The sequence below is a fragment of the Lactovum odontotermitis genome (assembly GCF_054658595.1).
Window position 1 is genome coordinate 1 of sequence record NZ_BAAGGQ010000013.1, and the last position, 57671, is coordinate 57671.

Consider the following 57671-nt stretch of genomic DNA (forward strand, 5'->3'; position numbering starts at 1 on the left):
CTGAAACACTATCACTCAGACTATCCGAAACAGAATCACTCAAATTATCCGAAACACTATCACTCAAACTATCAGAATCTGAGTCGCTCAGATTATCTGAAACACTATCACTCAAGTCATCCGAAACGGAGTCACTCAGATTATCTGAAACACTATCACTCAGACTATCAGAAGCACTATCACTCAAACTATCAGAATCTGAATCACTCAAACTATCTGAAGCACTATCACTCAAGTCATCCGAAACACTATCACTCAGATTATCTGAAACACTATCACTCAGACTATCCGAAACAGAATCACTCAAATTATCCGAAACACTATCACTCAAACTATCAGAATCTGAGTCGCTCAGATTATCTGAAACACTATCACTCAAGTCATCCGAAACAGAATCGCTCAGACTATCTGAATCCGAGTCACTCAAGCTGTCGGAATCTGAATCACTTAAACTATCCGAATTTGAATCACTCTGACTATCCGAAGCACTATCACTCAAGTCATCCGAAACAGAATCACTCAGATTATCTGAAACACTATCACTCGAGTCATCCGAAACAGAATCACTATCTGAAACCTGATTAGACACAACATCAGAGGCACTCTCACTCTCCGAATCAAAAACACTCTCCGAATCAAAATTACTCTCAGAGTCAAATACCAACTCAGAGTTCGAATCAAAATTAGAATCCGAGTCAAACACCGACTCAGAATCGAAATCAGAGCTCGAGTCAAAATTAGAATCCGAGTCAAAAACCGACTCAGAATCGAAATCAGAGTTCGAGTCAAAATCAGAATCCGAATCCGACTCCCCCTCCTCCGTCAACACATAATGAACATCATATACCGAAGTACCATCAGGATTTTTCTTTGTAGTCAACTTTCCGGCAAAGAAATCAGCCGTCACATCCGTCCCGTCCTGAGTTGTGACAGTCGCTGTAACCTCATAACCATTCGCATCCACTGTTGTCTGAGGAACATTAGGAGTAATCACAGCCCCCGTCTGGGTCGTCGCCGTTCCCCCTTGATTCCCTGAAGACTGCCTGGAAAGAATTGTACTATCATTACTATCTTGTCCAGAAACCGTCACACTAAACTCATCAGCTTCCAAAATAACTTGGAAATTGTTGATATTACCGCCAGTCGTATAGTCATTTGTCCCTTGCTGCGACAAAATTTGATAATGAGAAACCGCCTGAGTGACTGCATCTTCACCAGTAAAAGTCGTCCCGTCAGGTCCTATCACCTCACTGATATGATAACCGTCCGGAATGCTGAAAGCAGGTGTTTCCAGCGCATCATTGACACTTGCGCTGCTTTGAGTATAAGAACCTGGAAGAGCCGCTGCACTTCCGGCATTTCCGTTCGTCCCTGGAACATCAGCTGCATATGAGGGTGTCCAAATCGCAGCCGCTTGATTTACAGGGTCCGCATCATCAAGTGTCACATAAAAAGTAACAAGCTCAGAGGTCGTTGTATCAGTAACATCAGTTGACGTCGGCTGCGCGTGACTAGAATCAAGCTTATAGCCCGTTGGAACAGTCGTCGTGACGCTTGAGCCATAAGGAGCCGTCGTATAATAAACCCCAGTCCAGTCAATCGTATTTCCAGCATTGGCAGTATAGCCGTTTGACGTGTTTAAAGGAGTTTCCTGACCAGACGGAACCTCTGAAACATCAATGACTTTTCCTGTCTTGCTGTCAACATATTGATATTTTACATTGGGATTAGCTTGTCCATATACATAGATGGTGTAAGTATTAGTCCCATCTGTAACAGGAAGAATTGCATAATTTGCCTGCCCGTAAGAATCACCATCATCGCTGCTATTGTTTGAATCACCGCCAGGCTGACCCTTAGGAACGTTTGAAGCTATCTGCCCCTCATTTCCCAAAGCCCACATATAATCCGGCGGCATATTATCGGTTACAAAATAAGACTGAGTTAAATCAACACTTTCACCGACATAAGTATCAGAAGTTGGCGCACTAACAAGAGAATTTGTAGTATCATCCCAGTAACCTGTAACACTTCCCACAGTATTACCATTCTGGTCCACATAATTAACCGTAATCTGACCAGGAATAATTGCCTCAGTTGTAATTGCCTGGGTAGATATATTTGAGGCATCAAAAGTAATTGTGTTCCCATCAGGGCTGACAGCTGAAACTGGATTGCCCATCGTATTACTCATCGTCAAAGAGCCGACAGTATTCACATTTGTAGAAGTTGGCGTACCACTCTGAGTCGTCTGCCCAGGATTACTAAGCTGCCCGGCAGTCCATAGCACAACATTGGAATTATTCAGTGATACCGTGTTTCCGGCACTCACGATATACACCGCTTGACCCGCTGTACTTTTACCGTCAGCAGAAATAAAAGCCAGCGTAATTGACTTAGGAGAAACAAAAGTAACAGATGAAGTATAATTATTCGTCCCATCCGATGTGCTTCCGCCAGTTAAGTAAATCGAATGAGTACCTTGTGTCATTCCAACGATTCTAGAATTCGACTCGAAAGTCGCTTTCATATTCCCGTCTGAAGTGATAAAATTACTGCTTGTATTTGAATAAATATCACAGCCGGAACCGCTGTAATAATAACGCGTACCGCCAGTTCCTGTACCGTTTTGCGCAACAGTGCTGGTGTTTGAGGTATCTCCAGCGCCAGTGTTATCATCAATATAGCGCTGAAGCCCAAAGCCGCGATAAGTGATATCATCCCCCAGGATAATACCGTTCCAGTTACTATACCAGGCAGAATATCCAGGAGTCATCGTTAAAACTGCCAGGTTAAGTTCAGAATCATCTCCAGCTATAAAGATGTGTCCCTGCGGATTGTCGCCAAGCGGAGTTGTAATGCCGGTAAGATTACCAGTATCAGTTGCCTGGTTCGAACGTCCAGCTCCTGAAGCAGAGTAGAAAACCGAAGTACTCACCGCTAAAGTGTTTTTACTTTTTTGATAAAAGAGATGCGTGCCGTTGGCCACTTGAATAGAGCCGTAATTCACCATTTCGGCATAAGTCGTGAAATAATCAGTTCCTGAAAAATTGAGCAGAGCATGGTCATCATCAACCAGACGATTGGCTGCAGTATAACCAGTTGTTGCAGCAAAATCATTCGTCATGACGACATTGTTGAAATTATAAGTCCAGTTGCCGGAAGCAAGATTAGTAATCGGAACGATAATATTCTGACCGTCCTGACCGCCAAGTCCGCCGCCCGTTGAGTCAATTCCGTTATATTGAGTCACCTGATGGAGCTTTAAATTAGTTAGTGTAAGCGTCTGCTGATTGGCTATTGCAGTGGCCGAGTCAGTTGTTCCTGTCGGCGCATCTATTTTCAGAACCCCATTTTGCCCAAGGTCAAGTACATAACCATCATTTGCTGTGGCTGTCTTAAGGCCGTTTCCGTCTGCATCAAGAGCAGGAGCCCCATTGTTAAGCGTCTGATTAGTGATATTATTCTCAGTAATACTCGTAACTTGACCATCAATAATCATGCCCATATTACGGGGATTCAGACCCGCCATTTCATCTGTGTTATTCGTCGACGGATTAACGACATCACCATCTAAAAGGATATAAGAAACCTGATTATTATTCCAGGCTTCCTTGAATCCTTCCCAGCTCGAAACAGTCGCCTCCGTCCCCTTGTAGGTCGCATTCGTCCCAGTTAAACTTAATTTGTTTGCACTAGCAAGATAACTTGCAGCAGCAGCTTTATCACCATCTTTGATGAGATTAGCATAAGTGACGGAATCTGCCTGATTTAGACCTGCTTCTGCTGCCTCTTTATAGGCTGCCTGATAAATCACTTGGTCAGGTGCAGCCACAGTAACAGAAGTCGGTGATGACTCAGAAGCACTGACCTGATTTTCCACAAAATCACTACGGCTGCTATCGGGAGCAGTCGCAACATCCGCAGTAGACTGAACTGCAGCATCTGAGCCAGCCGCGTCCAAAGCAATCGAAAAACTTTGAAGCGTAAGATTCGAGTCTGACACTGCACTCGATTCGCTTTGCAAACTGCCGGCGACAGATAAAGCAGCAGCTTCAGTCGATACCGGAGCAGAAACTTCACTAGAGACTGAAGCGGAAGCCACAGATGCCACTACCGACGACGCATGACTTGCGGCAATAGATAAAGCCGTCGAACTCGCAATTGCTGACAAAGCAATGGAAGCGGCAAGCGAAGAAGACAGACTCGCAGCCTCTGAAGCAGCCTTACTTTCATTAACTACAGTAGAATCCGCAGAAACAGCTGAAGCCTGACTTAACTCAGAACCCGCAGCTTGCGAAACAGGCGGCACATCACTCTGTTTATCCGCTCCTTCCTGTGCAAGACTTGATTCAACAGAGCGAGGAAACTCAGATGAAGCAGCCGCAGATGAAGAATCTGCTGCCCCAGCTTCAGAGCCAGTGACATTAAGAGTATCCGCACTTGCACTATTGGCGCCAAAAAAAGTCCGAGCCACACCTGACCCTGATTCAAGAGTAATTACCTTATCAGCAATTGCGCCGCCTAACAAAGCAGTAAAAATCGAAGAAGCATACAACCAGGTCTTCCCCGACTTCCAAGTTCGAAAATGCGTTAAAGTCGAACTCTGCTGCCGTTTTAAATGAAGTGCTGCCCGTTTTCTGCGATTATCTATAGAATGCTTACCAGTTTTCATATATCCTCTTGACTCTTTGTAAACTTAACTTAAGTTCATTACGTATCCAAAATATTAAAATTTTACAAAATTAATCGTTCGTTATATTTTACATCGTTTTAATGAAAAAAGCAAGAGGGATTAGAAATACAAATTACCTAATTATTTATTCATATAGATATAATTTTCACTACACTTTAACAATTGGTCAATTCGACCAAAATGAAAGCAGGAATTCTAAACATGAAAAAACGCCTCTAAAAAAGAGACGTAAATATAAAAAACACTCAGCCAAAACTTACATTCCAGCTAAATGCTCTCAATTTTCTGCAAACAAATTTATTCCAGCCGCAGGCGAATCTGCGCCGCCCTCACCTCAACAGCCGCACCAGCAATAAACTCACCATTCGAAGTCCGCTCCGACAGCTTCAGCTCCGTCAGCTCAATCTCATAAAGCTTATCATCAGTCGTATAAACCTGCAGCACCTGACTCGGCTTCACCTCAACTTCAGCCTCAGCCGCTTCCACCTTCTCAGGCACAAACAAATCAAAGTCCGCCAAGTCATCTTCAGCAGCAGACCGCTCAAAACTAACCACGCTGCCTGCTGCAAAGACAGTAAACGGTTCCTTCTTGACCGTACTCAAAACCTGCAGGCCGCGATTCGCACGCGAAGTCACAGGAATTTCCGCCGCAGCAAAACGCTTCAGACTTCCCTTCTGCGTCAGTAAATACACACTAGCAGTCTCATCAGTAAATGCCGCTCTGACGGCATCTCCAGCCTTCAGATTCATCGCCTTCACACCCGCCGCCGTACGCCCAAGCACAGGCACCTCAGACAGACTAAACTTCAGCCCATAGCCGTTCTGCGAAATCAGCATCAGATTCTGCGCCGCATCAGAGACAAACACATTGACCACCGCATCACCCTCACCCTTGAGCTTCACATAAGCCGTCGATTTAGACTTATAAGTCCGCCAAGGCGTGAAGTCAGTCCTCGCAACCCGCTTCACCTGACCGTTTCGAGTAACCGCAGCATATTCGCCAGCAGAAAAGCCGGATACAATTTCAGCAAAAATAATTTCCTCATTGCTCGCAAAGTTCGTAAGACTTTGGGAAACATGCTCACCGATATCTTTCCATCGAATATCTGTGAGTTCATGCACAGGGCGATAAATCACATTCCCCAGACTCGTGAACGCAAGCAGATGCTGCGTGGTCAGTGCATGCTCCGCCACGAAAATCAGCTCGTCGTCATCGCGCTTGCCGATATCAGAAAGCTCAGACGAAGCAAAACTCCGCGGTGAAGTCCGCTTGACATAACCGCCGCGCGTGACAGAAACCACCGTCTCCTCTTCGACAATCAGCTCATGTGCCTCAATCTCAATCGTCTCGACCTTGTCCTGGAGCACCGACTGACGCGGCCGCGCAAACTTCTTCTTGACCTCGCGCAATTCCCGCTTCATCAGATTGAACAATGTGGCATCGTCCGAAATAACCGCCCGAAGCGTCAAAATCTCTTCGTTGAGCGATGCCTCCTCTTTCTGAAGGACAACAATGTCCGTGTTGGTCAGCCTGTAGAGCTGCAGAGTGACAATCGCTTCCGCCTGCTCCTCAGAAAAATCATAAGAAATCTTAAGATTCTCCTTGGCATCCGCCTTATTCTCAGACGCCCGAATCAGCGCCACCACTTCGTCCAGAATGCTGACCATACGAATCAGCCCCTCGACGATATGCAGCCGCTTCTCGGCTTTACGCAAATCAAACTCCGAGCGCTTGACAATCACCTCGCGACGATGCGCCACAAAAGCCGACAACATCTGCAGCAGCCCCACCTGACGCGGCGTCATATTGTCAATCGCCACCATATTGAAACTGTAATTAATCTGCAAATCTGTATTCTTCAGCAGATAATTCAGCACCAGCTGCGCATCGGCATCCTTCTTCAGCTCAATCACCATGCGCAGCCCCTCGCGGTCCGACTCGTCACGCGCATCCGCAATTCCAGGCACCTTGGCATTAATGGCAATATCATCAATCCGGCGCTGCAGATTCAACTTATTCACTTCATATGGAATCTCTGAAACCACAATCTGCTCGCGGCCGCCCTTGAGCTTCTCAATCGACGTCTTTGAGCGCACCGCCACACGGCCTTTGCCAGTCTCATAAGCCTTCTTAATCTCGTCATGCCCTTGAATAATCGCCCCCGTCGGGAAATCAGGCCCTGGCAGAATCTTCATCAGCTCATCCACAGTCGCCGCCGGGTGGTCAATCAGATGCACCGTCGCATCAATCACCTCGCCCAGATTATGCGGCGGAATATCCGTGGCGTAGCCCGCCGAGATTCCCGTCGAGCCATTGACCAGCAGATTGGGAAAACTCGCAGGCAGCACCGTCGGCTCTTTCTCCGTATCATCAAAGTTCCAGGCTAAAGGCACCGTCTCTTTCTCGATGTCCTGCAGCAGAAACTCTGAGATTTGTGCCAGACGAGCTTCAGTATAACGCATGGCCGCAGGCGGGTCGCCGTCCATCGAGCCATTGTTGCCGTGCATCTCAATCAGCGGCTCTTCCATCTTCCAGTCCTGCGACAGACGAATCATCGCCTCGTAAATTGATGAGTCCCCATGCGGATGGAAATTGCCCATGACATTACCGACAGACTTGGCCGACTTCCGGTAGCCTTTGTCAAAAGTATTGCCGTCGCGATGCATGCTGTAGAGAATACGCCGCTGTACCGGCTTCAGCCCGTCGCGAATATCAGGCAGCGCACGCTCCTGAATGATGTATTTCGAATAGCGGCCGAAACGGTCGCCCATAATATCTTCTAAGGGTAGAGTTTGAATGTTGCTCATAAGTCTTAATTATACCATACTCTCTGTAAGTCGTTTATTTCGATTTTTTCTCATCTTTTCAGCAGCATTTTTCCAGCCGACACAAGCAGGAAGAAAACTACGAAAATCAGCGTAATCGAAGCCGAAGCCGGCGCATTCATATAATACGACGCAATCAGCCCGGCATTCATACCGACAAAACTGACAACGACCGCGCTTATCAAGACAGATTTGAAAGACCTGCCCAGACGCATGGCAATTGAGGCCGGCAGCACCATGATGGCAGATACAAGCAGAGCACCCGCAGCAGGAATCATCAGCGCAATCGCAAGTCCCGTCACCACATTAAAAGCCAGTGAAATCAGCCGCACAGGCAGCCCGTCAACCAAAGCCGTATCCTCGTTAAAAGTTATCACATAAAGCGGCCGTAAAAACAGGACAAATCCAATCAGAACAACCGCAGCAACAACAAAGAGCATGAGAACCTGTGTCATTGATATGGTAATAATCGAGCCGAATAAATACTGGTCCAAGCTGATAGTCGTTGTTGACTTAGAATTGCTGACAATCAGCAAAGCCAGCGCCAGTCCTGTACTCATCAGAATCGCCGTGGCCACTTCCATATAGTTTTTATAGACAGTCTGTAAATATTCCAGAAAAATCGCAGCAATCACGACCACCAGCATCGTCGTCCAAGTCAAATTCCAGCCCAAAAGAACACCGAAGCCCACACCAGCCAATGAAACATGCGACAGCGTGTCCGACATCAAACTCTGCCGCCGCAGAACCAGAAACACACCAAGCAGCGGCGAGAAAATCGAAATCGCCGTCGCCGCCAGAAGCGCATTGCGCATGAAATCATAACTCAGTAAATCAAGCATGCGTCACCTCCCGCTTCTCATTGACCTTGTCCTCAGCCACACCTTCGCGCTGACTGTGCAAATCAAAGCAGGCAAACTTGCCGTTTCTATCCTTGGCCAAGTGAATATTACGGTCGGCATAATCTTTGACCTCTTCCGGGTCATGCGTCACCATGAGCACTGCCTTGCCGTGTTTATGAGCCGCATGGTGCATCAGACGGCAGAAATCATTCGCCGACATGTCGTCCATACCTGTCGTCGGCTCATCCAAGATGAAAAGGTCCGGGTCGCTGGCAAACATCCTGGCAATGGCCACACGCTGCTTCTGCCCGCCCGAAAGCTCGCCGATTCTCTTATGACGATAATCCCACATGCCCACCGACTCGAGACTGGTCTTGACATGTTCAGCATCATGCTGATTCAGCCGCTTAAACCAGCCCCGGCGCGGATAACGGCCGGAAGTCACAAATTCAAGCACATTGCTTGGAAAACCCGCGTTGAAACTGGCAATCTGCTGCGGCAGATAAGCCACGCGCAACTTCGTACCCCGAGTATTTTTCTCAGAAATCTTTATCGTGCCGGATTTAGCATGAAGAATCCCCAGTGTCACCTTAATCAAAGTCGACTTGGCCGCCCCATTCTCGCCGGTCAGCGTCACAAATTCACCGGAGTCCACATGATAGGACAGATTTTCAAGCACCGGCTCCTTTTCATAATAAAAAGTGACATTTTTTACATCAATGTATCGCATTTTGTCCATTTTACCTTCGTACATTTATTAATGAATTGTCTTTTTCAGCGAGGCCAGATTTTCCTTCATGATTGACAGATAATTCTCGCCGGCCTTTTTCTGTGCACTCGTCAAGCCCTCAACCGGATTAATCACCAGAAGCTCAGCCCCCGTCTCCTTCGCCAGCGTTTCCGCAATGGCACTATTACTATTATCCTCAAAATAAACCGTCGTCAAGCCCGACTTCTCCATTTCCAGTTTCAGCTTAGCCAGTGTCGCGCTCGACGGCTCAGCCTCAGGGTCAAGACCTGCAATATTAATCTGATTCAAGCCATAGTCACGCGCCAGATAGGAAAAAGCTTCATGCTGGGTGATAAATGTTTTGTTTACGGCATTCTTCAGCTGCTCAAAATCCTTATCAATTTCCTTAAGCTGCTTCACATAGGCCGCTGCATTTTTTTCAAAATCTGCCTTGTAGTCCGGGAAAATCTTTGCAAGCTGCTCAGAAATATACTGAACCTCTATGACAGCCTCCTTAGGACTGACCCAAGTATGCGGGTCTTCACCAATGGGAGTCACTGTCTTTGAGGCCTCTATCTTCACACCCTTTCCCTTGATGGAAAGCACCCATTTCTCCAGATTATCCGAATTATAGACAATCGCCGCAGCATCCGTCAAAGTCGCAACTTCCTTGGCACTCGGCTCAAACTCATGCACCTCCTGGTTGCCGGGAACAATATTCGTCACCTTCACCTTGTCGCCAGCCACAGCCTTGGTAAATTCGTACATCGGCTCAAAAGTTGTCACAATTTCCTGCTTGGATTTGGACTTATCCGCGCTCTTGGACTGCTGACAGGCAGTCAGGACAAAAAGCACAGGAATCAATAAAAGCAAGGACAGTAAAAATTTTTTCTTCATTTTTGTTTAAACTCTCTTTCTAAATCATGTAAAAAGCGTGTAATCACAGCTTGTTCCTCAGGTGAAAACTTCTCTGCCAGCCGTCGATAAGCCTGGAGAGTTTTGTCATGATGACCGGCATGCTCCTTGGCTATAGGCAGCGCTTCTTCTGTCAAATGCCAGAAAATGACGCGTTCATCCTTCTCATCACGGCTGGAGGCAATCAGCGCCATCTCCTGCAGCTTTTTCAGCGCCTTCGTCACCGCCGCCGGCGAAATCGTCAGCAAATCAGCAATCTTGGCATTCGTTGACGGCCCCTTTTTCAGCAGCATCAGAATATGCTCCTGCGTACTCGTCAGCTTAATATCAGATTCACAGTCACCCAGCAGAATTTCATGCTTATTCTCCGCAAAGCGGACAATCTGTCCTAAAAAATTATCAATTTGCGCTTCTAATTCTCCCATTTCCTCAGCCCTTTCATTTAGTTTACTGGTTAAGTATATCACTCCCAAAAAATAATGTCAACCAGTTAAGCTTATTTCCAATAACAAAAATACTAGCGCTGTTCAGTGCTAGTACCATTGATTTTCATTCAACTGCTTCAACATTTTCTTTATCTTTTTTAATCTCCTCGCGCAGCTCGAATATCTGCTGCCCAAAGGAAGAAAGCATCTCAGTCTGAAGCTTCTGGATTTCCAGCAGATTCGGCTGGTCCTGCTGAATAATATGGTCAATCTTCGAATGCAGCAGACGAATTTCCATCTCAGTTTTCTGGTTCACACGATAATCATTCTGCGACTCCAGACGGTCATACTCAGCCGCCCGGTTCTGGCTCATCATAATCAGCGGCGCCTGAAGCGCAGCCAGCATTGACAGACAGAGATTGAGCAGAATGAACGGATAAGAATCCCATTGAAGTCCGAAAGGCTTTAAAACATTAAGCAGAATATAAACGGCCAGAAAAACCATGAATGGAATGATGAAAGACCATGAACCGCCGAATTTAGCAATACTATCAGCCACTTTTTGTCCAAAAGTATTCGTTTCGTCCAGCTGTTTCTGGACATCAATTTCATGATAGTACTCATCGTTCAAGACCTTGGTGAAACGGTCGCGCATACGTTTGTTGACCTTTTTGTCCGCCGCAATCATATCATTGATTTTCTTCATCCGGTAAGTCATCAGACTATGCTGGCTGATGAAATCACTCGCCCGGATATGCTTAAAATCATGCCGAATCAAGCTGACCAGCTGCTTATCCAAATCGCCGATGAACATGCCGTCAGCCAGTGGAAATTCCTTGCCGGACACAATGTCCTTATATGTCTGAGTCATAAAACTACCTGCTAGGCGCGCCAGAAATGACCGCCCGCTTTCTAAATTTCATTTTTATTTTTTAAGCGCAAATGTCGATAGAATTCCTGCTTTCAAATTTGCTTTTACACCGTAAACCCTGACCGTCAAGTCCTGGTCGGCCGTTAAAATCAATAATCGCTCCGTGATTTCAATGTTGAGCTTGACACCGTGAATCTTCTGATTAAAAACAAGATTATGCCAACTGCCCGGTAAATTCGGAGCAAGCGTCAGCACGCCATCGCCGTCGCTCAGACTGACGCCTGCAAACCCATTTTGAATCACTTTGACAAGCGAAGCCATCTCACTGAGTGAAACAGGTGAAACAGGCGAAGCACTATCAGCATTGTCAAATTTCTCTACCAGACGCCGCAGCACTTTTTCATTATCATTTTCCTGATTCGAGCCGAGATAAAGCTTTTCGGACAGCTCCTGCGCCTTGTGGAAGAGCTTATCATCAAAACCGGTCTTTACCGCCGCCTCTCGAAGATTCAATTCTGACACTGCCGATAATGTTTTCGGCAAAGTGAAGAAATAATTCAGCAGGCCAATCAGCGGACGATTAAGCTCCCCACTGCCATCCTCAATGTGATAATAACCATCCTCAGCCAGCTCTGCTTTGTTCACCCAAAACTTCAAAGCCTTAAGCAGAAACTCGAGCCCGCCGTCTTTCAGGAGCGACAAGTCGCCTGTAAACAGCTCATAAAGGCTGAGATTATAGGCAACTGTCAAGGAAGCGCTGTCTGTGTGTTTGAGCATGCCTGTGAGAATATCTCGAGCCGTTTCCGGCGCGTTGGCAATGTAATAAGGTAGAACAGAATTTTCACTGTCAGAGTCTTCCTCGGGTAGAATCAACGAGGCGTTCAAATACTGATTGGCACTGTGCTGTGCCGAGCAGCGAAGATGGAAGACGCTCAAACGAATCTTCCGCTGCAGCTCTGCTTCCTCTGATTCCTCTGAGCTTTCTATATCCAGTTTAACATCGGCTTCTTTCCAGAGCTTGGCCCAGTAGTCCGCATTATTTTCTTTAATACTCACCAGCGGCAGACTATCCACATCACGACGCGCCACTTCGGCCGGATTTTCCACTTCACAGCTGCTCGCAACCTCAATGACTTTTTCGAAATTGACGGCTTCATTGGCCGTAAAATGCAGCTGTGTGCGCTCAAGCAGCTGATTCCCATCAGCACCATTGTCGGCCTGCTCAATTAGGATGCCGTTGACAAAAGTTTTAGCAGCTATGACGATTTCAGCATCTGTACTGTCGACTTTCGCCTGCAGCATACGGTCAGAGACCCGCGTCACTTGAAATTCCCGGTTGTCAGCGCCGTCAATCAGCGACTCAATCAGCAAATCACCGTCAAAAGTCGCGCTGAACGTCCCCTCAAAGCCGATAGCATGAAAATTAAGCGGGTCGACATACTTCGTGCTTGTAATAATGACAAAGCCGCCGTTTGTTCGCACAGTGTATCTGTCGGACTGACAGCCGCGTGCAAGGTCGATGAAACTCTTGCGGTCAACAATCGACGCGTCGTCAAATTTTACGAGCGCACCGTTGACTGTAAAACGCATCAGCTGCGGATTCGGCAAATTAACTAAATTTGACGCGTCATTGAAAACGCCAGCCGCATAAAGACCAGGAAAATGGCCGTCAGAAAACTGTGACCAGACAGGCGCACCACGCCATTTTAAATAACCGTTTCCTAATGTCATCAGTGACTCTTGCTCAAAGCTGTGTTCACTAAATTTGCCAGCCTCAGGCTTATCATAGGCAATCATCCAATTCGAATTCTGCATATTTTCTCCTTTAAAAAAGCATTCGCGGGCGTTCGGCTTGAATCAGCAGTGCCAGTAACCAGGAAGAAGAGCATTTGCACAAGCGCTCGATTTAAAATCTCTGAATCTATTTTATCATTTTTTAGAGCGGAATTGTCGCAGAGACCGAACAAATTGGCAAATTTGAAAAACTCCTGGTTTTTCAAGCTCCAGACTCCCAGCTCAGGAACATTTTCAGATTAGACAAAAAACTGCCGGAAATGACAGTTTCATCACTAAGTTTTCAGGAAATAAACGATTATTTTTTTACGCTGGCAATGCCAATCTTAGCACCGCCTATTTTATCAGCATAATCAACTGTGAAATCCGCGAGTTTGTCCAAGGTATTCGTGAAAACAATCATCGCTGTTTTTATCAAGTCAGCTGGCCCGTCAACAGCAATATCAACCCGTCCGATTTCTTCACCGCCGTTGACAAAATCTCCAACCTCCACAGTAAAATTATATTGCCGGCTGCTAAACTCAGCATCTGAAAAACTTATATGAAACAAGACTTCAAGACCATCCTCACGTATCAAGCCGATTGTTTGTCCTTGCGTCAGCGTGACTGTACCGGAAACCGGGGCAAAAATCTTACTGCAGGCCGATTCTATCGCAAAGCCGTCCCCCATAATCTTACGCGAAAAGATGGAGACAGGGCTTTCCTCAATTTTGAAAATTTTTCCGGAGACTGGAGCGTAAAGTATTTCGACTTCTTCTTGCTCATTCTCATTTTTTTCAAATCCGAACATTTTTTCTCCTTAAATAGAGCTCGCACGAGGGCAGAATTCATGTGCGAACACGGCTAAATTTTACACTTCATTAAACAAAATGAATTGCATCCTTATTAAATTAGATGTTATACAGAACGCTCTAATCTTATAATAATTCGCCAATATTTTCAACTATTTGCTATTAAATATAGTCAAAATTCCCTATTTGTCCAAAAAAATTTAATCAGCCGAATCAGCCCTCACCGCCTGATTTACGGCAAAATAAAAAGCTCGTCAATTTTGAACGGACTTTCCATTTTTACTGAAAACTCGTCAGTTTTCGTTATTTCTCTCCAATCTCAGCTTTTACCACCTCAACAATGCTGTCAACCACATCATCAACCTGCTCATGCGTAGGAGCTTCAGCCATAACCCGCAGCAGCGGCTCAGTTCCGCTTGGACGGACCAGAATCCGGCCATTTTCACCAAGCGCAGCTTCCTTTTCAGCAATTATTTTTTTAATGGCTGGATTGTCCTGCCAGCTATCTTTGTAGGCAAGGCTGGCCAGACGCACATTGACCAGTTTCTGAGGATAAATCGTGACTTCGCCGGCTAATTCTGACAGTGTTTTTCCAGTCTCACGCAGAACTTTCAGTAACTGAATGCTGGAGAGCTGGCCATCGCCCGTTGGGCTGTAATCCAGAAAAATCATGTGACCGGACTGCTCGCCGCCGTAATTATAGCCTGATTTACGCATTTCCTCAACAACATAGCGGTCGCCGACGGCTGTTATTACTGACTTCAGGCCGAGTGCGTCAAGCCCTTTGTGAAAGCCGAGGTTTGACATAACGGTAGTGACAACTGCATTCTGGGCCAACTGTCCCTTTTCAGATAAATTTTTAGCCAGAATGTACATGATTTGGTCGCCGTCGACAATTTTGCCTGTTTCATCCACGGCGATGAGACGGTCCCCATCCCCGTCATAGGCGAAGCCGACATTGGCCCCCAGCTCCAGCACTTTCGCTGCTAATCGCTCCGGATGGGTTGAGCCAATCTGGTCGTTGATATTAAGGCCGTTGGGCTGGTCGCCGATGACTTCAATGTCCGCGCCTAAATCAAGGTAAACTGTACGCGCCGTTGTATAGGTGGCGCCGTTTGCCGTGTCAAGCACAACTTTGAAGCCGTCAAAGTTACCGTCTGCTGTGTTTTCTAGGAAAGTAATGTATTTCTGCTTTGCTTCTTTGTATTCATTCAGCTTGCCCAGGCCCTCAGCAGAAGGCCTAGGAAGATTGTCTGCCGACGCATCAATCAGTGCTTCGATTTCCAGCTCCTGGGCATCGTCCAGCTTGAAGCCGTCACCGCCGAAAAATTTTATACCGTTGTCAAGCGCAGGATTATGACTGGCTGTAATCATGACACCTGCCGACACACCATCTTTTTTGACCAGATAAGCCAGTCCCGGCGTCGCAATGACGCCCAAATCATAGACTTCAATCCCGACAGATAAGAGGCCTGAAATTAGACTACTTGATAACATTTGTCCTGAAATTCGCGTGTCACGCGCAACATAGACTTTTGGCTGCTTAGCCTCGTGCTGGCTAAGTACATAACCGCCAAATCGGCCTAATTTAAAGGCCATCTCTGGTGTGAGGTCCTTATTCGCTTCTCCGCGTACACCGTCTGTTCCAAAATATTTACCCATGTTTTCTCCTTAATTGCTGCTGCTTGCACTTGTGCTGGCAGTTGTACTTGAACTCGAGCTTGAGCTCGAATTCGGCTTATCTTTTAAAATTTCGATGGTCATCTTTATCGTCGATTTGTCCAGCTTAGCCGGCACAATTTCATCCGTCTTATCAACCGCAATCAAACCGGCCGTGACAGTTGACTCATCCTCCAAATTAGTGCTGGAAGGCAGCACCGCTTCAACTTGAGTGATATTTTTAATCGAATCTGTTCCAGCTGTGACATCAACTTTGGTGTCGCTCAAAGTAACAGTACCAATATGATAGCCCTCAGGAATGAGTGAGACATCAATAATCGGATTGATTTTAAAACTCTTTGTCTTTTTATCTTCAATTACAACACTCATTGAAGTAGGATTTGTCTTCGCATTAATCGTTTTGGTCAAATTTTCCACACTGATAGGCACCGTATGTGTTCCGACCGACATTTGCGTCAAATCTGCCACCAGTTTAAAAGTTCGCTTATCCGCAGATTTCTCCTGAAGCAGCTCAATTTGGTTATAAGAGGAAAGCGTGACTGAAGCCGTGCTTGTATAGCCGGAAATGAAATATTTCTGGTCATTGTACTTGATATCAATTGGGATATCCGTCAAAGTTGCAGTAAAGACCTGACCATCCGTCGGATTTTTTCCTTCATTACGAGCCGTTGTCGAAGTCGCATTCGCATACAAAATCAAAGCAAGTACAACACTCACGACAATCAGAAAGACACGGGAATTGAGAATTTTTGAAATCATTTTTTCTTCCTCCCCTCCTTATCTTTATCATGCTTCACAAAGAAGCTCGTCAAGCTAGCCAAGCTGCCCGAGCGTTCGACAACCGGCTCAGACAAGTTTTCCGTCAAAATACGATGGAAACGCTCAGGCGTCAAATCCGCATAAAGCGTCCCCTGAATTGCCACCGAAATACCGCCTGTTTCCTCAGAGACAACCAGAACCACCGCGTCTGAAACCTCAGACAGACCAATCGCCGCACGGTGTCTAGTGCCGAATTTCTTGGAAATATTTGTTTTTTCTGTCAACGGCAAATAAGCGCAAGTGACAGAGATTTTATCGCTCTGAACAATCACCGCACCATCATGCAGCGGCGTGTTGGGAATAAAGATATTGATAATCAGCTCAGAAGTAATATCAGCATCCAGCCGAATGCCTGTCGAAACATATTCCTCCAGGGTCTGCGAGCGCTCAATCGCAATCAGTGCGCCGATTTTACGCTTCGACATATAATCAAAGGACTTCTCATAAGCCTCTATTTGCGCATTTGTATTGATATCATCATTGTTACGCTTGCCGCCGATTAGATTTGTCGTATGTCCCAGCCGCTCCAAAGCCTGACGGATTTCCGGCTGAAAGATAATGATAAGCGCCACCACACCATAAATAATGACCTGATTCAGCAGCCATTTCAGCGTCGGCAGCCCAATAATACCAGCCAGCAAATCCAGCACGATGAACAGCAAAACACCGCGGACCAGAATCATGAGCCGCGTGCCTTGAACAAACCGGGCCAGCCGATAAATGATGAGAGATACGATGACAATGTCTAAAATCGACACAAATAAATGCCAGGGGTTACTGTTTTGCGTCACCAGCTGCTGCCAAAAATCTGTATTAAATATGTCATTGAGATTATTCATATGCTATTTTCCAAACTTTAGTTATTCGTCGAATTTTCTGTGCTGTCACTAGCATCTCCGACCTCTTTATCCTCTTCACTGTCTTTACTGTCTTCAAATTTTTCAGCTTCACGGGCAAATTTCTGAGCCATTGCCTCCATCGCCAAATCCCCTTCATCAAGCTGATAATTTTCATCCGGCACCTCATTGAGATTCGCGTAGCATTCAATCGCCGCCTTGAGATTAGCAAATTTGACCGGCGCCTGCCCGCCATACTCACCATCCAGATTAATCAGCCAGCGCTCCGAATTGAGCGGCTCAACCTTGACGCTTTTGGCTTTAATATATTTAATATTTTTATCAGTCATATGACGGCCGGAGCCCCCGGCCACAATGGCCAGCAGCGCCAGCAGCTCAATCAAATTGTCTGTTTTAACCAGAATCAGCGTGAAAAGCCCGTCATTGAGCTGCGCATCAGGCGCAATATTCTCAAAACCGCCGACCGAATTCGTCAGCGCACAGAAGAACATAGAAATGTCCTCTTCAATCGTTGTCCCGTCATAAGTGATACGCACCGGCGACTTCCTCACCCGAGGCAGAAGCTCAGCACCCTTAGTCAAATAAGCCAAGTAGCCGAAAGTTGTTTTCATCTGTGACGGCACCGCATAAGTCAGCTCTGTCAAAGCACCCGCAGCCGCAATATTGATAAAATAACTTCCTTCATTCACGCGACCGACATCAATCCCAAGCACCTGCCTCTCACCGACGATTTCAATCGCCTTGACCGGGTTTCCGCGGGGAATCTTCAAGGCACGCGCAAAATCATTCGTCGTGCCGACCGGAATAATCGCCATCTGCGGACGCCGCCTGCGAGACACCGACATAATGCCGTTCACCACTTCATTCAACGTACCATCGCCGCCCGCAGCGACAATCAGGTCATAGCCCTGCTTCGCGCACCTGGCCGCCTCTTTCTGAGCAGAATGCACTTCCGGCTTCGTCGCAAAAGCCGACGTCTCGTAGCCATAACTTTCCAGTCTATCCAATATATCTGCAATATACTTTTTGATAATCTCCTGACCGCTCGTAGGATTATAAATCAGCCGTGCTTTCATAGATGCCGCTTCTTTCTAGGAATTTCCGTTTCTAAATTTCATATTTATATTTTGGCCAAGTCGTCCTCCGACCAGACCTCTATGCCAAGTTCTTGCGCCTTGGTCAATTTTGAGCCAGCCTCCTCACCAGCCACTACCAGGTCAGTTTTCTTCGAAACTGAGCCGGTCACAATCGCACCAAGACTTTCCAGCTTTTCCTTTGCCTCATTTCTGGTCAGACTTGATAATTTGCCTGTTAGAACGACTGTCTTCCCGGATAAAAGCCCGTCCGTCTGCGGTACAGCACCGAGATAGTCAAAATTCAGGCCCGCAAGCTTAAGCTCCGTCAGGAGCTTTTGACTGCCCTCCTGACTGAAATAAGAATGAACCGCGTTGGCCACAGTCGCACCAATCGTTGGAATCAGCGAAATTTCCTCCGGCTCAGCTGCCGCAATTTTCTCCAGACTTCCGAAATGCTGCGCCAGAATTTTAGCCGCCTTACTGCCGACATGACGGATACCCAGCCCGAAAATCAGTTTCTCAACCGAATTATCCCGACTGCTGTCAATCGCCGCCAGCAGCTTCTGAGCCGACTTTTCACCTAAATTGTCCAGCTCACGCAGGTCAGCCTCCGTCAAACGATAAATATCAGCCACATCATGAATCAGCCCATTTTCAAAGAGCGCCGTCACCACCTTCTCGCCAAGCCCGACAATATTCATGGCATTGCGCGAGGTAAAATGAATCAGCTTCTCGCGGATTTGAGCCGGACAGAGCGGATTCACACAGCGCAGCGCAACCTCATCCTCATAATGAATCAGCTCCGAGCCGCATTCAGGACAGTGCTTTGGAATCTCCAGCGGCACAGAATCTGCCGGCCGCTTATTCAGCAGCACCCGCTGCACCGCCGGAATAATGTCGCCCGCCTTATATATCACAACTGTGTCGCCGAGGCGCACATCTTTTTCAGTAATATAATCCACATTATGCAAAGTCGCCCGAGACACCGTAGTCTGTGCCAGCGTCACCGGCGTCATATTGGCCGTCGGCGTGACAACACCCGTTCGCCCGACCGTCCAGTCAACACTCAGCACTTCCGTCTCAGCCAGCTCCGGCGGAAATTTATAAGCAATCGCCCAGCGCGGAAATTTGACAGTAAAGCCGAGCTCATCCTGCTGCGCCAGGTTATTGACTTTGATGACCACGCCGTCAATGTCATAGGCCAGCTTATCACGCATTTCTGTACATTTTTCTATAAATGCGTAAATTTCATCTAGGTTTTTGGCAAAAACTCGGTCAGGATTGACTGAAAAGCCCAGCTGAGCAAAGTATTCCAGCACTTCTTCCTGCGTGTCGCGCGGTGCATCACCTGCCGCCTGATAAAGAAAAGTGGCCAGTCCGCGCTTTTTCACCACACGCGTATCAAGCTGGCGCAAAGTGCCGGCTGCGGCATTTCTCGGATTTGCGAAAGCAGGCAATCCCTCCATCTCGCGCTCGATATTCAGCTTATCAAAATTCTTGCGCGGCAGATAAGCTTCCCCGCGCAGAATCAGAGCAATCGGGTCTGCAAGTGTCTGCGGCACATCTGAAATCTGGCGAACTTGTGCCGTAATATCCTCGCCGACCGAGCCGTCGCCCCGTGTCGCCGCCGTCACCAGCCGCCCGCCCTCATAGTAGAGAGACAGCGACAAGCCGTCGATTTTCAGCTCGCAAATGTATTCAGGATTCGGGAAAGTCTTGCGCACACGCGCATCGAAGTCGGCCACCTCTTCCAGCGAGAAGGCATCCTGTAAAGAATACAGATTGTAGGGATGTGTAAACTTTGTGAAGCCCTCCAGCACCTCTCCGCCGACTCTTTGCGTGGGCGAATCGGCCCGCACCAAATCGGGATTTTCCGACTCCAGCTGCTCCAGCCGCGCATACTGACGGTCATACTCCGCATCTTCGACCGACGGCGCATCCAGCGTATAATACTCGTTGCGATAGCGATTCAGCGTCTCTACCAGCGATTTCATTTCTTCCTGAACATTCATGACTCTATTTTATCATAATTAGGCTTGCTTTTACAGAAAAATCTGATATAATAAAAAAGTTCGTGACAGGGCAAAATCATCCGCCCTTTTCTCCGGCATACGGCGCTATAGTGAAGTGGTAACACATGGCTCTGCAAAAGCCTAATCACCGGTTCAAATCCGGTTAGCGCCTTTCTCGGCAGTAATGCCTGCTTTCTCCAGCATACGAGAAAGCAGATGGTTACTGCTTTTATCTTGTCCTCATATAAAAAAATTTGTCTTTTTCGTAGTTTTGCGGATTTTTCTCCCTTTTTTCAAAAAGAACCCCCTCCTCATAGCGACACTTAAGGGCACCTCCTTCAACTGTTCTGGATGCTTGTCAAAATAATCCAGTCCGCGCTGTGAAATTTCACGCGGATAACGTACCGCCAAATTTGACAGTACATTTTCTTGTGGTATAATAGACATATAAAAGGACTGGCGGCAACCAGTCCAGTGTAGCCGTTTTAAGAACGGTAGCAGATTTAAGTCAAAAAATGACCGTTACTGGCTAAAGTAGGGCGGTCATTTTTTGTTGTTCTTGTCACTCATTATAACTGCAATCAGCGAACCAAAAGCAATCATAATCAACAGAGCATCTGAAACAGACAAACTTTTCTGCCTTTCATGTTGATAAGGCTTGCGCCCATAATTCTCATCATAAGCACCACCTCCCATTAAGGCTACCGTCCATAAACTTCTACATCGTAATTATAGCAAAGCTTGCCGTATTTGACAAGCTTTTTTAATGTTCTCCTAATGAAAGCAGCATCGATTATTATTGTTGTAGGCACAAGTCGGAATCAGAATATTCCTAATTCCCACGGCAAAATCTAATCAAAAACTACTTCTTCAACTGCTCACTCACCTTCATCCGCCGCCATGGACTAATAAAAGTTAAAGCCTGAATCTCCACTGCCAGTTTATCCTGAGTCTCCGTCAGTACAAGGGTCAGTCGCGTGATGTCTGCTTTAACGGTATTTTCAAGAACCGCCAGATTCTGCAGATTGAGCTGACTGAAATCCTGATAGGCAGGGTCGTTCATGACGATTTGGATATGTTTGACCAGCTTGGTGATTTCATGGTGAATGCCTGGGAAGTCAACCTGAGAAATTTCCAGTTTCGCGTTTTCAGAAATCACGTCGGCTTTGGTTCCTTCACGGATTGCCGCATCTTTCAGGTCGTACACATGCTTAGAGCGCTCATTGGAGATGGAATGACCCAAAGTCAGGTCATGTTCCAGCTCAAGCCTCTCGCTCATGTAGCGCAGTTGTGTGTCGGTGTAGAGACGCAAAGCCGTAATGAGCGAGATGCTGTAGTCGTGAATGGCATCGCTGCGCCGGATTTTCGACTCCTGCAGGCGGGCGTTGTGCTGGTAAATCATGGTCAAAAGCAGTGAGGCCAAGGGTACCAGCGTCAGAAAGGGCGTCATGATTGCGATAATCTGTGTGAGTGTCATGAAGTAATCCTAACGGGCGAAGCTTAAAGCAAGATTAAAATTCGGCGTGAAATTTTCGGACAAATTCAAGCTTTTTTTCACAAAATTTGGTAAAATATAGCTATTAAAATTAAACGTTTTCAGAGAAAGAGGTACAAGTATGAAATCTAAATTCACTCTCGGGTTCATCACTGGAGCTGGTGCGACTCTGGCCATTGTGGCCGCAGGTCTCGCCACTGTCAAACTTGCAGTCATTGACCCGATTGAAAAACACGAAGCTTGGATTGAAGAGAATAAGAAAAAAGCCAATCGCAAGGCAAATGGGCACCCGTATTGAGCTGAGCTCTGATTCGAATGCCATTAAAACAAAAAAGGGCCAAGCATGTCTGTATGCATGACTCTTTTCTAATTTCCGTTTTTTGAAACTGCAAGTTCAATCTTTACCGGGCCACAACTCCGCCATCAATCGGCAGTTCAATACCGGTTATGAATTTAGATTCATCACTGGCTAAAAAGAGTACAGCTTGTGCAATATCAACCGCTTCACCAAGATACGGCAGTGGTGTATTAGCATGGAACCATGCGAGCATGTCCGGATTTTCGAAGAGTGCCTCTGACATGGCAGTGCGAATGTAACCAGGATGAATTGAATTACAGCGAATGTTGAATTGAGCATAATCAACAGCAACAGCCTTCGTCAACGAGCGGACAGCACCTTTACTGGCAGTATATGGACCAGACCCGCTGTTGCCGACGAGAGCCGCCATCGATGAAATGTTGATGATTGAGCCGCCATTATTGTCGCGAAGGAGGGGCAGGAAAGCTTTGAGGCTTAAAAAGATGCTGGTGCAGTTAATATCCATCACTTTATGCCAGTCCTCAAGACTTGCTTGTTCAAGTGGTGTGGCGAAAGAAATACCGGCATTGTTAACGAGGATATCAAGCGGACCAAAGTCATTCCTGACAGTATCAGCGACGCGCTGCCAGTCTTCAGCGCTTGTAACATCATGCTTAAGTGCAATCGCAGCACCGCCGTTTTCGTTAATCTCTGCAACAACTTGATTGAGAGCATCGACATTAACATCAGTGGCAATTACTTTAGCGCCTTCCTGAGCCAATAATCGGGCAGTTTCAGCCCCCATGCCGCTGGCTGCTCCAGTTACAACGGCTACTTTATTCTGAACACGTTTCATTTTTTCCCCTCTCATTTTTTTATTATGTTTAATTACATTATAACACAAAAATGAAAGCGCTGTATATTTTTACTTATTATTATATAAAATGGTCCAGAATTTCACATTCTAGACCATTTTTCCTTCAAAATTCGGTTTTTTATTCTTCTGGATACCAGCTGTAGTGATACATCTCGCCGCGAGGCTTATCCGTGCGCTCATATGTATGTGCACCGAAATAATCACGCTGTGCCTGAATCAAATTGGCAGGCAGCTGCGCACTGCGATAGCTGTCATAGTAAGAAATCGCGCTGGAGAAAGTCGGAACCGGAATTCCAGCCTTCACAGCCATTGCCACGACATCACGGACAGTTTCCTGATATTTCTTCGTCACATCAATGAAGTAGTCATCCAGCAAAAGATTTTCCAGCTCAGCATCCTTGTCAAAGGCGTCAGTAATCTTCTGCAGGAACTGTGCACGAATGATGCAGCCCGCGCGCCAAATACTGGCAATCGTCGCGTAAGGCAAATCCCAGTCATATTCCTTAGAAGCCGCACGCAGCTGCGCAAAGCCCTGCGCATAAGACATGATTTTGCTGAAATACAAAGCCTGGCGAATCTTCTCAATCATTTCTTTCTTGTCGCCGTCAAACGCAACTGCTGGTCCTGCCAGCACTGCTGAAGCTTTGACACGCTCATCCTTGTAAGCGGAAATGAAACGTGCATAGACAGACTCAGTAATCAAGGAAAGCGGCACACCGAGGTCCATAGAGCTCTGTGAAGTCCATTTACCCGTGCCCTTATTGCCGGCGCGGTCGAGAATCTTGTCGATAATCATGCCGTCGCCCAAATCATCCTTGCATTTGAGCACTTCTTTTGTAATCTCAATCAGATAGCTGTCCAGCTCGCCCGTATTCCATTCTTCAAAAACCTGCTGAATCTCAGCCGTAGACAAGCCCAGCACGCGCTTGAGCAAGTCATAGGACTCAGCAATCAGCTGCATGTCTCCGTATTCAATACCATTGTGAACCATCTTCACATAGTGGCCGGCACCGTTCGGGCCCATGTAAGCCACACATGGCATGCCGTCCTGAGGCGCTTTCGCCGCGATTTGCTCAAAGATTGGCGCAACCAAATCGTAGGCCTCTTTTTGTCCGCCGGGCATCATGGATGGGCCAAGAAGCGCCCCTTTCTCGCCGCCGGACACACCTGTCCCGATAAAGTTAATGCCCGAGTCAGCAAGCTCAGCGCTGCGGCGCATCGTATCAGGGAAATGCGTATTTCCGCCGTCAATCAGGATGTCCCCCTTGTCAAGCAAAGGCAAAAGCTGCTGAATCACAGCGTCCGTCCCTTTACCCGCCTGCACCATCAGCATGATGCGGCGCGGCTTTTCAATCGCAGCCACAAATTCCTCTACCGTCTTCGTCAGGACGAAATTCTTGTCCGGGTGCTCTGCCACAACTTCTTCTGTCTTAGAAGTTGTACGATTATAGATAGCAACTGTATAGCCGCGGGATTCCACATTGAGCGCAAGATTCTTGCCCATTACTGCCATGCCGACGACGCCGAAATTAGCTTGTGTCATTATATTCCTTCCAAGCCGGCCTTTTAACAACCGACTGCTTTTTATATTGTTCACTTTCTATTATACTTGAAAAAGCTGAATTTTTGCATAAAAAAAATCGGAAATCGAAAGACCTCCGATTAAACTACTATTTATCGTCTTCTGCGGGCTCTTGCGTCCAGCTGTAATCTTCCGACAAATCGCCATCGTCCGTCTCTGCTTCATCAGGCCCATCCTCAGCATCAGCAGCATCCGTCGGGTTAGAAAGACGCTCTGCAAGCTTGTCCTTCGTCTCCTGGAAAAAATCGCGCACAGAATCGACTGACAGCTCGCCTGAATCCACTTTTTCCTTGATTTCATCCCGGCGTGCCAGCAAATACTCTTTGGCCGTATCGGCTGAATATTCACCGGAATCAAATTTGTCTTTGATTTCGTAGAATTTGTCAGTTGAAAAATCGCGCAGGTCCTCAAGTGTCCCCTGAGGATTCTCTTTGAACTCATTGTATTTGTCCATTGCGTCTTCACGCAGTTCTGCACCCTTTTTCGGAGCGACAAAAAGTGCAGCTGCTGCACCAATGACGGCGCCAAACAAGGCACCGCTTAAAAATCCTGATTTCTTTGACATAAAAACCTCCCTTTAAATTACATTGCCAAGCGCTTAATCCATTTTTTTCTTTTTGGACAAAAGCCCTGTTGCTGTGCGGCCCACTTTAATAATCGCAGACTGCTTCGCATGTTTTGCACTTTTACGAGAAAACTTCGACACGAAATGACGTCCCGAATCATTGACCGCTGAAACACTTTCGGACAAATCAGCCACAGCTGTAAAAAGCGGGTCAATCGTCGCCACCTTGCCGTTGACATCTTCCAGCAGCGTATTGGCCTTCGCCATCAGATTATCCGCCTGATGCAGCAGCACATCCACATCGCTCGACATTACTTTAACAGTCTTATTGACGCCGGACATCGTCTGAATCAGTTTAATCACGAAAATCGCCAGCAAAAGCACCAGCAAAATCAACACACCGTATAAAATTGTCACCAAAGTCGTTTGCATAAAACCTCCCAAAAGTTAACACAATTATATCACAAAGCCAACTGACATAGAGTTTCATTTGCTTAAAATTTTTATTACAATTAGAATTCTAAATCAGAACTTTATACTCAGCTTAAGCGGATTTTTCTTATGATTAAGAGCAAAGAAAACAATCCCAACCAGAATCAGCAGCCCAGACAGCCACTGTGAAACACGCGCAGGTCCCAGCATCAGACTGTCCGTCCGCATGCCCTCGACCACTACACGCACAAAACCATACCAGACCAGATAAAAAGCAAAAATATCACCGGATTTCAAGAATTTCAGCCGATGACGGAAAATCAGAATCAAAATGAAGCCAGACAGCGTCCCGATACTCTCAAAAAGAAAAGTCGGCTGCCGATAATGCCCGTCAATGAACATCTGCTTGCGAATGAAGTCCGGCAGATAATTCAGACTCTTAACAATCGCACCATAAGCCTCCTGATTGACAAAATTCCCCCAGCGCCCAATCGCCTGAGCAACTAAAACACCTGGAACTGCAATGTCCAGAAAATCCCGAACCTTAATCAGCTTATAGTAACAGAAAATCAAAAGCGTGATAAAACCGGCAATGAGCGAGCCGTAAATCGCATTGCCCCCGTCCCAGATAGCAATAATCTCGCCTGGGTGCTGCGAATAGTAAGGCCACTGAAAGATGACATAATAAAGACGCGCGCCCACAATCGCCAGCGGAAAAGCAATCAGGATAAAGTCAATCACCGCCTCCGAGTCAATCTTCTTTTTCGGCGCTTCGCGCATCGCCAGCCAGACTGCAAGCACCACGCCCGAAACAATAATAATCGCATACCAGTGAATCTCAAAAGGCCCAAGCTTCAAAGCGATTTTCGGAATTGCAGCAAGAAATGGCATCATTTTTCAGTATTTCCTTCTATCAGCTTGGTCAAACGGCGTTCAAAATCCGCCGTCGTGTTATAGCCCATCTGCTTCGCACTAAAGTTTGACACAGCTGCCTCGATGATAACAGACAAGTTCCGCCCCATGTTGACAGGCACCTTCAGCAGCGGAACAGTCACATCCGCCAGCTCCAGCTTATATTCCTGACTTCCCAGGCGGTCGTAATCTTTTTCTTTAGACTGTTCCTCCAGCCGCACAGCCAAGTCAATATTCGACGTATCCTTGACAGCCCCAGCACCAAACAAAGTCTGCACATCAATGATTCCCACACCGCGGATTTCCAGCAGATTGCGCAGAATCTCCGGTGACTCGCCGCGAACGGTGAAAGCATCCTTTTTGTAGACCTCCACCCGGTCATCCGCAACCAGACGATGCCCGCGGCGCACCAGGTCCAAACCAGTCTCAGACTTACCAATCCCGCTCACACCTTGAATTAAGACACCGATGCCAAAAATGTCCATCAGAACACCATGAATCGAGGTCCGAGGCGCCAGAGCTTCATCCAAAAAACTGGCAATCTGTCCCGACAAACGACTCGTCGCTTCGGTTGACTTCAACAGCGTCACATCATGATGCTTGGCGGCCATGAGCATTTCCTCAGGCGCTTCGAGGCCGCGGGCAACGATGACTGCCGGCGTATCATCCGAGAAAATTTTCTTCAGCAGCTCGTAGCGCTCATCTCCGACATTGCGCATCATATAGGACCATTCCTTCATGCCGAAGAGCTGAATACGCTCACTCTGGAAGAAATCAAAATAACCGGTCATCTCAAGGCCCGGACGCGTAATATCTGATGAAGTAATTTCCTTTTTGAGCGAAGTTTCAGACGAATAAAGCTTTTCAAATCTGACACGCTCTGTCAAATCCTTAACTGTAACCATTGTTTTATTATAACACATCCCTCGAAATTTATTCTAGTATTCAAACAAATCGGAAGCTGATATTTGACAAAAGTTGAAAAAAAGACTAAAATGTATTTAGTTAGTTTATATTTTATTAAACAAACTAAATTCAACAAAGAAGGTCCATTATGACACGCCAAACCCAAGAACTCACACTTAATCCCGAACTCCGCGCTTTTCAGGAACAACTCCTTGCAAGCTATGCCAAGCAAAACAAAACCGCCGAAAAAGGACAAATTTTGTTCATTGGCTCAAGCATTATGGAAATTTTCCCCATTGAAAAGTGGGAAGAAACAGGTAAAGTCAAATTTGCTAAGCACATCTACAACCGCGCCGTCCGCGCCACAACGACACAGTTCATTTTAGACCATCTCGAAACACAAATTTTCGACCTCGCACCAAGCAAGATTTTCATCAATATCGGGACAAACGACATCGGTTTTCAAGTGCCGGAGGCGACATTCCGAGCCAACTACGAGCACATTATCCGTCTTATTCAGGAAAAGCTGCCAGATACAAAGATTTACGTCTTGCGATATTACCCCGTGAATAATGCGGATTTCGGCGACGATTCCGATGAGGCTCTGCTCCTCGCGACACGGAGCAACGCACTGTTTAACGCTGCAAGCGAAAAGAACCGGGAAATGGCCGAGAAACTCGGCGTACGCTTTATCGATGCCAGTGACGGACTTTATGATGACCAAGGCAACTTGAAAAAAGAATATACATTTGACGGCGCGCATATTCTGCCGAACGGCTGTGAGGTGATTCTGTCGAATCTGACGCCTTACATTAACGAATAAACATCGAAAAAAGCCTTTGACAGATGACATAGCATTAGAGCTTACTAAGATAATCTTGAAATCGTCAAAGACTTTGGCAAACGGCGGGAAGGGTGAAGAGTCTACCCGTCATTTAAGTGTTTTCATTATAACATATAAAGGTAAAATAAGAGTAAAATTAAAATCGGTCTTCTCCCAGTTTGAGGATTTCCGGGAGAACTGTCCTGTTCATTTCTTCTCCAGCAGTCCACTTGATTTAATCTCAATTGTACATCATAATGTCGATATCGTACAAAGAAAAAACATTATGACGTTAGCGACCAGCCAGTCAAATTTTCGTGCAAAGGAGACAAGTTCAACGCTCATCCTTTGCACAGTCAAAACATTCTTCGCCTGAGCTGTTACTTTTTTCGTGCGGTTTCTCACTAGTCAATAGCAATATATACAAAGTGTCTTTCTCTACTTTTGAGGAAGGCACTTTTTTTGCGTCTTAGGCTTGCTTTTGTGAAAAGCAGGGGAATGTGCAATTTTCTGTGAAACAGCTGAAATCTGTCCCCTTCATTCGGGGAGGTATTACTGAACATAAAAACAGTGACGCAATGATTGGAAATAAAGGAAAGTCGAGTTCTCGTCCCCTTCACTCGGGGAGGTATTACTGAACTACGCCAACTTTGCCGTACGATTTGCCTATTTCCATGAGTTCTCGTCCCCTTCACTCGGGGAGGTATTACTGAACACGCTGGAATATGAACGCGATAAGAAATTTTATCTCGTTCTCGTCCACTTCACACGGGGAGGTAATACTGAACAAAATTATAGGCGTCAATGAATTTCATTTTGACATGAAGTTCTCGTCCCCTTCACACGGGGAGGTAATACTGAACAACTCTCGAAGACATTCAGAGTTTTATAGAGGAAGGGTTCTCGTCCCCTTTATTCGGGGAGGTAATACTGAACCTGAGCAATTCGCGGAATTAAAGCGAAGAATTTCGGAGTTCTCGTCCCCTTCACACGGGGAGGTATTACTGAACAAGCTATTGAATATAAACCAGATTTCACGTTCTAGTTCTCGTCCCCTTCACACGGGGAGGTAATACTGAACACCAACCTTGGAGACCCGCGTCCACCATGGGCTAGATTTGCCTTTTGCACACTTCAGCTTTTTCGGCTCTAAATATCCTCCTTCATTTTTTAACAAAGTCTTAAACTCCTTCATATATCTGCTTCTACAGCTTGCACACATGAAGCCTGTTTTACATAATTCCATGCCAGCTTCAGCTTAAATTAAACTGAAATTTTCTTCCGCCCTGTCTTTTTGGATTGGTTTGTCATTGTTTCTGTATTGACCACTAACATTAGTTTACCACCTTTCATTAAATTGTCAATTTTGTCAGGTCGTTTCTTCTACTCAAAATATTGCAAAGCAATAGTTTTCATCAGGGATTGCGTGTTGTCCGTACTCTTCTGCTTTGTCCCAGCAGTCACTGCACAGGCGCAGAACAACGAGTGAATCTGTCTCCAGATTGATGATTTCTTTGGCTTGTGTGATGAGTTCTGTGAGAGTGTCTTCTTCCATTTCTCCGGTGAAGACGCTTTTTTGCATCCGCAGGCTTGCTGTCTGTAAGAGGGCCACGAGCCGCGCGCGGCGCTTGCTTGTCACGATGTCATACATTAAAACGACTCTTAGTGTCAGCGCCATCGTAAGCCCTCGTATTCTTCGGGATTCTCGGTGTAGATGGCTTTGGCGAGTTTCTGGGCCTGACGGTAAATGTGCAGGCGTAGGCTTCCTGAGAATTCCGGGATGGCGCCTTTGTGTTGTATTCGCTTTTTTGTATTGGAAAATGATTCCAGTCCCCTTTATTCGGGGAGGTAATACTGAACCAGAGGATATTGCACGCGGCTTCTATCTGGTGGAGGCGTTCTCGTCCCCTTTATTCGGGGAGGTAATACTGAACTCAGCTTATAAATATTTTTAGACAGTTCATCCAATTTTTCTGGTAAAAGCAGGACTCTATCTTCAAGTATCTTAATTGTAACCATTGATCGAAATCTTTCAACTTTTTGCTGAAAATTTTTATCTTTCTTTCGGCAACGATAGATTTTTTCTTCAATAGGCAAGTTATCAATGGCTGGGTTGTTAGTTTTTTCAAACTCCGAATAAATCTCAATCCTCATTTTTTCTTTTGGAAGAGGATTTCCGTCTTTTCCCTTTTCTCGTTTATTAGAAGCTATACAAATGAAATCAATATTACCAGCTAACCCCAACATCAGTCTAAGAAACAAGAATCGTTCTGATTTATCTTTTTTAATTAAACCAAGGTTGTGCATTTTTATAAACTTTTTGTCATTACTATAGGGTGTATGCTTCTCAGGAGATTCCTTTTTATATGTCAACCCTGCTTTATCTGCATAATAAGCACGTAAGAATCCCCTCTGGAAATCTTTATCTTCATTCTGATAAAACGTTCTTTCTTTTTCACCATCTCTAATTCGGCCATTAATACCTGATTTCATCAAATTGTAAAGTTTAGTAGATTCAGATAATTTATAATGTGCCTTAATAATTTCGGAATGCTTGCAACGGTCTTGATTTGCATAACCGGTTATTCTTGGACGCCGTGAATAATCAGAGCTTTCAATGTTCAGTCTTGCAAATTTTGGATAAATCTTCGTAATCTCTTCATCAGAAACATACTTCTCTGTAGCGAAGCTTCCAAATCCCTTACTTTGACGCGTTCCAAAATTATTAGTTGCAAAAAACAAATCAATATATTTTTCTATCAAATCCTTGAGATCCTCAGATTTTGCAATAATTCTTAAGCCTACGCCGTCTTCATTAAAGATTATCTTTTTTCTTTCCTTACCTTTTAAACCAATATTGCCAAAATATGAAAGATAAACGTCTACTTCATTACCTTCTTTATCCACTGGTATAATTTCTTTGAATTTTCCCTTTGATTTTATCTGCATCTTATAATCCAACGCACGATATTTTTTACCGTTAACCTTGGGTAAATACCAACTTTCCTGAATTTCATCTGGGAAGTGTTCCTGCAAAAATTTATCCAGTTTCGGCTTAACCTCACTCGCGCGTAAAGTCGCTCCCTCCTGATCGGCCTGAAAATGAATAATCGGAGTGACTTGCTTAAGCGTGACTTTTAATTCATTCATTGATTTACCTGCTTTCTATCAGTATTATTTATATTCTAATTTGTTTTATTGTTCCGTTAAGATGTAAATAGTTGATTTGATAGCGCTTTCATTCCCGAAACAAAATATTTACGTTATCTACATAACATACCTTAAATTTTACAACTTTTTCCTTTTACCGTCAAGTTTTGCTAAAATTGACAAAATATTTCTTTTAATATAAGTGTCCAGAATTAAACAAGCAATCCACCAAAAAAAGACCATCAAACGATGATCTTTCCAAAAAATCAATCAGAAACCGCAGCGTCCTTCGCCGCCTCCTGATGCTCCTCATAATCAGCCTCTTCTTCGACCTTATTTGAAATCACAATCTTATCATCAATCACATCCGCAAAAAGCTGCTTATTCTCAGGATGCTCAATATAGAAATCAGCAATCGGATCCTCAATATGCTCCTGAATCGTACGACGCAGCGGACGCGCGCCCATTTTCGGATCATAGCCCAAATCCACCAGCTTCTCCTTAGCAGCCTGCGAAACTTCCAAATGAATGTCATTTTTAGCCACTTGTGAATTAACCTCATCCAGCATCAAGTCAACAATGTGAATCAAATCTTTCTTAGACAAAGCATTAAATTCAATGATACTGTCGAAACGGTTCATAAACTCCGGATTGAAGAATTCGTCCAACTGATTAAGAACTGAATTCGTACGTCCTTCATGTGCAGCGCCAAAGCCGACATTCGCCTCTTTACGGCTTGTTCCGGCATTAGAGGTCATGATGATAATCGCATCCTTAAAGGACACGGTACGACCCTGTGCATCAGTCAAACGCCCATCGTCCAGAATCTGCAGGAACATATGCAGCACATCCGGATGCGCCTTTTCAATCTCATCAAGCAAGACCAGCGAATAAGGATTGCGGCGCACTTTCTCAGTCAGCTGACCCGCTTCCTCATAGCCCACATAGCCTGGAGGCGCACCAATCAGCTTCGCCACTGAGTGCTTCTCCATATATTCCGACATGTCGAAACGAATCATGCTGTCAGCCGAGCCGAAGAGCTCAATCGCCAGCTGCTTCGCCAGCTCCGTCTTACCCACACCCGTCGGTCCGACAAACAAGAAACTTCCGATTGGACGATTAGGCTTGCCCAGACCGACACGCGAACGGCGAACGGCCTTAGCCACCTTATCAATCGCTTCATCCTGGCCGATAACATGCGCTTTAAGGTCACTCGCAAGATTAATCAGCTGCGTCTGCTCCTTCTCTTTCAAGTCGCCGACCGGAATATGCGTTTTCGCCTCAACAATCTGTTCGATATCTTTTTCAGTGACAATCGGCGTTTCATCATCTGTCACCTCATGCTTCGCTAACTCATGGAGCTTGGCAATCTGGTCGCGGAAATAGGCCGCTTTCTCAAAGTCCTCCGAGCGCATGGCCTCATTTTTCGCTTTCTCAGCTTCGTTGATACGATTCTGAACATCCTCAGGGTTGACAAACTTCAAGGTCAGATTTTTCTTCGAGCCAGATTCATCCAGCAAGTCAATCGCTTTATCGGGCAAGAAACGATCTTGGATATAACGGTTTGACAGATTCACAGCCGCCAGAATTGCATCATCGGTATATTTGACGTGGTGATAATCCTCATATCGCTGCTGAATACCGCGGAGAATAGTGATTGTCTCGTCAACAGTCGGCTCATCAACAGTCACAGGCTGCATACGACGCTCCAGCGCCGCATCTTTTTCAATCGTCCGGTATTCATTCAGCGTCGTAGCCCCAACCAGCTGCAGCTCGCCGCGCGCCAGTGCAGGCTTCATGATATTGCCCGCATCCATGTTGCCGTCGCCGGCCGAACCTGCACCTACGATTTCATGGATTTCATCAATGAACAGAATCACATCTTTGCGCTTCTTGACTTCGTCCAGGAGCTTTTTCATGCGCTCTTCAAACTGACCGCGAATACCCGTTCCCTGTACCAGAGAGACAACATCCAAGCGGATAACTTCTTTATTTGCAAGCTTCTGCGGCACATCGCCGTCCACAATTTTCTGCGCCAGTCCTTCAACCACAGCAGTTTTACCAACACCTGGCTCACCAATCAGGACAGGATTATTTTTAGTCCGGCGGTTCAGAATTTCAATCACGCGCGTAATTTCTTCGTCGCGCCCAATGACAGGGTCAATTTCGCCGCGGCGCGCAGCCTCAGTAATGTTGATGCCATATTCGCCCAGCAAACCCTTATCTTTTTTCGGACCGCGCGGACCGCCAGGCCCACGACCAGCTTGAGTCGGCGGCGTCTGAAACGAACCTTGCTGCTGACCATTTAAGGCGCTGAAAATATCGCCGAATGGATTAAAAGGCTCCTGAGGAGCAGATTCGGGCTGACTATTAGCGAAAAGTGCCTCTTGACCTCCAGCCTTCATGATTTGATAACAATTTTGACAGAGATCCGTCTGCCGTTTCTGACCATTCACGTTCGTGTAGAGGTGAATCGTCGCTTCATTTAGATTACAATTTTGACAGAGCATACTTTTTGCCCTCCTTTTTCTTTGAAAACATCACTATTTTACTGCAAATAGTTTAACCAAAGGTTAAATTCGGCTTGACAAAACTTTGACCTTTTTTGACCTTTGTTAAACTATTATATACTAAGTTTTTGCGCTTGTCAAGAGATTGAATCGACTTGTAAAGCTTGTTATATTCAGCCTTTACAGCTTTTCAGAAAAATAAATTAGCACTCCAGGTTTCGAAGTGCTAATCTGCAAATAATTAATTCATAAAGTCTTTCAACTTTTTGCTGCGGCGCGGATGACGCAATTTTTTCAGCGCCTTGGCCTCAATCTGACGAATACGCTCACGCGTCACCTTAAACTGCTTGCCCACATCTTCTAAAGTATGCATACGACCGTCATCCAGGCCGAAACGCATACGCAGCACATTTTCCTCACGGTCCGTCAGTGTGTCCATGACCTCGTCGAGCTGCTCGCGCAACATCGTCCGGTTAGTATAAGTCGCCGGGTCCTCAATAATATTGTCTTCAATAAAGTCGCCCAGATGAGAGTCGTCCTCTTCACCAATCGGCGTCTCCAGCGAAACCGGGTCCTGAGCAATCTTCAGAATCTCACGCACACGAGACGCTTCCAAGCCCATTTCCTTGCCGATTTCCTCTGGCGTCGGCTCCTGCCCATTCGTCTGCATCAGCGTACGCTGCACACGAATCAGCTTGTTAATCGTCTCAACCATATGCACAGGAATACGAATCGTCCGCGCCTGGTCCGCAATCGCGCGCGTAATCGCCTGGCGAATCCACCAAGTCGCATAAGTTGAAAACTTGAAGCCCTTCGTGTAATCAAACTTATCCACCGCCTTCATCAAGCCCATATTGCCTTCCTGAATCAAGTCCAGGAACTGCATCCCGCGCCCGCTGTAGCGCTTCGCAATCGACACTACCAGACGCAAGTTAGCCTCCGCCAGCATCTGCTTGGCCATCTCCCCCTCTTCGCCGCCGCGGATAATCGCCTCCGCCAGCTTCGTCTCTTCCTCAATCGGAATCAGGTTGTACTGGCCAATTTCCTTCAGATACATGCGCACAGGATCGTCAATTCTGGACTTCGCAACAATATTGTCCAGATTCTCGGCCTCAGCGTCCTTCTGGATGCTCTCGTTTGACGCCACTGCCAGGTCTGAAGGATTCCCCTTTTCATCCAGGATAGAAATACCTGCATCCTGAATCTTCTGAATGGCCTCTTCTATCTGGTCTGCTTCCAGACCCAGCTTGATGGCCAAATCATCAGTAATCTCTGTATCCACCACGGTCATCGTAACCTTGTGATTCGCGATGAAATCCTTTAACTCTTTGTTAAAAACAGTTTTACTTGTCTTCTTCTCCTCTTTGGCTTTAGCCTTATGTGCCGGCTCAGACTTTTTAGACGTTTCAGCATTTTTTGCCGCCGGCTTTTTCCTTACTCTGACTTTTTTGCCGAAGTCTTTGCTGGCGCCTGACTTTTCCATGGCCGCCAGCAGCTTTTTCACATCCTCCATCACAATAGATGAAGAATGCGACACAACCGGCAGTTTCAGTTTCTTTGCTTCTGCCACCAAATCCACATTGCTGTAGCCGGTTTCTCTTGCAAGATCGTAAAGACGTTTTTTCACTTGTTTTTGAGTCAAATTTGCCCCCTCTGTAGCTGTTGTCGTAATTGGACGATTTGCTGCGCCAATTCGAGTTCTTTTTTCTGATTGCCTTCTTTCCTGGCCTCGGTGCCCTGCCGCGACAAATTCTCAATCTTGCTCAGCACACTTTCACGCTTAAAATTTTCCAGGAGCTCATGCAGCTCATCTTCTGTGAAAGTTTCCGGCAGATTCAAGTTGAGAATGTCGAAATAAAGCCCGCGCAGACTTTCATCCAAAGTTTCCGGAAAGAAAGTCTGATCAATTGTTCCCGTTGTCATTTGCTCAATAATCAGCGCACTGAACAAAGCATCCGTATCCGGATTCTGGAATTTTACCGCCGGGTCAACACTTAGCCGCGCCAGCAAATCCGGCTGGAGAATCATGCGCTGTAAAAGCTGCCGCTCAAGCCGCTCCGAACGCGACAATTTCCGCGGAACGACCTGAAAATAATTGTATTCAGCATTTTCCGGCGGCATCTGAGCATCCGGCGGAAAATAATCTGACGGCTCCGCATAAGCCGGCTCCTGAAACGAATTCCCATTACCATTATGAACAGAATGAACATTTTTGACAGCCTGCTCCACTTGATTATACTCGAAATCCGGCAATATCTCAACTAATCGGCGCATATAAACTGCCTGCGCCTCCAGATTCATCTCTCCAGCGATAATCGGCGCCATAATCTGCAGAAATTCCAGCTGATTCACCACATTTTCCAGATTCGCCGGCCGCAGATAATCCATCAGGAACTCCGACTTACTCATGCGGAAATTCTCCAGCAAATTCTGCAGCGCCTCTGGCCCATGCTCACGCGCATACTCATCCGGGTCCTGCGCATCCGGAATCTTGACGATTTGGACATCCAGACCATGAATGACCTTAAGCGACTTGTCGATTGCGGCCTGCCCTGCCTTGTCGCCGTCCGTTACCAGAATCAGCTTCTTGGCCAGATAAGACAAATTCTTAACGTGCCTCTCAGTCAAAGCGGTACCCATAATGGCCACGACATTGTGCAAACCCGCCTTATGCGCCGCAATCACGTCCATAAAGCCCTCCATCAGGTATACTTCCTTCGACTTTTTGATGGAAGCCTTGGCATGGTCAAGATTGTAGAGCACATCCGACTTCTCAAAAATCGGCGTGGTCGTCGTATTCACATATTTACCCGGGCGCTCGTCGCCTTTTTGCCAAATACGGCCGGAAAAGCCGATAGCCTGACCATTCTGGTCATGAATCGCAAACATTAGCCGATTCTGGAAGGTATCAAATGCTTGCTTATTTGAAAAACTGAAAAGCCCTGAGTTTGCCAAGACCTGATCATCGAATTTCGACGACAAACTCTGATAAAGAAAATTCGGCAAATCTGGTGAAAGCCCGATATTGAACAGCTTCATCGTCCGCTCGTCTACACCGCGCTCCGACAAATATTTCCGCGCCGCCGCACCCTGCTCCGTAATCAGCAGATAATTCTCATACAGATAACTGGCCTGATTATTAATCTCATAAAGCTTCGCATTCGGCGATTCCTGAGCCTGCAGCTCTCTCTGGTCAAACTGGACATTGATGCCGGCATATTCCGCAACCTCCTTGACCGCCTGCACAAAGCCCACCTGACGATACTCCATGACAAAATCAAAGACACTACCGCCCTTGCCGCAGCCGAAGCACTTGAAAATCTTCTTGGCAGGATTCACATTGAAAGAAGGCGTTTTTTCACTATGAAAAGGACAAAGACCCTGGAAATTCTGCCCCGTCTTCTTCAGCGCCACAAACTGACCGATAAAATCAGCAATATTGACACTGTTTCTGATTTCAGTAATCTCTTCTTTAGAAACTGCCATATACTCTCGTCTCGCCCCCTTCCTGTGAAATAAATAGCTCAAAAAACGCCGTGAGGCGTCATTTCTTTTTCGAGCGCAACTTTTTGTGCTTGCATTCAGGAGAAGATGGGATTCGAACCCACGCGCCGCTTTCGCGACCTAACGATTTAGCAAACCGTCCTCTTCGGCCTCTTGAGTACTTCTCCAAACCAATAGCTAATTATAGCATATTTTCCTTCAAAATTACTAAACGATTTCCAAATTTTGAAATGGGAATTCTAGGATTCGAACCTAGGACCCCTGCGTTATCAACACAGTGCTCTAACCGACTGAGCTAAACTCCCAAATATATTACTGAGCAGTGGTTGCTCATTTTTTGCTTTTTGACGGGGGATTTTCCAGATGGTGTCCATTCCGTCTAGCCGCTGAAGCGACTGACGGCAGGGCAACCGACTGAGCTAAACTTCCATGTATTTTATTAAGCGTTGCAGCTTATTTGTTACATTTTGATGTGAGCTTTTCCAGATGGTGTCCATTCCGTCTAGCCGCTGAAGCGACTGACGGCAGGGCAAGCAACTGCAGCTAAACTCCCATATTACCATCTCAGAAACAACCTTGCGTTGCCAGCAAGACTCTAGCAGAATCTTAAGCGAATGACGGGAATCGAACCCGCGACGGTAGCTTGGGAAGCTGCTGTTTTACCACTAAACTACATTCGCCTAGTCGATAGTCATTTAGTCCAAAGGACATATGGATCCTGCTGGACTCGAACCAGCGACCGATCGGTTATGAGCCGATAGCTCTAACCAACTGAGCTAAGGATCCAGCTGTTTCATGAAAAGAAACCACAAAGGTTATAGCGGCGAAGGGGATCGAACCCCCGACCTCTCGGGTATGAACCGAACGCTCTAGCCAGCTGAGCTACACCGCCATAATAATTATTCTCCAGCTGTGCGCAAACGAGCGACAGATGAAAATCAACTCCCTGTCACCCAAAATGACTACGAAAGCTGATAAATCGGGAAGACAGGATTCGAACCTGCGACACCCTGGTCCCAAACCAGGTACTCTACCAAGCTGAGCTACTTCCCGTAGCTAATAATGTTTAATTTTGAAACTGGGAATTTACTCTGTAAATTGGAAAGAGTACCTGCAAGGAGGAAAACTTCGTTTTCCTTATCCGCAGCCTCAAAGCAGTGCTTTGAGCTCTACCAAGCTGAGCTAGCTTCCCCTAGCTGATATGATTTAATTTTGGCAAATGGAAATTAACTTCATTCAGATATTTCCATATCAGTAAAACAAATTACTGCTGCCCAGAACGGGGGTCGAACCCGTACGAGGTTTACCCTCCCAGGATTTTAAGTCCTGTGCGTCTGCCAATTTCGCCATCCGGGCACACTAGTTTAACCACACGTTAAAACAAAACGAACAGTTAGATGACTCACAAGAGTCAAAGCGAACGACGGGATTCGAACCCGCGACCTCTACCATGGCAAGGTAGAGCTCTACCCCTGAGCTACGTTCGCATAATTTTTTTTGAAATCTCAAGCATATCATTCAAGATTCCAACTGCCGACTACATGATTCGAACACGTGACCCTCTGATTACAAATCAGATGCTCTACCAACTGAGCTAAGTCGGCTAAATAATAATTTAGTTGAGTACTTTATTTAGCACTAGATATTTAATTTTACACATGGTAGCAAGGAGGAAAAGCTTCGCTTTTCTTTATCCCTTGTACCTTGAAGCAGTGCTTCAAGCCAACTGAGCTAAGTCGGCTCCAGAAAATAAATAAGTACCTATGAGAATGAATTCTCACTGACCCCTGCGCGGCTCGAACGCGCGACCCTTTGATTAAAAGTCAAATGCTCTACCAACTGAGCTAAGGAGTCCTATTATGAAATACTCTGGTAGAGCATTTGTAGGGATGATTGACTCCGTCAATCTTTATCCGCAGCCTCGAAGCAGTGCTTCGAGCTCTACCGACTGAGCTAAGGAGTCTATATATGAAATACTCGGGTAGAGCATTTGCAAGGATGATTGACTCCGTCAATCTCTATCCGTCATCTCGAAGCAGTGCTTCGAGCTCTACCGACTGAGCTAAGGAGTCCTATTATGAAATACTCTGGTAGAGCATTTTTATGTCACCGAGAAACTTCCTTCATAACTAAAAGAAGTTCCGGTCCCAACGGGAATCGAACCCGTCTCTCCGCCGTGACAGGGCGGCGTACTAACCGATATACTATGGAACCTTACTAATTTATCTTGGCGAACCATAGATATTAGTGAATCAGGCTATAAAGCTTGCACTGAATTAGTTGCACAATTTCAATGTATTTTTATGAAATTGGCAAGGAGGATTTGCTTCGCAAATCGTTATTAAAAGTCCGTTTTCTCACTATTTTTTGTGGAAACGGCATCAATGTCCGCAAGGACAGGGGAGGATTTGCAGCGCAAATCTTTATTTGATAGCCCAACTTCTCATTATTTCTATGAAGTTGGCATCAATGTCCGCAAGGACATTGATGCGCCCAGCAGGATTCGAACCTGCAACCGCTTGATTCGTAGTCAAGTACTCTATCCAGTTGAGCCATGGGCGCGCATTTCGTTGGCGTCTTCTTTCAACGCAACTATTAGATTATACTAAAAGCCGGGGCGAATGTCAAGAGATTATTATTTCGAGACAAATTCCGGAGATGCAGGCTGCAAAGCCGATTCCGTAACTTAGCAAAAAATATTTAATAAATGTCCAATATTTTTTTTGCTCTAACATGGCAAAAAGTTCAAAATTATAGGTGGAAAATGTGGTCAAACCGCCGCAAAATCCGGTGGCCAAATAAAGATAAAGAGTGTCATTCAGATGCATCGCGAAAAAACATCCAATCAGAAAACTCCCGAAAACATTGACAACATAGGTTCCCCAGGGAATCCGCCATCGCTCAAATCGGGCAGACAAGCGCCCAAACAGATAGCGCACCACCGTGCCAAGCCCCGCAAAAATGCCCGCCAGCAAAATATTCATGATTTCAGCAGCCTTCTCGCCGTCTGGTTTCCGAGGAAAATCATGGCCAGACCTCCGGCCGCTTCAAGGAAAATATAAAACAACGCAAGGGCATAATTCCCAGACGAAATCAGCCGATAACTATCGAGAATAGCCGAACTAAAGGTAGTGAAAGCCCCGAGAAAACCAGTTCCCGCCGCCAAAACCCAAATCTCCGCAGTCTGCTTTTTCACCAAATAATTTTTCACAAAAAACGCAAACAAAAAACAGCCGGCAAGATTAATTAAAAGCGTTGCCAGCGGAAAATTCCCAGCCGCAGGCAGCCGGTCCGTCACTTCCATTCGCGCCATACCGCCGAAAATGCCAAAAATAAACACAACAAAAATTTTCATGATAATTACAAATTATAACAAAAAACGGTCCAGAGACCGTTTTATTAACGAAAGGCTGAAATTGCCCTCTTATTTGATTGTACGGATACGCATCGTATTTGTACGTCCGCTGCCGACAGGAACACCAGCGACGATAATGATGTTGTCGCCTGACTCGACAAGCCCTGAATCCAAAGCAGCCTTTTCTGCCACTTCAAACATATCATCAGTTGAAGCAGGCTTCTTCGTCAGCATTGGAATAACGCCCCAGTTAATCACCAGACTGCGCTCAATCTTTTCGTCAAATGTCACAGCCAGAATATCTGCATCCGGACGGTATTTTGAAATCAGACGGGCAGTTTGGCCAGACTCAGTCAAGGCTACAATGAGCTTAACATCCAGTGACTTAGCGGCATCACGCACTGCAGAAGCAACTACTTCTGTCACGTTTGTTCTGTCGTATTTGTGGAACTGGAAACGTCCATATTCGTTCAACAGCTGCTGTGCATTTAAGTCAACAGTCGCCATCGTTTTCACTGATTCAGCAGGATATTTGCCGTTAGCAGACTCGCCAGAAAGCATTGTAGCATCTGTGCCGTCAATGACAGCGTTGAAGACGTCAGAAATCTCTGAACGTGTCGCACGCGGCTTCTCAGTCATTGTCTCAAGCATATTAGTAGCCGTAATAACAATCTTACCTGCACGGTTTACCTTGCTGATAATCTGCTTCTGATAAACCGGCACCATCTCAAACGGCACTTCAATTCCCATGTCGCCGCGGGCAACCATGATACCGTCAGCTGCCTCAATGATGGCATCAAGATTGTCAATTCCCTCTTGATTTTCGATTTTAGCAATCAGTCTCACATGCTCATTACCAGTCTCTTTAAGGATGGCACGTACTTCGTGGACGTCTTTAGCTGTACGGACAAATGAAATGGCGATGAAGTTAATTCCCCCGTTAGGTTGAGACAAGCCAAAGCGAATATCGTCAGCATCACGAGCCGCCAATGCCTTGAATGGGATTGTCGTGTTAGGAATATTTACGCCCTTTTGCTTAGCAATCTTCTCATCGTTTTGCGCAACAACGATGAATTCGCGTTTATCAGCGTCTTTGTCAATGATAGACAAACCGAGTTTACCGTCATCAATCAGGATTGTTTTGCCGACAGCAACATCGTCAAAAATGTCCAAGCCTCCGGCTACGTTAAGAGCAATCACATCACGGGTAGACTTCTGACCCTGCTTAGTTGCCACGCGGAATTGGTCGCCGGTTTTATAATAGTACTCATCCTCAAGACCGTCTTCGAAAACTTCCGTACGGATTTCAGGACCTTTTGTGTCAAGCAGGAAACCGACTTTTTTCCCTGCAATTTCCTCTGCACGGTGAACTGTTGCCATGCGGGCTGCATGCTCTTCGTAGTCGCCGTGTGAGAAGTTAAAGCGGAAAGCATCAGCACCATTGTTGATTAATTCAGCAATTTTCTGAGCAGAAACTTCAACATCCAGCGGGCCTGACCAGTAGCCGGACTCGCCGAATTTTTTCCCGCCGCGGGTTTCCACAGCCGGCCCAAGTGTCGCAACAATTTTTACGCGTTTGTTCATTTTTTTTCCTTTTTCTTTTGAATAGCGTTCATGCCTCTGCTATTTCATTAATATTTTAGTTAATAAATATAAAATTGTCTACTTTTCTTACTCTTCGATGCCGTAGTTATCCAGATCTTTGTTCAAGCGGTAGAGCTCCAGCATAGTCTGATGCGGGAAGTTGACCTTGATTGATCCGTCAGGATTGACAGACATCAAAGCGCCTTCCTCGGCTGAGCCCAAAATAGGACTTTCAGTCAGTTTTTCGCCACGCACACCGACTGCCACACCGCCGACGCCGTCACGCAGCAATTCGACAGCATGTGCGCCCATGCGGGAAGCAAGCACACGATCACGTACAGTTGGAGAACCGCCGCGCTGAATATGTCCAAGAACCGACACACGTAAATCTGATGTATCGCCAGCTGCTTTCAGCCGCTTCGCAAACTCTTCACCGTGCATAACCCCCTCAGCCAGAACAATCAAATGATGATTCTTGCCTTGAGCATAAGCAGTATTAATACGTTTGACAATATTTTCAAACTTGAACTCGCGCTCAGGAATACAAATATCGTCAGCACCAGCTGCAATACCAGCCCAAAGAGCGATATCACCAGCATTACGCCCCATCACTTCCACAATGAAAGTACGATGGTGAGAACTTGAAGTATCACGAATCTTGTCCAAAGCGTCCACCGCAGTGGTAACAGCCGTATCGAAGCCGATTGTGTAATCAGTCCCCACGATATCATTGTCAATTGTCCCTGGAAGGCCGACAGCCGGGAATCCGTGCTCCGTCAAGCGCATCGCGCCATGGTAGGAACCGTCGCCGCCAATAACGACCACGCCCTCAATACCGAGCTTCTTCAACTGCTCAATGCCTTTTAACTGATACTCTTCCTGAGTAAATTCAGGATAACGGGCCGTGTAAAGGAAAGTTCCCCCACGACTGATTTTATCACTGACCGCTTCCGAGTCAAGCTTGATAATATCACCCTCTACAAGTCCTTTGTAACCGTAGTGGATACCATAGACTTCCATGCCCTCTGAAATTCCTTTACGGACAACAGCGCGAATGGCTGCATTCATACCAGGTGAATCACCGCCGGAAGTTAAAACAGCAATACGTTTCATTTATGTATTTGCTCCTCAAAAAAATATTTTACCTTGTTCATTATAGCACAAATTCTTCCATTTCACCCGTTTTAATGTGATTGTAAACGTTTTACAGAGAATTTAATATAAAAATTTCAGCAAAACCAAAAGTAAAACGCCCAAATGAGCGTCTTACTGTTCTGTTGTTGGTTTTGAGAACTCCAAGAGTTTCTCCTTGATTTCACCTTCCATACGCACTAGTTCCTGCTCGGACTGCTGGCGTTTCTGGCGGCCTTCGGCCTGAATCTGCAGTGTCTGCTGAATGGTCTCAATCAAGTTGTTCTGAGTGACCTTGAGTGTTTCGATGTCAATAATGCCGCGCTCATTTTCACGCGCCGTTTCAATTGACGAAGTTTTCAGCATCTCGGAGTTCTTCTTCAGCAAATCATTGGTCGTCTCAGAGACAATGCGCTGCGAGGTGAGCGCGTCTTTTTGCTTGAGCAGCGTCAAAGCAATGGCCACCTGGTTTTTCCAGAGCGGGATGGCTGTATTGATACTGGTCTGTATTTTGTCAACCAGCTCCTGATTGGTATTCTGAATCAGTCGAATCTGCGGTGCCTGCTGGATGGTCATCTGGCGGGCCAGACGCAAATCATAGGCACGTTTTTCAAGGCGGGTGCGATAAGCTTCCAAATCCGATACTTTCTGAACAGCCAAAGAATTGTCATCTGCTGTCTCAACTTCTTTACGGGCAGCGGGCAAGGTTTCTTTTTCCAGTTGTTCAAGCTTCAGCTCGGCACCTGCAATAAAGACATTTAGGCTTTGGAAATAGTTCAAGTTCTCATCGTAGAGGCCGGCAAGCGTTTTATTATCTTCGCGCAGGCCGTTTTGCTCGACATTCAGTTTAGCTGAGATTTTGTCAATGCCGGCACCGATTTTCTGATATTTCTGAGTGACTTCGAAAATCGATTTGCGCACTTTGCCGAACATTCTGCTGAAGAAACCTGCGTCACCGCCGGCTAATTCATTCGGGTTAGCTTCCTTCAGATTGTACATTAAATCGGTCAGCGAGCCGCCGACTTCGCCCAAATCCTTTGCCTGAACCTTATTCAAGACGGTCTGTGAAAAATCAGCGATAGACTTCTGAGCCCCGGCACCGTATTCAACAACCGTCTGCGGGTCATTTTCATTTAAACTGGCCGCAAAACTCAGCGCTTGCGCACGTTGTGCCTCATTTAAAGTTTCCATGGCACCTTTCGGCGAGGATTCCTGCGGCAGTTCTTGAGTAAATTTCTGCATTGTCAAATCATTACCGTTTTCAGCCATTTTCTACTTCCTTTCCAATGATTTTCACGTCTGCCATGAGAATTTCATGATAGTTTTCAGCCACCTGACTTGATAAAGTCTTCATCAAAAGCAAAGCTTCACTCAAATCTCCGTCGGATTTGACAGCTTCTGACTGTAATTTCTGGTAGCTTTCAATCAGTTTCGTCATGTTAGGCAGATATTTGTAGAGAAAATTGTTCTGCTTTGTTAATTCCTGCGGGTTTTTAACGATGAACTGGAAAGTTTTCTTCGCTGCCGAGAGACCGCCTGTCACATCTTCAATCACACTCACATCGGTAATTGACTTGCAGGCAGATTCCCAGTATTTGATATGTTTTTTGGCCTCGGCCATGGTTTCACGAAAGAGCTTAATATCACTGTCAGACAATCCCGACTCGCGATAGTTTTTCATGTTGCGTTTCAGCTTAATCTCCGGACTGTTACCGTGCTCCCGAGACTTCTGCCGCCCTAAAATCGTGAGTCCGACGACCATCTTGATTATGAGAATAACAACAATCAGGCTAATGGCAAATCCCAAAAGACCTGACGCAGAATGATCCATCATATGTAAATGCATTTTATTATAACCTCCGCTTTCTTCTGGTAAATAGTAAGAGATTTCGATATTTGACTATGATTTATTATAACATGCGCATCTTCTGCTGAATGAGACTTTGGACTGATTTTTCGATGTTTCCTCTCATTAATGGACGTTTCCATCTCTGTGTCCATTTTCTGAGCCTTTTTATAAAGGATTTCTGTTTGGCGTTCCAGCCTTTCGGGGAAATCTTCCCGGTGTCTTCAAGACTTTCTTTATCACCGCAATATGGCGCTCGGAGTTGTCCGGCAGCTTATAATCAATGCTGCGCTCAAGTTTTCCGCCCAGCAGAGTAACTGCCGGCTTTGCTTTGCTCACTTCTTCGCCGAATTTGGAGGCTTTATAGGCCAGTAATTCCCCGTTTTTTTTCAGGAAAGGCAGCGTCAGCTCGGACAAAACATTCAGCCGGGCTACTGCTCGAGCGGTTACAAAATCAAATTGCGCACGGTATTTCGGATTTTGCCCGAAATCTTCTGCCCGGCCATGGAGTAGCTGAACATTTTCCAAGCCTAGCGTCTCTATCAGAGTTGACAAAAAATTAATGCGTTTATTCAATGAATCAATGATTGTCACTTTCAACTCGGGGTAAAGAATTTTCAAAGGCAGACTGGGAAAGCCTGCGCCGGCTCCAATGTCCAGTAAGCTAACCGCTTTATTCGGGATAAGGCCGTATTTAACCGGCATCACAGAGTCGTAAAAATGCTTCAAATAGACTTCAGACTCAAGGGTAATCGCTGTGAGGTTGATTTTCTCGTTCCAGTCAATCAATAGTTCAAAATATTTCGCAAATTGGCTTCGCTGCTGGTCTGACAGCTGAAAATCCTGGTAAAATTCCTCCGGCTGCATTAATAATCACGCTCCAATAGTTTTTTTGTTAAAAAAGATATTTTTGTAGTTGTATCACTTGCCGGCAGCTTGCTGATAAGCTTCATGGCGCGCTCTGTATAGGACTGAGCTAATTCCTTTGTTTTCAGCAAAGCATCCGTTTCTGTCAATAATGCCGGAATTTCAGTGAACTTCTGTTGTGTCAGCAAGGCCGAAAGCCGCTCAGGTTCTGCCTGCAGTCCGAAAAGAATCGGCGCTGAGTAGACGCCCTGCTGCATATCTTCGAGCACCGGCTTGCCCAATTTTTCTTCGTCTGCCGCATAATCCAGATAATCGTCCATCACCTGAAAGGCAATGCCGATATTTTTCCCGATTTCATAAGCCAGCTTTGAAAGTCGTTTGTTGCCGTCAATCAAGACCGGAATGGTACAGGACATGGCAAAAAGCTCAGCTGTTTTACCGGAAATATTGGCGATATAATCATCGATTGTCTGCGTCAAATCGTAGCGCAGTGTCATTTGTCCTAATTCGCCGCCTAAGAGTCGCTCAATTGACTCTGTCTGCTCTGTCAAATTTGATAAATCCAGCGAATGCTTGGACAAAGTCTTGAAGACAGAGACAAAGAGATAATCGCCTGCATAAACTGCCACATCATCACCGTATTTAGCTGAAATCGTCACTGCGCCGCGCCGCGTGTCTGCTCTGTCTACAATATCATCGTGAATCAGTGTAGCTGTGTGCAGCATCTCAATTGCCGCTGCCAGAGCGATTCGCTGCTCAGACTTCAAGTCAGTGAATTCGGCAAAAAGCAGCAGGTAGGCCGGACGCAGCATTTTTCCGCCTGCGTCAAAAATATCAAAAATCGCATTTTTGACGGGTTCGTTTTTCAGGACCACGGACGTTTTCATCAGACGCTTGACCTTGGTCAAATCAGATGTCAATCCTGGGAATTCATTTTTCATTAAATCTATGACCATATTTGACTTCTCTGTATAAATAATTGATTAATCGGCTGCACTCGTCTGATTATCTGATTACCGCCGATTCCTACAGCCAGACCTGCCAGGAGGCCGAAGAATGCCAGCCAGGGCAGATAAAGCATGACACTTGGCGTTTGGGCAATCAGCGAGGCTACCAGGAGCTGTCCGGCATTATGGAAAAATCCGCCGACAATTGAAATGCCTATCATTGACACGAGTTTCGGCCCGAACAATTTGACCAGATACATTGCCAGCAAACTCAGTACACCGCCGGCTGCGGAATAAAGGAAAACTGAAAAGCCGGTAAAAAGTGCAGTGATTAGCAGTCGCAGAACTAGCATTGACCAGACCTTGCGCCAGCTCAGCGTAAACATGGCAATCAGCATGACCAGATTCGGCAGACCGATTTTTGCGCCTGGCGCAAAGGCAAAGAAAGGCGGAAATGAGCTTTCAATCAAGCCTAAAATCACGGCTGTCGCTGTCAGCAATGACACATACAATAATTCTTTAATTGTCATTGATAATCCACTGTCTTTCCATCTTGAATCGTTTTACCCCCGGTCAATTCGACCACCAGGCTGTGCGGCAGGCAGACAATCGTCTCGCCGTTTTTTGACTTCCAGCCGGCCTTGACATCAATCTGATCAGGACAGTTGGCTTCGTAAACACGTACTTTTTTGTCCTTAATCTGGATTTTATTGACATCGCCGGATTCTGACTCATAAGTCCATTTCTGATTAACCGATAAATCCAGCGTTTTTATCACTTTACCATGAAGCTTGACTTGAACTTCTGTGGCAGCTGTGCCTTTGTTTGCAAAAAGGAAAATCGGCAAGAAAGCCAGTGCGACCAGAACTACCAATAATACACCGTCAAGTGGCCGTAGCCTAAGTTCCTTCAAAAATTTCATTATTTAATGATAGCATATTTTGAGAGAAATTTCGACAAGTGTAAAGGTAAAAAATGTGGCAGATGTCTAATCTTTATCTCCCGTTTAGTATTGGCTCAGAATTAAAGCAAATAAGTGGACTTTAGCCCACTTATCATGCGTTTTCACGCTTTATTTTTCCTTGGACAGCTCTTTGGCCTTGTCTACAATATAGGCACGCAGCTGCTCTTCGATTTGCGGATGATTCAGGCCGTACTCAATCGTGGTCTTAACAAAGCCGAACTTGTCACCGACATCATAACGTTTCCCTGTGAATTGGCGAGCAAAAACACGCTGTGTTTTATTTAAGGTCTCAATTGCGTCGGTCAGCTGGATTTCATGACCTGCACCTGGTTTCTGATTTTGAAGAATTTCAAAAATTTCCGGAGTTAGTAAATAACGACCGATAATAGCCAAGTCTGACGGGGCTTTATCTACTGCTGGTTTTTCGACAAACTCAGCAACATTGTACAGTCCTTTTGAGACTTCGCCTTCTGGAGCAATCACGCCGTACTTGTCAACATCTTTGTGCGGTACTTCCATGACCGCAATGGTTGAGGCATGTGTTTCCTCATAGTCTGCGATTAGCTGTTTGGTCAGCGGCTCGCCTTCGCCGTTGATATTCATCAAATCATCACCCAGCATTACGACAAAAGGCTCATCGCCGACAAAGGCTTTGGCTTGAAGTACCGCATGGCCAAGTCCCAGAGGATGAGACTGGCGGATAAAGTGCAGATTAATGTCAGTGGTTTCTTCAACCAGCTTCAATAGGTCGGTCTTGCCTTTTTCCCGCAGATTCATTTCCAGCTCAAGATTCGAGTCAAAATGGTCTTCAATCGGACGCTTGGATTTACCTGTAACAATCAAAATATCTTGAATGCCTGATGCAAGTGCTTCTTCGACAATGAACTGAATGGTCGGTTTGTCAACAATCGGCAGCATTTCTTTAGCCAGTGCCTTGGTTGCAGGCAGGAAGCGGGTCCCCAGACCTGCAGCAGGAATAACGGCTTTGCGGACTTTTTTGAGTTGTTCTTTTGGCATTTTCTCTCCTTTTGAATAAATAGCGCTCAGTAAACGCTCAATTTTTCGATTTCATTATTACTATTTCTTTGTTTATGAAAATTCATTTTCCTGTTTGGATTCGCGGCGCATGATTTCTAGAATTCCAGAGCGCGGTTCGAGGCCTTTGTAGAGCACTTTATAAATCGTCTCGGTAATCGGCATCTCTACTCCCATTTGCTGAGCCAGTTCGTAGGCAGCTTTACAGGTGGAGACGCCTTCGATGACCATTCCCATGTTGGCTTCAATGTCGGCTAATTTTTCTCCTCGGCCAAGTGCATCACCTGCCCGCCAGTTACGTGAATAAACGGAGGTTGCAGTGACAATCAGGTCTCCCACGCCGGACAAGCCGCTGTATGTCAGCGGTTCTGCGCCCATCGCAACGCCTAGTCTCGTAATTTCTGCCAGTCCGCGTGTGATAATCGCGGCTTTTGCGTTGTCGCCGTAGCCTAATCCATGCAACGCACCGGCACCGACAGCTATGATATTTTTCAAAGCACCTGCGGTCTCTACGCCGATAACATCCGGATTTGTGTAGAGCCGCATGTAATCATTGCTGAAGAGGTCCTGCGCATACTTTGCGTCAGCCAGAGACTTCGAGGCGGCCGAGATGAGTGTAATGTCGCGCACAATCGTCTCCTCGGCGTGTGACGGCCCGGACACCACGGTGATTTCTCCGCGGAATTCAGCCGGCAGCTCTTCTTCCAGAATAGTCGAGATGCGCTCATGCGTGCCTTGCTCCAGTCCTTTAGAGGCATGCAGCACGTGGACTTTGTGATCTAAGAGCGGAGCCACTTGCTTGGCCACCAGCCGTGTCACTTTGGTCGGCACAACAAAAAGCACACAGTCCACATCAGCAAGTACGGCTTTCAAATCAGTTGTCGCCTGAATTCTTTCATCCAAAACGGCTTCTTTGAAGTAGCGCTTATTTGTATGCTGCTCGTTAATCTCAGCAATTTGAGCTGGGCTGTCGCCATAAAGCGTAACGGTATGACCATTATCAGTCAGGACCTGCGACAGAGCAGTTCCCCAGGAACCGGGCCCTAGGATTGCCACCTTCTGTTTTTCCATGTTTCAATTATAGCAAAAAAAGCGGACTTTTAAAAGAATGTGAAATAATGGACAAATGATAAAGTTTTGCTTAAAATCTGATTTCTCGGTCACTACTTTGCTAGCGCAGCTTTTACCAGGTCAATCCAGACTTTGCGTCCTTCAGGGCGGTCAGAAATGTGAATGCCGTCGGGGTCATAATATTCTGGATGGCCTGAAGCCGCTGCTCTCCAGTCTGCTATCGCCACATTTTTGTATTTATTTTTAATAGAAAGTTCCCAGTCTGCGATTTTATCTGAGTTGAAAGGCCCGCCTGCTGAAAAATTCGCCGGAGTCACCAGAACAATCTGATGGTTATCTGAATACTGCTTAATCACAGATTTTAGGATGCTAATATCTGTCTCCGGAACTGTCGAGTTCGTGCCTAACGCAATCACAATCGCACAATTCGCAGGCATCATTCCCAAATCATTGCTCAAATCGGGCAGTAAATCTGAGGAAATTTTCCTATCACCGGCTGTATCCCCAAAGATTGTCGGAATTTCGCCTTCAAGTGTGACAGCCCCCGAGAAACTTGTACGCGTGCCATTGGCCACAGAATCACCGATTAGAAGAGTGTTAGCGCCAGCTGCTCCAGTCTCAATGATTCTCTCTGACAAATAGAGTCCCTGGCTGGCCTGAGCCGTTGCTCCCTGCCAGAGTGTATTTGAGACTGTGGTTGAAGAGGTTGACATTGCCACTGCTGCAGCACTTGGAATCAGCAGAACCACTGATACTGCCGCGATTGCCTGTTTGAGCGGCTGAGAAACTGGTATTTTGCCGTGAAGAATCGGGTCAAGCACATAAAACATCAAAGCTGACAAAGCAAACGACAGGACAATGGTCAGCAGAACCGCCGGCAAATGCGGTATCCGCAGATTCAGGAAAATGACCAGCAGAGCCCAGTGGAAAATGTACACGCCGTAGCTTATATCAGAAATTCCCTGCACAATCTTCGGTTCGCATGACTGAGTCGGCAGGGTCTTCTCGTGCATCATCCGCAGGAAGAAAATCAGAGCGGCCGTTGCAAGTCCGGCCAGCAAAAAGCCGAACATAAAAGTAATCTTCCAGTCATAGTGCAAAACCAGCGACAAAATCACCAGAATTCCACCAAAAATCAAGGAAGCATTGCGCAGATAGGCAACAGAATGATTCTTGGCGAAAAGCCGGATGAACTTACTCTCAGAAATCCCGACTACACCGGCCAGAGTCGCACCAATAAAGAAGGGGAAAATATGTAAAATCGGGCTGTAATAAATCCCCGAATAATTGCTCGTACCAAGCGATGTTACTAGCATCGAAATCGCGCTGAAAAGTGCAATCACCAGCGAAAGCAGGAAAATCTTACTGCGGAAAGCCCGTTTCGAGAAGCGCAGCAAAAGCCAGAGAATCAGCGCCCAGACAACATAAAACTGAATTTCAATGCCCAGCGACCACAAATGCACAAACATATGCGGCGCAAAGCTGTTTTCATAGGAAATCCCAGTGCTTGATTCATAAAGATTCGAGACAAAGCTAAGGCCCGCCAGCACCTGCTGCCGCAGCTGATAACGCAAGTCAGGGCTGCCAAGTAATGTCAGCGGCAAAGTAACCAGCATGGCGAAAAACAAAGTTGGAAAGATTCTGAAAAAGCGCCGCTCCGCAAATTTTTTCAGATTAAAACTCTCACTGCGCCTGAATTCCACGATAATCAGCGAAGTAATCAGATAGCCCGAAAACGTGAAAAAAATATCCACACCAATAAAGCCGCCGGGCATGATTTTCGGATAAAAATGATAAAGCAGAACGAGCAAAAGCCCCAGAGCCCTCACATAACTGAAGAATCTAATCCGAGTGCTGGAATTTTTACGATTTTCCTGTATTTCCGTCATCGTGCCAGCACCCCATTCTTATAGGTTTCTTCATGCTTCGTGCCGTCAGGCGTTGTCATCACACCCTTGCCGTCCGGCAGGCCGTTTTTGAAGTTTCCTGCAAAGCTCCAATTGCTGCTTTTGGTGGTAAAAGTTCCAGAGCCTGAAAATTTGCCTGTTTTAAAATTTCCGCTATAGGTGTCGCCGTTCGCGTAAGTCATGGTTCCTTTGCCATTTGGCGCATCATTGAGGATTTGACCGCTGTAAGTGAACGCTTCTGTTTTAATCGTACCGGTATGCGTCCGATTAAGCGTAAGCAAAAATAGGAGCAGAAAGAATACTGGGATTAAAACCAGCAGGTACTTTCGCTCGTCAATAAATGACATGCTTCGCGCAAAAAATGACTGCTCTTGGTCTTCTTCCTCTTCCTCTTCAAGTGTTTCAATCTCAGGTTCAGATTCAGGCGCAGCTGGTTCCTCAGTCTCTTCGGCCGACAAAAAGCGCTCAAAATCATCTTCTTGATTTAGATTTCTCGGTTGTTGATACTTTCTTTCAAGCGAGTTCGCATAGCTGGATAATCGCTCAAAATCTGCTTTTTGATTTTCCAGTTGTTCATTCTTTGAGTCTGTCATATTTACCGCCTAATTATACCATACATTTATGCGCAATTCCTCTTTTGAAGCAAGCGACGAAAAAAGTTCGGTCTGACTTTTTTCAAGATTTTATGATAAAATATACAGTGAGAATCTTTGAATTGGAGAAAAAATATGAAGACACCTAAAGAGGGGGACTTCATCACGATTCAAAGCTATAAGCATGATGGGAGCCTGCACCGTATCTGGCGTGATACAATGCTGCTCAAAATAAATGAAAATTCTCTGATTGGAGTGAATGACCATACATTAGTGACAGAGTCTGACAATCGCCGCTGGGTGACGCGTGAGCCTGCCATTGTGTACTTCCACAAAAAATTTTGGTTTAACATTATAGCAATGATTCGTGAGGAGGGCGTCAGTTACTATTGTAACCTCGCTAGCCCCTACGTTCTGGATGCTGAAGCTTTGAAATACATTGATTATGATCTCGATGTCAAAGTCTTTGCCAGCGGTGACAAGAAATTGCTGGATGTCGAAGAATACGAGCGCCACCGGAAACAAATGGATTATCCTGAGGATATTGATTTCATTCTGCGTGAGAATGTTAAAATTCTCAACAGCTGGATTACTAAAGGGTATGGGCCATTTTCTCCCGAGTATGTCGATATTTGGTATAAACGTTACCTGCAACTTAAAAAATAAGCTCATTTCGGGCTTATTTTTTGTTTTTCAGTTATGCTTTGTATAAAAATGTAAAAATGCTCCTTCTTGAATTTCGCAAGATGGAGCGTTTTCGTTACGGTTAGAAGCTGGCCGGCAGGTTTGGATACTTGCCGCCGGCACCTGCCCAGAAGCCTGTTTTGCAGTTAATACTGAAGAGATAGCTGCCGTCCGGCCGGTAAATGTTGTACCAGCCTTCACCGGCTGTATCAACTGCCACTGGCGTGAGAATGTAGTCGCTGCCTGAAATATAGCCGCGGCTCTGCATTGTTGAAATCGTTAAATCAAGCACGCCTGGTGCCCATTGGAAAGCTGCACTGCTTGGGTCAATCGACTGAACAGGAACGCGCGAGCCTGCATTGTCGGGCGCTGCACCTGTCGGATTCTGAGAATAAACGCTGCCTGCTGCTGCCGTATTGTCTGTGACTGCTGCGGAGCTTTCGGTGGTAGAAGCGCTAGATGCTGCTGCAGAGTCAGCTGCTGCTGCACTTGATTCTGCGGCTGATGCGGCTGAACTTGCTGCAGACTGGGCTGATGCTATGGCCGCTGATGAACTCGCTATAGTCTGACCATTTTTGGCCAAATCAACGGCCTTCTGCAGCAGTGCATTCAAGGTTTCGTTTTTTGAGCTGACATTTGGGATATTAACACCAGTTTTAACTGCTGCTGTACCATCAAAATTTCCGTCAACAATTACCGGCTTGTCAAAAAGTGCATTGACCGATTTAACGGCAGAGATGTCACTGGACAGATTGTTATACTTTGTCTGCAGAGCAGTGAATTTACTGTCAGATGTCGGAATCGCATTTAAATCATCGCCTAAGGTAGAAATCCTGTCGAAATTACTGTTTTTCAATGCTTTATGACTGCTGTCAGTGAAAAAAGTTTCATAGTCTTTGTTGAAAGTTGATATTTTACTGGCTGCTTTGCTAGATACAGTTTTTGTGGCTGTTTGATTGCTGTTGTATATCTGAATACCCGCGTACGTGGCGATGCCGATTGCTGCAATGGCGACTATGCCGAGAATAATCGGCTTCTTTGCAGACTTTTTCTCCTTTTCAGAAGCAAAGCTTGAATCAGAATCGGGAACAGCTTCATTCGCTGTTGCTGGAATGGACGGGTAGACTTTGTTTGCAGCTGAAACTCTTTCAGAGCGTTTTGGAGTTGCACTCAACGGATCAGCATTTCGCGACGGCAGCGGGACTTCTTCAGCGTCAGGCTCAGAGGCAGCAAGTTCAACTGAGTCGAATTTCTTTTCTTCAGCCACTTGTGACTCATAAATTTCAGACAGGGTCGGAGCGGGGAAGATGGTGGTGTCTACCAGCTCACCTTCTTGAGCTTCAACTTCATCTGCAGCGGCCTCTGATTCGCTGGTGCCGTCATCTGTTACTGAATCAAGGCTTTCAGATTGCAGAGGATTTTGACTCTCAACTTCATTGTCGTTAGCGTCGTTATCATCCTCGTCAGGTGTCAGAGTCTCGCTGCCAAGTGCATTTTTAACGTTCTCCACTTCTTCGCGGTGCTTGCGGACATATCTGTCCAGTGGACTTTCGGCAGACAGATTTTCTTCTTCCAGTATCTGTGCCTCTTCCTGGACTTCTTCAATTGTTAATTCTGACGGAATGCTGGCAAAATCAAGTGTTTGCTCGCGAAAAATCTGACTCGAAGAGGAAGCTTCAACTTTATCCGCGGTAAGCTCATTTTCGCTGCTTTCCAGATTCTCGGTTTTCTCAACTTGCTCTGATAAGTTTTCCTTTGCGCTTTCTGCCTCAGCTGCGCTGGATACAGGAAACTCAGAAATTTCAGAACTGCTTTGACTGCCATTTTCAGTGTTGTTATCTTTTTTCTTTGCCATACCTAGCTTAACCTCGTGGTTCTATTGTAGAATGTAGCGCGTTGCCAAATCGACGGAGGCCACAAACTGGCCATTGGCATCATAGAGATTCACCCAGCCTTGTCCGCCGACGATTTGTGCAGGAATAAATTTATAGCCGCCAGTTCCCCAACCGGCTGCCTGAGCATTTTGAATCACTTCATCCTGCAAACCTGCCGGCCAGTTGAATTCTGGTTCTTGGCCAGTAATATTTGGGTCCAGCGGCACACGTCCCGGCTGGACAGAAGCAATAATTTCTGCTCGCGTTGGTGCTGCAGCTGAAGATGATGATGACGAAGATGATGATGAAGATGAAGATGAAGAGCTTTGGCTGGCACTGCTGCTTTGAGCTGACGAAGAACTTTCCGTGCTTGATGAAGACTTGCTGCTGCTTGATTTAGATTCTGACTTCGATATCGAAGATGATGAACTTTTAACTGCATTAGAATCATTTGTCTTATTTCTCAATTGGAAATACAGAACCGAGCCGAAAGCAATCAGCAAAACAACAAGAATACCAATAATCAGCGCCATTCTGCTCTTTTTCGCACTGTCGGAATCCTCAACTGATTCTCTCTCTGATTGAACAAGCTCAGGAATCGGAGCTGGCACAGGAGACGGCGATATACCTGATTCTTCAGTCATTTCTTTATCAATAATTCCCTCACTCTCAGCAAGAGAATTTGAATGCTCAAACAAAGCAGAAGAATCCGCAGGCTCGAATGAAGTACTTTCTGAAATACTTTCCGGAATTTCAGATTCTGTTTCACTTTCACTTGTGACTGCGGCAGACTCTATATTTGCGGTAATTTCTGATTCCGATGCAGTCACTTTCTCCAAAGGAGATACATGTTCTTTCTCTTCTCGAATATCTTGAGTAACTTTACGATTTTCAATTTCGGATTTCTGACCATTCAAAATCGATTGAATACGAGCCATCTTCTCCTCAAATGTCTCGTTTGACTCAATACTTGAAGATGATTTTAAATCTTTTTCTTCATTTTCAGCCATTTCACGTCAACTCCTTCATCAACTCTTAATTTTTTACACGTTTCCCAAAATACTGGAATAAATAACTTTTCAGCGCACCATTATAGAGCTTCCGCTTCTTCGTTGCCCGATTCTGATAAGCAATCTCGAAATCCTCGTCCGCGGTGATAATATATTTACTCCAAGTCTCAAGCGGTCTGAAAGTCTCGCCCATCTCACGATAAAGCTGCTTGGCGGCATCTTCACTGCCCAAACGCTCGCCGTACGGAGGGTTAGACACAATCACGCCGTCAATCGCCGTCGTGCGAAAATCCTGCAGGCGCATTTGCTTATATTGTACCACATTTTCAAGGCCTGCCGCAACTGTATTGTGTCTAGCAATTTCAATCATTCTAGCGTCAATGTCCGAGCCTTGAATCTGCAGCGGGAGTTCGCGCTTTTCACTCGAGCGCGCCTCGTCTTTGAGCATGTCCAGATGGGCATCCTTCATGAACCAGGGCCATTTTTCAAAAGCAAAACTTCGCTTGAGTCCGGGAGCAATGTTCATCGCAATCATAGCCGCTTCTATGCAGAAAGTGCCGGAACCGCAAGTCGGGTCCACAAAAGGCCGCAACGGGTTGGCCGTCCAGCTGGTAAGCAGAATAATTGCTGCCGCAAGATTTTCCTTGATTGGTGCTCCGCCGTGCTCTGTGCGGTAGCCCCGCTTAAACAGCGACTCGCCTGAAGTATCAAGCAAAATCGTCACGAGGTCTTTGTGGATCACCACCTCGATTGAATACTCAGGCCCATTTTCCATCAAAGGCAGATTTTCCGGCCGATGATAGAATTGCTGCATCCGTTTCACAATGGCTTTCTTTGTAATTGACTGAATCGTAGGTTCATTATGCAGCTGCGACTTGACTGACTTCGCCTTGCTTACAGGAAAAGAGCTGCCCAGCGGCAGATATTCCGGCCAGTCTAAATCAAAAACTTTATTGAAAAGTTCGTCAAAAGTCCTGGCAGTGAATTCTCCTACTACGATTTTCACGCGGTCCGCTGTACGCAACCAGAGGTTTGCCGCGGCAATGTCCTTGGCTTCGCCTTCAAAGAATACGCGTGAACGGTCGTCAATTTTTACAGTCTCTGCATAGCCCAGATTCTTCAATTCTCTTGCTGTAAGGCTTTCAATGCCAGCTGAGGCTGTCGCTTGTATTTTAAATTTTGTCTTCATTTTTTATTGAATAGCATTCGCGCCACGGCAGTGTCGAAAGCAATCTGTAAGCGACTAAAGTCGCAACATTCCGCTTACGCGAGCGCTCGGCCACTCTCCTTTTTTATCTAATTTTACTCATTATTCTAAAAAAGCTGAGGCATATGCCCCAGCCGCGTCAAACAGTTTTCTATAAGCCAAGTTTTGTCCGCCTGCAGTTGCAGAACGGGATAATCATCTGTCTCGT

At 46.0% G+C, this 57671-nt stretch carries 47 protein-coding genes, 13 tRNA genes and 1 other RNA gene (1 of these 61 running past the window's edge); 4 read left to right on the forward strand and 57 right to left on the reverse strand.

Translation table 11 applies throughout. From position 1 onward, the window contains the following. From ACYQ2E_RS07825 to ligA, 14 genes are all read right to left on the reverse strand, one after another. On the reverse strand, nucleotides 1-4675 hold a 4675-nt coding region (locus ACYQ2E_RS07825), incomplete at its 3' end, for a KxYKxGKxW signal peptide domain-containing protein (protein WP_460017514.1). 318 nt (nucleotides 4676-4993) lie between these two features. Beyond that, complete coding sequence (parC, locus tag ACYQ2E_RS07830; protein WP_460017515.1) at nucleotides 4994-7504, reverse strand: DNA topoisomerase IV subunit A; 2511 nt, start codon at nucleotides 7502-7504, stop codon at nucleotides 4994-4996. A 50-nt stretch (nucleotides 7505-7554) separates the two neighbouring features. Continuing rightward, nucleotides 7555-8364 (reverse strand): metal ABC transporter permease, encoded by an 810-nt coding sequence (locus ACYQ2E_RS07835; RefSeq protein WP_460017516.1) that lies wholly within the window; start codon nucleotides 8362-8364, stop codon nucleotides 7555-7557. Then, complete coding sequence (locus ACYQ2E_RS07840) at nucleotides 8357-9094, reverse strand: metal ABC transporter ATP-binding protein (RefSeq protein ID WP_460017564.1); 738 nt, start codon at nucleotides 9092-9094, stop codon at nucleotides 8357-8359. Before ACYQ2E_RS07840 ends, ACYQ2E_RS07835 begins: the two co-directional genes overlap by 8 nt. A 27-nt stretch (nucleotides 9095-9121) precedes the next feature. Beyond that, entirely contained in the window at nucleotides 9122-9991 is an 870-nt protein-coding gene (locus tag ACYQ2E_RS07845; RefSeq protein WP_460017517.1) for a metal ABC transporter solute-binding protein, Zn/Mn family, read from the reverse strand. Continuing rightward, nucleotides 9988-10434 (reverse strand): zinc-dependent MarR family transcriptional regulator, encoded by a 447-nt coding sequence (locus tag ACYQ2E_RS07850; protein WP_460017518.1) that lies wholly within the window; start codon nucleotides 10432-10434, stop codon nucleotides 9988-9990. The genes ACYQ2E_RS07845 and ACYQ2E_RS07850 overlap by 4 nt, the downstream gene beginning before the upstream one ends. 124 nt (nucleotides 10435-10558) lie before the next feature. After that, nucleotides 10559-11305 (reverse strand): DUF1003 domain-containing protein, encoded by a 747-nt coding sequence (locus ACYQ2E_RS07855; protein WP_460017519.1) that lies wholly within the window; start codon nucleotides 11303-11305, stop codon nucleotides 10559-10561. A 54-nt stretch (nucleotides 11306-11359) separates the two neighbouring features. After that, nucleotides 11360-13120 carry a glycosyl hydrolase family 65 protein gene (locus tag ACYQ2E_RS07860; RefSeq protein ID WP_460017520.1) on the reverse strand — a complete coding sequence of 587 codons (1761 nt, stop codon included), beginning with the start codon at nucleotides 13118-13120 and terminating at the stop codon, nucleotides 11360-11362. A 277-nt stretch (nucleotides 13121-13397) separates the two neighbouring features. Continuing rightward, a complete protein-coding gene (locus ACYQ2E_RS07865) occupies nucleotides 13398-13889 on the reverse strand; it encodes a PTS glucose transporter subunit IIA (protein WP_460017521.1) in 492 nt (163 codons plus the stop codon). 304 nt (nucleotides 13890-14193) lie between these two features. Further along, entirely contained in the window at nucleotides 14194-15552 is a 1359-nt protein-coding gene (gene glmM / locus ACYQ2E_RS07870) for a phosphoglucosamine mutase (protein WP_460017522.1), read from the reverse strand. Between the two features lie 9 nt (nucleotides 15553-15561). Then, complete coding sequence (locus ACYQ2E_RS07875) at nucleotides 15562-16329, reverse strand: CdaR family protein (RefSeq protein ID WP_460017523.1); 768 nt, start codon at nucleotides 16327-16329, stop codon at nucleotides 15562-15564. Next, a complete protein-coding gene (cdaA, locus tag ACYQ2E_RS07880) occupies nucleotides 16326-17228 on the reverse strand; it encodes a diadenylate cyclase CdaA (RefSeq protein WP_460017524.1) in 903 nt (300 codons plus the stop codon). Before cdaA ends, ACYQ2E_RS07875 begins: the two co-directional genes overlap by 4 nt. 17 nt (nucleotides 17229-17245) lie before the next feature. Continuing rightward, nucleotides 17246-18322, reverse strand: a complete 1077-nt coding sequence (locus tag ACYQ2E_RS07885) for a diacylglycerol kinase family lipid kinase (protein WP_460017525.1) — start codon at nucleotides 18320-18322, stop codon at nucleotides 17246-17248. 44 nt (nucleotides 18323-18366) lie between these two features. Next, nucleotides 18367-20334: an NAD-dependent DNA ligase LigA gene (gene ligA, locus ACYQ2E_RS07890; protein ID WP_460017526.1), complete on the reverse strand. Its 1968-nt coding sequence runs from the start codon at nucleotides 20332-20334 to the stop codon at nucleotides 18367-18369. Nucleotides 20335-20435: 101 nt separating this feature from the next. On the opposite strand from ligA, the gene ACYQ2E_RS07895 reads away from it, so the two are divergent. Beyond that, a tRNA-Cys gene (locus ACYQ2E_RS07895) sits at nucleotides 20436-20506 on the forward strand. A gap of 371 nt (nucleotides 20507-20877) precedes the next feature. On the opposite strand, the gene ACYQ2E_RS07900 is transcribed toward ACYQ2E_RS07895, so the two are convergent. Together ACYQ2E_RS07900 and ACYQ2E_RS07905 are read right to left on the reverse strand one after the other, a co-directional pair. After that, nucleotides 20878-21030: a hypothetical protein gene (locus tag ACYQ2E_RS07900; protein WP_460017527.1), complete on the reverse strand. Its 153-nt coding sequence runs from the start codon at nucleotides 21028-21030 to the stop codon at nucleotides 20878-20880. Nucleotides 21031-21196: 166 nt separating this feature from the next. Continuing rightward, nucleotides 21197-21811: a hypothetical protein gene (locus ACYQ2E_RS07905; RefSeq protein WP_460017528.1), complete on the reverse strand. Its 615-nt coding sequence runs from the start codon at nucleotides 21809-21811 to the stop codon at nucleotides 21197-21199. A gap of 139 nt (nucleotides 21812-21950) precedes the next feature. Between ACYQ2E_RS07905 and ACYQ2E_RS07910 the strand changes: the two genes are divergently transcribed. Continuing rightward, nucleotides 21951-22127 carry a DUF3042 family protein gene (locus ACYQ2E_RS07910; protein ID WP_460017529.1) on the forward strand — a complete coding sequence of 59 codons (177 nt, stop codon included), beginning with the start codon at nucleotides 21951-21953 and terminating at the stop codon, nucleotides 22125-22127. Nucleotides 22128-22230: 103 nt separating this feature from the next. Here ACYQ2E_RS07910 and ACYQ2E_RS07915 read toward each other — a convergent pair whose 3' ends face one another. The 6 genes from ACYQ2E_RS07915 to hprK all read right to left on the reverse strand — a co-directional run bounded on the left by ACYQ2E_RS07915 (nucleotide 22231) and on the right by hprK (nucleotide 27400). Further along, entirely contained in the window at nucleotides 22231-22983 is a 753-nt protein-coding gene (locus tag ACYQ2E_RS07915) for an SDR family NAD(P)-dependent oxidoreductase (protein ID WP_460017530.1), read from the reverse strand. A gap of 139 nt (nucleotides 22984-23122) precedes the next feature. Beyond that, complete coding sequence (gndA, locus tag ACYQ2E_RS07920; protein WP_460017531.1) at nucleotides 23123-24547, reverse strand: NADP-dependent phosphogluconate dehydrogenase; 1425 nt, start codon at nucleotides 24545-24547, stop codon at nucleotides 23123-23125. 127 nt (nucleotides 24548-24674) lie between these two features. Beyond that, nucleotides 24675-25151 carry a YtxH domain-containing protein gene (locus ACYQ2E_RS07925; protein ID WP_460017532.1) on the reverse strand — a complete coding sequence of 159 codons (477 nt, stop codon included), beginning with the start codon at nucleotides 25149-25151 and terminating at the stop codon, nucleotides 24675-24677. A gap of 33 nt (nucleotides 25152-25184) precedes the next feature. Then, nucleotides 25185-25583: a DUF948 domain-containing protein gene (locus ACYQ2E_RS07930; protein ID WP_460017533.1), complete on the reverse strand. Its 399-nt coding sequence runs from the start codon at nucleotides 25581-25583 to the stop codon at nucleotides 25185-25187. 93 nt (nucleotides 25584-25676) lie between these two features. Further along, the gene (lgt, locus tag ACYQ2E_RS07935; protein ID WP_460017534.1) at nucleotides 25677-26477 is read right to left on the reverse strand and encodes a prolipoprotein diacylglyceryl transferase; all 801 of its coding nucleotides are present in this window, start codon (nucleotides 26475-26477) and stop codon (nucleotides 25677-25679) included. Beyond that, nucleotides 26474-27400 carry an HPr(Ser) kinase/phosphatase gene (gene hprK, locus ACYQ2E_RS07940; protein ID WP_460017535.1) on the reverse strand — a complete coding sequence of 309 codons (927 nt, stop codon included), beginning with the start codon at nucleotides 27398-27400 and terminating at the stop codon, nucleotides 26474-26476. The genes lgt and hprK overlap by 4 nt, the downstream gene beginning before the upstream one ends. 149 nt (nucleotides 27401-27549) lie before the next feature. Here hprK and ACYQ2E_RS07945 point away from each other — a divergent pair, with 149 nt between their 5' ends. Continuing rightward, the gene (locus tag ACYQ2E_RS07945; RefSeq protein ID WP_460017536.1) at nucleotides 27550-28224 is read left to right on the forward strand and encodes an SGNH/GDSL hydrolase family protein; all 675 of its coding nucleotides are present in this window, start codon (nucleotides 27550-27552) and stop codon (nucleotides 28222-28224) included. Between the two features lie 1387 nt (nucleotides 28225-29611). Here the strand turns inward: ACYQ2E_RS07945 and cas2 are convergent. From cas2 to ACYQ2E_RS08100, 31 genes are all read right to left on the reverse strand, one after another. Then, the gene (gene cas2 / locus ACYQ2E_RS07950) at nucleotides 29612-29902 is read right to left on the reverse strand and encodes a CRISPR-associated endonuclease Cas2 (RefSeq protein WP_460017537.1); all 291 of its coding nucleotides are present in this window, start codon (nucleotides 29900-29902) and stop codon (nucleotides 29612-29614) included. Between the two features lie 158 nt (nucleotides 29903-30060). Continuing rightward, nucleotides 30061-31374, reverse strand: coding sequence for a hypothetical protein (locus ACYQ2E_RS07955; protein ID WP_460017538.1), 1314 nt, complete (start codon nucleotides 31372-31374; stop codon nucleotides 30061-30063). Nucleotides 31375-31640: 266 nt separating this feature from the next. Beyond that, entirely contained in the window at nucleotides 31641-33884 is a 2244-nt protein-coding gene (locus ACYQ2E_RS07960; protein WP_460017539.1) for an ATP-dependent Clp protease ATP-binding subunit, read from the reverse strand. 241 nt (nucleotides 33885-34125) lie between these two features. Beyond that, the gene (rpoD, locus tag ACYQ2E_RS07965; protein WP_460017565.1) at nucleotides 34126-35397 is read right to left on the reverse strand and encodes an RNA polymerase sigma factor RpoD; all 1272 of its coding nucleotides are present in this window, start codon (nucleotides 35395-35397) and stop codon (nucleotides 34126-34128) included. Between the two features lie 125 nt (nucleotides 35398-35522). Further along, the gene (gene dnaG, locus ACYQ2E_RS07970; RefSeq protein WP_460017540.1) at nucleotides 35523-37370 is read right to left on the reverse strand and encodes a DNA primase; all 1848 of its coding nucleotides are present in this window, start codon (nucleotides 37368-37370) and stop codon (nucleotides 35523-35525) included. Nucleotides 37371-37467: 97 nt separating this feature from the next. Further along, a tRNA-Ser gene (locus tag ACYQ2E_RS07975) sits at nucleotides 37468-37555 on the reverse strand. Between the two features lie 64 nt (nucleotides 37556-37619). Beyond that, a tRNA-Ile gene (locus ACYQ2E_RS07980) sits at nucleotides 37620-37693 on the reverse strand. A 304-nt stretch (nucleotides 37694-37997) separates the two neighbouring features. Next, a tRNA-Gly gene (locus ACYQ2E_RS07985) sits at nucleotides 37998-38068 on the reverse strand. A gap of 32 nt (nucleotides 38069-38100) precedes the next feature. Then, nucleotides 38101-38174, reverse strand: a tRNA-Ile gene (locus ACYQ2E_RS07990). 32 nt (nucleotides 38175-38206) lie between these two features. After that, nucleotides 38207-38280 (reverse strand) — tRNA-Met (locus ACYQ2E_RS07995). 87 nt (nucleotides 38281-38367) lie between these two features. After that, a tRNA-Pro gene (locus ACYQ2E_RS08000) sits at nucleotides 38368-38441 on the reverse strand. A 218-nt stretch (nucleotides 38442-38659) separates the two neighbouring features. Next, nucleotides 38660-38744, reverse strand: a tRNA-Leu gene (locus tag ACYQ2E_RS08005). Between the two features lie 59 nt (nucleotides 38745-38803). Next, a tRNA-Gly gene (locus ACYQ2E_RS08010) sits at nucleotides 38804-38875 on the reverse strand. A 44-nt stretch (nucleotides 38876-38919) separates the two neighbouring features. Beyond that, nucleotides 38920-38992 (reverse strand) — tRNA-Thr (locus ACYQ2E_RS08015). Nucleotides 38993-39169: 177 nt separating this feature from the next. Further along, nucleotides 39170-39242 (reverse strand) — tRNA-Lys (locus ACYQ2E_RS08020). Nucleotides 39243-39530: 288 nt separating this feature from the next. Then, nucleotides 39531-39602, reverse strand: a tRNA-Asp gene (locus tag ACYQ2E_RS08025). A gap of 274 nt (nucleotides 39603-39876) precedes the next feature. Continuing rightward, nucleotides 39877-39950: transfer RNA gene (locus tag ACYQ2E_RS08030), tRNA-Arg, on the reverse strand. A gap of 62 nt (nucleotides 39951-40012) precedes the next feature. Next, the gene (locus ACYQ2E_RS08035) at nucleotides 40013-40372 is read right to left on the reverse strand and encodes a fluoride efflux transporter FluC (protein WP_460017541.1); all 360 of its coding nucleotides are present in this window, start codon (nucleotides 40370-40372) and stop codon (nucleotides 40013-40015) included. Beyond that, the gene (locus ACYQ2E_RS08040; RefSeq protein WP_460017542.1) at nucleotides 40369-40743 is read right to left on the reverse strand and encodes a fluoride efflux transporter FluC; all 375 of its coding nucleotides are present in this window, start codon (nucleotides 40741-40743) and stop codon (nucleotides 40369-40371) included. Before ACYQ2E_RS08040 ends, ACYQ2E_RS08035 begins: the two co-directional genes overlap by 4 nt. 69 nt (nucleotides 40744-40812) lie before the next feature. Beyond that, nucleotides 40813-42327 (reverse strand): pyruvate kinase, encoded by a 1515-nt coding sequence (pyk, locus tag ACYQ2E_RS08045; RefSeq protein WP_460017543.1) that lies wholly within the window; start codon nucleotides 42325-42327, stop codon nucleotides 40813-40815. Nucleotides 42328-42414: 87 nt separating this feature from the next. Then, nucleotides 42415-43440 (reverse strand): 6-phosphofructokinase, encoded by a 1026-nt coding sequence (gene pfkA, locus ACYQ2E_RS08050; protein ID WP_460017544.1) that lies wholly within the window; start codon nucleotides 43438-43440, stop codon nucleotides 42415-42417. A 153-nt stretch (nucleotides 43441-43593) separates the two neighbouring features. Beyond that, nucleotides 43594-44727 (reverse strand): toxic anion resistance protein, encoded by a 1134-nt coding sequence (locus ACYQ2E_RS08055; protein ID WP_460017545.1) that lies wholly within the window; start codon nucleotides 44725-44727, stop codon nucleotides 43594-43596. After that, nucleotides 44720-45304 carry a 5-bromo-4-chloroindolyl phosphate hydrolysis family protein gene (locus tag ACYQ2E_RS08060; RefSeq protein ID WP_460017546.1) on the reverse strand — a complete coding sequence of 195 codons (585 nt, stop codon included), beginning with the start codon at nucleotides 45302-45304 and terminating at the stop codon, nucleotides 44720-44722. Before ACYQ2E_RS08060 ends, ACYQ2E_RS08055 begins: the two co-directional genes overlap by 8 nt. Before the next feature lie 168 nt (nucleotides 45305-45472). Further along, entirely contained in the window at nucleotides 45473-46171 is a 699-nt protein-coding gene (gene rsmG, locus ACYQ2E_RS08065; protein ID WP_460017547.1) for a 16S rRNA (guanine(527)-N(7))-methyltransferase RsmG, read from the reverse strand. Continuing rightward, nucleotides 46171-47112 carry a polyprenyl synthetase family protein gene (locus ACYQ2E_RS08070; protein ID WP_460017548.1) on the reverse strand — a complete coding sequence of 314 codons (942 nt, stop codon included), beginning with the start codon at nucleotides 47110-47112 and terminating at the stop codon, nucleotides 46171-46173. The genes rsmG and ACYQ2E_RS08070 overlap by 1 nt, the downstream gene beginning before the upstream one ends. 5 nt (nucleotides 47113-47117) lie before the next feature. Next, nucleotides 47118-47648: a Gx transporter family protein gene (locus tag ACYQ2E_RS08075; RefSeq protein WP_460017549.1), complete on the reverse strand. Its 531-nt coding sequence runs from the start codon at nucleotides 47646-47648 to the stop codon at nucleotides 47118-47120. After that, nucleotides 47645-48040 (reverse strand): NusG domain II-containing protein, encoded by a 396-nt coding sequence (locus tag ACYQ2E_RS08080; protein WP_460017550.1) that lies wholly within the window; start codon nucleotides 48038-48040, stop codon nucleotides 47645-47647. Before ACYQ2E_RS08080 ends, ACYQ2E_RS08075 begins: the two co-directional genes overlap by 4 nt. A 150-nt stretch (nucleotides 48041-48190) precedes the next feature. Beyond that, entirely contained in the window at nucleotides 48191-49099 is a 909-nt protein-coding gene (galU, locus tag ACYQ2E_RS08085) for a UTP--glucose-1-phosphate uridylyltransferase GalU (RefSeq protein WP_460017551.1), read from the reverse strand. 72 nt (nucleotides 49100-49171) lie between these two features. Further along, on the reverse strand, nucleotides 49172-50188 hold the full coding sequence (locus tag ACYQ2E_RS08090) for an NAD(P)H-dependent glycerol-3-phosphate dehydrogenase (protein WP_460017552.1): 1017 nt from the start codon (nucleotides 50186-50188) through the stop codon (nucleotides 49172-49174). A 92-nt stretch (nucleotides 50189-50280) separates the two neighbouring features. Continuing rightward, nucleotides 50281-52077 (reverse strand): acyltransferase family protein, encoded by a 1797-nt coding sequence (locus tag ACYQ2E_RS08095; protein ID WP_460017553.1) that lies wholly within the window; start codon nucleotides 52075-52077, stop codon nucleotides 50281-50283. After that, entirely contained in the window at nucleotides 52074-52688 is a 615-nt protein-coding gene (locus ACYQ2E_RS08100) for a hypothetical protein (protein WP_460017554.1), read from the reverse strand. The genes ACYQ2E_RS08095 and ACYQ2E_RS08100 overlap by 4 nt, the downstream gene beginning before the upstream one ends. A gap of 135 nt (nucleotides 52689-52823) precedes the next feature. Between ACYQ2E_RS08100 and ntdP the strand changes: the two genes are divergently transcribed. Further along, nucleotides 52824-53354, forward strand: coding sequence for a nucleoside tri-diphosphate phosphatase (ntdP, locus tag ACYQ2E_RS08105; protein WP_460017555.1), 531 nt, complete (start codon nucleotides 52824-52826; stop codon nucleotides 53352-53354). 100 nt (nucleotides 53355-53454) lie between these two features. Here ntdP and ACYQ2E_RS08110 read toward each other — a convergent pair whose 3' ends face one another. The 4 genes from ACYQ2E_RS08110 to rnpB all read right to left on the reverse strand — a co-directional run. Next, complete coding sequence (locus ACYQ2E_RS08110) at nucleotides 53455-55227, reverse strand: cell division site-positioning protein MapZ family protein (RefSeq protein ID WP_460017556.1); 1773 nt, start codon at nucleotides 55225-55227, stop codon at nucleotides 53455-53457. 21 nt (nucleotides 55228-55248) lie between these two features. Further along, complete coding sequence (locus ACYQ2E_RS08115) at nucleotides 55249-56256, reverse strand: hypothetical protein (protein WP_460017557.1); 1008 nt, start codon at nucleotides 56254-56256, stop codon at nucleotides 55249-55251. 25 nt (nucleotides 56257-56281) lie between these two features. Continuing rightward, the gene (locus ACYQ2E_RS08120; RefSeq protein WP_460017558.1) at nucleotides 56282-57445 is read right to left on the reverse strand and encodes a THUMP domain-containing class I SAM-dependent RNA methyltransferase; all 1164 of its coding nucleotides are present in this window, start codon (nucleotides 57443-57445) and stop codon (nucleotides 56282-56284) included. A 167-nt stretch (nucleotides 57446-57612) separates the two neighbouring features. Continuing rightward, nucleotides 57613-57671: RNase P RNA component class B (rnpB, locus tag ACYQ2E_RS08125), an RNA gene on the reverse strand; it runs 348 nt beyond the window's last position.

Coding starts and splice junctions, on each gene's coding strand:
- rsmG (WP_460017547.1), bottom strand. CDS start 46,171: ATGCAGCCGGAGGAATTTTACCAGGATTTTCAGCTGTCAGACCAGCAG.
- ACYQ2E_RS08075 (WP_460017549.1), bottom strand. CDS start 47,648: ATGACAATTAAAGAATTATTGTATGTGTCATTGCTGACAGCGACAGCC.
- pyk (WP_460017543.1), bottom strand. CDS start 42,327: ATGAACAAACGCGTAAAAATTGTTGCGACACTTGGGCCGGCTGTGGAA.
- gndA (WP_460017531.1), bottom strand. CDS start 24,547: ATGACACAAGCTAATTTCGGCGTCGTCGGCATGGCAGTAATGGGCAAG.
- ACYQ2E_RS07900 (WP_460017527.1), bottom strand. CDS start 21,030: ATGGGAGGTGGTGCTTATGATGAGAATTATGGGCGCAAGCCTTATCAA.
- galU (WP_460017551.1), bottom strand. CDS start 49,099: ATGCCAAAAGAACAACTCAAAAAAGTCCGCAAAGCCGTTATTCCTGCT.
- hprK (WP_460017535.1), bottom strand. CDS start 27,400: ATGGTTACAGTTAAGGATTTGACAGAGCGTGTCAGATTTGAAAAGCTT.
- glmM (WP_460017522.1), bottom strand. CDS start 15,552: ATGGGTAAATATTTTGGAACAGACGGTGTACGCGGAGAAGCGAATAAG.
- ACYQ2E_RS07855 (WP_460017519.1), bottom strand. CDS start 11,305: ATGACTCAGACATATAAGGACATTGTGTCCGGCAAGGAATTTCCACTG.
- ACYQ2E_RS08080 (WP_460017550.1), bottom strand. CDS start 48,040: ATGAAATTTTTGAAGGAACTTAGGCTACGGCCACTTGACGGTGTATTA.
- parC (WP_460017515.1), bottom strand. CDS start 7,504: ATGAGCAACATTCAAACTCTACCCTTAGAAGATATTATGGGCGACCGT.
- ACYQ2E_RS08060 (WP_460017546.1), bottom strand. CDS start 45,304: ATGCATTTACATATGATGGATCATTCTGCGTCAGGTCTTTTGGGATTT.
- ACYQ2E_RS07925 (WP_460017532.1), bottom strand. CDS start 25,151: ATGTCAAAGAAATCAGGATTTTTAAGCGGTGCCTTGTTTGGCGCCGTC.
- ntdP (WP_460017555.1), top strand. CDS start 52,824: ATGAAGACACCTAAAGAGGGGGACTTCATCACGATTCAAAGCTATAAG.
- ACYQ2E_RS07875 (WP_460017523.1), bottom strand. CDS start 16,329: ATGATTTCAAAAATTCTCAATTCCCGTGTCTTTCTGATTGTCGTGAGT.
- ACYQ2E_RS07960 (WP_460017539.1), bottom strand. CDS start 33,884: ATGCTCTGTCAAAATTGTAATCTAAATGAAGCGACGATTCACCTCTAC.
- ACYQ2E_RS08095 (WP_460017553.1), bottom strand. CDS start 52,077: ATGACGGAAATACAGGAAAATCGTAAAAATTCCAGCACTCGGATTAGA.
- cdaA (WP_460017524.1), bottom strand. CDS start 17,228: ATGAATAATCTCAATGACATATTTAATACAGATTTTTGGCAGCAGCTG.
- ACYQ2E_RS07835 (WP_460017516.1), bottom strand. CDS start 8,364: ATGCTTGATTTACTGAGTTATGATTTCATGCGCAATGCGCTTCTGGCG.
- ACYQ2E_RS07905 (WP_460017528.1), bottom strand. CDS start 21,811: ATGACACTCACACAGATTATCGCAATCATGACGCCCTTTCTGACGCTG.
- lgt (WP_460017534.1), bottom strand. CDS start 26,477: ATGATGCCATTTCTTGCTGCAATTCCGAAAATCGCTTTGAAGCTTGGG.
- ACYQ2E_RS07915 (WP_460017530.1), bottom strand. CDS start 22,983: ATGAAACGTGTTCAGAATAAAGTAGCCGTTGTAACTGGAGCAGCCAGC.
- ACYQ2E_RS07910 (WP_460017529.1), top strand. CDS start 21,951: ATGAAATCTAAATTCACTCTCGGGTTCATCACTGGAGCTGGTGCGACT.
- ligA (WP_460017526.1), bottom strand. CDS start 20,334: ATGAATGTTCAGGAAGAAATGAAATCGCTGGTAGAGACGCTGAATCGC.
- ACYQ2E_RS08055 (WP_460017545.1), bottom strand. CDS start 44,727: ATGGCTGAAAACGGTAATGATTTGACAATGCAGAAATTTACTCAAGAA.
- ACYQ2E_RS08100 (WP_460017554.1), bottom strand. CDS start 52,688: ATGACAGACTCAAAGAATGAACAACTGGAAAATCAAAAAGCAGATTTT.
- ACYQ2E_RS08115 (WP_460017557.1), bottom strand. CDS start 56,256: ATGGCTGAAAATGAAGAAAAAGATTTAAAATCATCTTCAAGTATTGAG.
- ACYQ2E_RS08090 (WP_460017552.1), bottom strand. CDS start 50,188: ATGGAAAAACAGAAGGTGGCAATCCTAGGGCCCGGTTCCTGGGGAACT.
- ACYQ2E_RS08035 (WP_460017541.1), bottom strand. CDS start 40,372: ATGAATATTTTGCTGGCGGGCATTTTTGCGGGGCTTGGCACGGTGGTG.
- ACYQ2E_RS07930 (WP_460017533.1), bottom strand. CDS start 25,583: ATGCAAACGACTTTGGTGACAATTTTATACGGTGTGTTGATTTTGCTG.
- ACYQ2E_RS07850 (WP_460017518.1), bottom strand. CDS start 10,434: ATGGGAGAATTAGAAGCGCAAATTGATAATTTTTTAGGACAGATTGTC.
- dnaG (WP_460017540.1), bottom strand. CDS start 37,370: ATGGCAGTTTCTAAAGAAGAGATTACTGAAATCAGAAACAGTGTCAAT.
- pfkA (WP_460017544.1), bottom strand. CDS start 43,440: ATGAAACGTATTGCTGTTTTAACTTCCGGCGGTGATTCACCTGGTATG.
- cas2 (WP_460017537.1), bottom strand. CDS start 29,902: ATGGCGCTGACACTAAGAGTCGTTTTAATGTATGACATCGTGACAAGC.
- ACYQ2E_RS07840 (WP_460017564.1), bottom strand. CDS start 9,094: ATGCGATACATTGATGTAAAAAATGTCACTTTTTATTATGAAAAGGAG.
- ACYQ2E_RS07845 (WP_460017517.1), bottom strand. CDS start 9,991: ATGAAGAAAAAATTTTTACTGTCCTTGCTTTTATTGATTCCTGTGCTT.
- ACYQ2E_RS07955 (WP_460017538.1), bottom strand. CDS start 31,374: ATGAATGAATTAAAAGTCACGCTTAAGCAAGTCACTCCGATTATTCAT.
- ACYQ2E_RS07945 (WP_460017536.1), top strand. CDS start 27,550: ATGACACGCCAAACCCAAGAACTCACACTTAATCCCGAACTCCGCGCT.
- ACYQ2E_RS07860 (WP_460017520.1), bottom strand. CDS start 13,120: ATGCAGAATTCGAATTGGATGATTGCCTATGATAAGCCTGAGGCTGGC.
- ACYQ2E_RS07885 (WP_460017525.1), bottom strand. CDS start 18,322: ATGAAAGCACGGCTGATTTATAATCCTACGAGCGGTCAGGAGATTATC.
- rpoD (WP_460017565.1), bottom strand. CDS start 35,397: ATGGAGGATGTGAAAAAGCTGCTGGCGGCCATGGAAAAGTCAGGCGCC.
- ACYQ2E_RS08110 (WP_460017556.1), bottom strand. CDS start 55,227: ATGGCAAAGAAAAAAGATAACAACACTGAAAATGGCAGTCAAAGCAGT.
- ACYQ2E_RS08070 (WP_460017548.1), bottom strand. CDS start 47,112: ATGAAAAATGAATTCCCAGGATTGACATCTGATTTGACCAAGGTCAAG.
- ACYQ2E_RS07865 (WP_460017521.1), bottom strand. CDS start 13,889: ATGTTCGGATTTGAAAAAAATGAGAATGAGCAAGAAGAAGTCGAAATA.
- ACYQ2E_RS08040 (WP_460017542.1), bottom strand. CDS start 40,743: ATGAAAATTTTTGTTGTGTTTATTTTTGGCATTTTCGGCGGTATGGCG.
- ACYQ2E_RS08120 (WP_460017558.1), bottom strand. CDS start 57,445: ATGAAGACAAAATTTAAAATACAAGCGACAGCCTCAGCTGGCATTGAA.